We start from the raw sequence: 43,956 nt of genomic DNA, 5'->3' as shown, positions 1-43,956 counted from the left end.
GGCGGCGGCGTCGCCGACGAGCGGGGAACCGACGCCGACGGCGATGGCCCCGGCGGCGAGGTAGGCCTCGGCCTCGGCGACGCCGACACCGCCGACCGGCACGAACGGGACGGTCGGGAAGGGTTGGCGCAGCGCGGAAAGGTAGCCGGGGCCGCCGAAGGAGGCGGGGAAGAGCTTGACGGCCTCGGCTCCGGCGGCGACGGCGGACTCGACCTCGGTGGGGGTGAGGGCGCCGGCCAGGATGGGCAGGCCGGCGTCGACGCAGGCGGCGACGGAAGCGGTCAGCGCGGGACTGACGGCGAAGGTGGCGCCGGCGGCGATAGCGGCCGAGGCGCCGGCGGCGGTTCGGACCGTGCCGGCTCCGAGCCAGCATCCCTCGGGCGCCTGGATGGAGGAAATGGCTTCCAGGGCGCCGGGTCCGGTCAGGGAGACCTCGACCAGACGCACGCCGGACTCGAACAACACCCGCACGGCGTCGCGGGTGTTGCCCACGCCGTCGCCCCGGACGATGCCGACCAGCCGGGTGGAACGAAGAACACTGCCGAAGGTCACCACTCCGCGAGACTCCCGTCCTCGTGCCGCCACACCGGCGACCGCCATGCGTGGCCGATCTCGGCGGCCCGGCGCACGGCGTCCTCGTCGATCTCGATGCCCAGCCCGACCCCGGTCGGCCGGGCCATCTGCCCGTCCACGAACGCGAACGGGCTGGTGTCCACAAGATAGCCGGTCAGCTCGCTGCCGGCGTTGTAGTGCAGGTTCAGACTCTGTTCCTGGATAAGGAAGTTGGGCGTGGCGAACGCCACCTGCACGCTGGCCGCCAGCGAGATGGGGCCGAGCGGGCAGTGCGGGGCGATGCTGGCGCCGTAGATCTCGGCCAGGGAGGCGATCCGGCGCAGCTCGGAGATGCCGCCGGCGTGCGAGGGATCGGGCTGCGCGACGGCGATGCCGGCGTCGAGCACGGGCTTGAACTCCCAGCGGGAGTAGAGCCGCTCGCCGGTGGCGATGGGCACCGGCGAACTGTCCACAACGGACTGGAGGACGGAAGCCGGTAACTCGGGCAGGATCGGCTCCTCGACGAACAGCGGCCGCACCTCCTCCAGCAGCGGCAGCAGGCGACGGGCCATGGCGGGGGAGACGCGGCCGTGGAAGTCGATGGCCAGGCCGCGGTCGGGGCCGAGCGCGTCACGGGCTTCATGGGCCCGGGCAAGGACTCCGTCCACGTCGGCCGGGGTGGCGATGGCGTCGATGGGCCCGCACGCGTTCATCTTCACGGCGGTGAAGCCGCGGTCGACCTGACCCTGAACGGCCTCGCGAATCCCGTGTGGACGGTCGCCGCCGACCCAGGAGTAGACCCGGATGCGATCACGGACGGGGCCGCCGAGCAGCTCGTGCACGGGGACGCCGCGGACCTTGCCGGCGATGTCCCACAGGGCCTGGTCGTAGCCGGCGAGCGCGCTGGACAGCACGGGGCCGCCGCGGTAGAAACCGCTGCGCCGCAACACCTGCCAGTGCTCCTCGATGCGCAGCGGGTCCTGCCCGCGCACCAGGTCGGCCAGCTCGTGCACGGCGGCCTGCACGGTCTCCGCCCGGCCCTCGACCACGGGCTCACCCCAGCCGACGACGCCCTCGTCCGTGCTGACCTTCAGGAACAGCCAGCGCGGGGGCACGAGGAACGTCTCGATGTCAGTGATCTTCACAGGGTCCCCGCCTCACGGATGGTCGCCGGACGTCGCTCAGGGTACATCAACTCATTAATTATGGATACTTCCGCAAACCGGTTTTCGCACTGGGCTGGACCAGGCGACGGTCGTATCGAATGAACGTTCATTTGACAGTCCTGCGCCGCCGTGTCACGCTCGGAACAGGTAATGAATGGACGTTCAATAAGGAGGTGGTGGCCATGCCGGCGACCCGGCCGACCGCGCACTGGAGCCCGACCGACATCGGCGACCTGACCGGCCGCACGGCGCTGATCACCGGCGGCAACAGCGGCATCGGGCTGGAGACGGCCCGGGTTCTTGTCGGCCACGGCGCCCGCGTCATCCTCGCCGGTCGCGACCAGGCCAAGCTGGACCGTGCGGTGGGCACGCTGTCCGGGGGCCGCATGGACACGCTGGCCGTCGATCTCGGCTCGCTGGCCTCCATCGCCGCGGCGACCGACCGCCTGGCGGCCACCGAGACCATCGACGTGCTGATCAACAACGCCGGCGTGATGAACGTGCCCGAGCGCCGCACCACAGCCGACGGCTTCGAGCTCACGTTCGGTACGAACCACCTCGGACACTTCGCGCTGACCGCGGGCCTGCTGCCGGCGCTGCGGCGCGCGGAGGCCGCGCGGGTGGTGACGGTGAGCGCGATGGCCGCACGCTGGGGTGTGGGCCGGCTCGACGACCTGATGAGCGAACAGCGCTACGGCGGCATGCGGGCCTACGCGAAGTCCAAGCGCGCCAACGTGGTCTTCACCAGGGAACTGGCCCGGCGACTGTCCGGCACGAACATCGCCGCGGTGGTGGTGCATCCCGGGTCGGCGGTGACCAACCTCCAGCGGCAGCGCCAGGGCGTGCTCGACCGGGCGGCCGTCGCGTTGGCCCGCGTCCTGCTGATGGGCTCGCCGGAGGGCGCGGCCTGGCCGTCGCTGTGGGCGTCGACCAGCGCCGACATCGTCAGCGGCGGCTTCTACGGACCGGCCGGGCGCGACCAGACCGCCGGCGCGCCGATCCCGGCGAAGCTGCCCCGTGGCGCGGACGATCCGGCGGAGGGATTGCGGCTGTGGCAGGAAAGCGAACGCCTCACCGGGGTCCGGTTCGCGATCTGACCGGCTAGCATGCCGTCCGTGCTCATCGACGTGACGTTGGCCATCCGGCCCCACATGCCGCACTGGCCGGGCAGCACTTCCCCGGTGTGCGAGTGGGAAACGCGGATGGACCGCGGCGAGGAGTCCGACGCCAGCAAGTGGACGCTGTCGGCGCACCAGGGCACCCATGTGGACGCTCCCTCCCACTTCATCCCCGGCGCGGCCGGCATCGAGGACATCTCCCTCGACGTGTTGTGCGGGCCGGTGCACGTGGTCGGCATCGACGACGATAGCCCGATCCGCGCCGACCACGTCGCCGAGATCCCGGCCGGTGCGGAGCGGGTTCTGTTCCGCACCACCAACTCCACCACCGGCCGGCTGCACCGGGACTTCGACCCTGGCTACGTCGCGGTCAGCGGCCGGGCGGCGGAGGCGTTGGTGGCCAGGGGGATCCGGCTCGTCGGCATCGACTATCTGTCGGTGGAGTGCTTCGGCGCCAACGACTTCCCGGCCCACCACACCCTGCTCGGGGCGGGCGTGCCGATCATCGAGGGCCTCGACCTCGCCGCCGCCGAGCCTGGCCGCTACGAGCTGACCTGCCTGCCCATCCGCCTCACCGCCGCCGAGGCCGCCCCGGCCCGGGTGATCCTGCGCCGCTGACCAGCACCTGACCTCATGCAGGGAAGGACGCCTTACCCGCGTTGAACGAGGGTAAGGCGTCCTTCCCTGCATGAGCTGGTCACGCCGAGTCCTTGTGCACGGTCCAGCCGCCGTCGACCACAAGGTCGGCGCCGGTCACGAAGGACGCCTCCGAGGACAGCAGGAACGCGATCACCGACGCCACCTCGTCCGGATCGCCGAGCCGCCGCATGGGCGTGGAATCCTGACTGCGCAAGCGGTCCTCTTCGGACACTCGATCCCACGCGCCGGTGAGCACCGGCCCCGGCAGCACGGTGTTGACCCGCACCTCCGGCGCGTACTCCACGGCCAGCTGCCGCCCGAGCGACACCAGCGCGCCCTTGCTCGCGGCGTACGCGGGATGCCCCGGCAGGCCGGCCCGCGCATGCACCGACGACACCAGCACGATCGCGCCGTGCCGCTCCCGCAGCGACGGCAGGAACTGGCGCGCGCCGAGGAAGGCGGCGGTGAGGTTGACGTCGATCTGACGCGACCACTCGGCCGGCGTCTGCTCGTGCAGCGGCTTCACGACGACGGTGAAGGCGTTGCTCACCAACGCGTCCACCGACCCGCCGGCCAGCCGGGACGCCTCGTCCCAGGTGGCCTGCGCGCTCACGTCGCCGCGGACGGCCACCTCGGGACCCTCGGCGATGTCGATGCCGATCACCCGGTAGCCGTCCGCGGTGAGCCGCCGGGCGGTGGCCGCGCCGATACCGGACGCGGCCCCCGTCACGACTGCAACTCTTTCAGACAACAGAACTCCTAGTCACAGCACGGTCTGGTGCACATGGTCGTCCACACCGCGGACGGCCACCCACGCCGAGCCGTTAGCGCCAGCCGCGACACCGAGGGTGCCGACGATGGCGTTGCTGGCGTACTCGCCGCGGGGGAACCATCCTCCCCACTGACCGTCGGCGAAGTTGCGCTGCCACAGCGTGTAGTCACTGGCTCGGGCGAACATGTACAGCCGGCCGGAGGTCGCGAGCAGCGTGGGGGCGGTGCTGATCACGCCGCCGAGACCGGTCCAGCCGGTGCCCTGCTCCCACAACCAGGCGCTGTCGTCGAAGGCCCGCACGACGATGTGCGTGCCTCCTGTGTCAGCGACGGCGCTGGGACGGCCGTAGATCGGCTTGTCGCTGGGCGAGCCCAGCGACGTCCAGCTGCCGGTCGTGCCGCGCTGCCACACCTTGCCGTCGGCGCCGCGGGCCACCAGGGTCCACTGCGTCGGCGACGTGAAGGCGACGGTGGGGGAGTCGGTCACGGTGCCGCCGAGCTTGATCCAGCGACCCCAGCAGCCGTGCTCGAAGGTCCGCTGGTACACGGCGTTGTCCGTGCCGCGCACGAAGACGTCCACCCGGTCGGCGCCCGAGGCGTAGGCCGCGGGCTGGCCGATGATCTGGTTCTGGGTGGGGCCGCCGAGCATGGCCCACTTGCCGCTGCCGACCGTGCTCTCCGCGAGCTGGCCGGAGGCGTCACGGACGAAGGTGTACGCGTGCGTGTCGTCGAACCGGACCAGGGCCGGGCTGTCGCTGGCGTTGCCGCCGAGGTCGGCGCCGGGGGCCAGGTCCGTGCCGGACAGCTTCAGCATCACGGTGCCGTGCGCCGGCACGGTCGTGGTGTACGAGCCGGTGGCGCTGCGCTTGTCGGCGCGGGCCCGCAGGTCGCGCACCTTCACCGTGCCGCTGAGGCCGGCCTTGGCGAGGTCCACGGTCATGTCGGACGGCGCGGTGCCCCGGTTGAGCAGCACGACGGCCCGATTTCCCTTGCCCGACAACACCTTGCTGTAGACGTTGCCCGAACCCGAGTCGCCGATCCGGACGCCCTGGATGGCCAGCGGGTCCTGGTCGACGGCGAGGATCTCCGGGTTCTTCAACGTGTCCAGCATCGACTGGGGCAGCGTGCGCGGGTCGGAGCCGATGATCAGCGGCGACGACATCTCGGCCCACATCACGAACTGCGTGGTCGACTCCTCCTCGGTCAGCTCGGTGCCGCCGGTGGGGAAGGGACGCATCGGGATCAGGTAGTCCGGGTCGTTGTAGTGACCGGGGCTCTGCGCCTCGGGGTGCGCCGCGTTGTCGTCCATGTTGCGCAGCACCGCCGGCCACTCACCCGCGGTGGCGTTGCCGAAGGCGACGTCGGTGTCGGTGCGCCAGGAGGTCGCGTTGCCCGGGCCCCACGTGTAGGCGTAGCCGGCCTGACGGGTGGACGGCCAGTCCGGCACGCCCCACTCGCCGGTGACCGGGTCGCACAGGTTGAGGATCATCTTGCGGCCGGACTGGGCCACGGCCTGGGAGAACTGCTGGAACACCACGGCCGGGTCGAGCTTCTGGGCCAGGCCGCAGAGGAAGTCGATCTTGACCGCGTCGAAGCCCCACGTGGCGAACTGGTCGGCGTCGCGCTGGTAGTAACCGCCGCCGCTGCCCAGGCCGCAGTTCTTGCCGTCGTAGGCGCCCGCGTCCGTGTAGATGCCGGCCTTCAGGCCCAGTCCGTGGATGAACTTGACCAGGTTGTCCATGCCGTGCGGCCAGCGCACCGGGTCGACGACGAGGTTGCCTTTGCTGTCGCGCGGCGTGGTGTCGGCCTGCCAGCCGCCGTCCAGCCACACGATGTCGTAGCCGGCCTTGGCCAGGCCGCTCGACTTCAGGAAGTTGGCGACGCTGTGGACGTTGTCCTCGGTCGGGCGGCCCACACCGAAGTAGGTGTTCCAGCCCATGTACGGGGTGGGGGAGACGACGCTCGAGTCATGCTGGCCGGCGCCGTGGCTGTCGGTCTGGGCGGTCGCAGCGGGCACCGCCACCGAGCCGACGCCGAGCGCGATCGCGCAGGCAAGCGTGAGTCTGCGTAACAAGCGGGACATCGATGGTTACCTCGTTCCTGGCGGCTGCGCTGCTGCCGGGAGGAAGGTAACCGGCGAGGTACCCGGGCTGTCAATAATTATTCCTAATTTAGTACAACGAGTCTGTGGATGGGGTGGCGGCATGGGTGAACCGCTCTCGTCCGTGCTTCGGGTGCGGCCAGCCGGAAGGGCCAGGAGCCGGCCAACACACCGAGCGCTGCTCTGGCCCTGAGCACGAAAAAGCCCGTCGCCGGGGCATTGGCGACGGGCTTCTCGGGGAGAGCTGCTAGCGGCTGGGCCAGTCCCAGCGGATGCCGAAGACGCCGGGGCCGAAGCCCAGGGCGACGGAGTGCACACCGCCGGACGGGTCGAGCGTGAGGTTGCGGCGGCGGGACGGACCCTCCTCGCCGGCCGGCACCGCGTACTGCTGGCAACGGGCCGGCAGTCGCGACTGGTCGAAGCGCACCTCGATGACGTACTCCCGGACCGGCAGCCGGAACTTGCGGCAGTAGGCGTTGCCGCTGGCCGGGTACTGCGGGCCGGGGTTGTTGAGCTGGTACTCCATGATCACGGTGTCGCCGCGTGCGAGCGTGCGGTCGAAGACCAGCTCGGCGACCATGATGCTGGACTCCTCGTCCACCGCGGTCCGACCGACCCGACAGTTGCTCAGGTTGGTCAGCTCGGGGATCATGCCGGGCCCGGATTCGGCGTCGTACACCAGAACCCAGCGGTCGGCGCCGTCCTGCTCGGCCCGCAGCACCTGGCGCACCCACAGCGAGCGCTGGCCGCCGTCGGGGGCGACCTCGATGCGGTCGTGCTGGCTGAGCCGGCCGAGCCGGCAGTCGGAGGTGGTGTCGACCCGGGCCAGCAGCGCGGCCAGCCGTTCCCGGCGCGACCACAGCGCGTCGATCGGCAGCACCCGGGTCGGGCGGCTGCGGCGGCCCCGTGGACGAGGCGGGCCCAGCAGCGCCGTCAGCGAGCTCGGCGGCACGCCGAGCACGGCTTCCAGGTGACGCAGTGCTTCCAGGGACTCCGGCCGCTCCGGCCGTCTCCGACCGGACTGCCAGTAACTGAGCGTGGCGACGCTGATCGTGATGCCGCGCAACCCCAGCCGGTGCTGGATGCGGTCCAGGCTCAACCGGCTGGTCTTGATCGCGGCGCGCAAGGCGTCGGGAAACGGACCGGTGGCCAGCAGGCCGACCAGTTCGTCCCGGTCGGCTGGCACCGTGTCGACGAACGACAGATCCGGATGACCAGCAGCGATCGTCATAGTGACTCCTCGCTGTCAACTTGTCACGCAGCAGTGACACTACTGGGTGAGCACGTGACCGTGGCACCTCTGAACGGAGGCTGTGTGTACTCCTGATGGCGTAAAGTATTACGTGGAGTCGCCAGGTGTCCAGCTGTAACCGGTTCGACGGTCCCGCGTACGGGTTGGTTCACCTTAGTGTCGGGCCGGGGGCAAGCCGCCGGGTGGCGGACCCGTAGTCTGGCCGGCGTGACCACACCGAGACCCGCGGGCGACCGCGTGTTCGCCGACGTGGCCACCGCGGTGCTGGGTCCGGGCGATCACCGGTTCGCCGATCTGCTCGACGTGTTGGCCCAGATGCCGGCAAATCCCGTCGATGTGGTGCATGCCAACGACGACCTGCTGCCCCGTATGGCCCACGAGAACGGCCTCGACGCCGCCCTCTCGGCCGCCCGGCTGGCGCTGCGTCCCGGCGGCCTGTTCATCGCCGCCGTCCCCGAGCTCGACAAGCTCCGCCGCCTGCGCCCCACCGCCCCGCCGCCGCGCGTGTCCGGCCGCGGCGAGCAGCGCCAGGTCACCGTGCAGCTGTGGGACTGGGCCGAGGACGGGCAGTCCTACGGCCTGGAAGTGCTCCAACTGGCCCGCTCCGGCAGCCAGTGGGAGCTGATCCGCGCCGTCTCCACCCGCCACCAGGTGATCACCGGCGCGCAGGTCACGGCCGGGCTCACCGCCGCCGGCTTCGCCGCCGTGCAGCGGCTCACGCCCAAGGAGAGCGGCCACCCACTGCCGCTGTGGGTGGCCGTCGCGCCCTGATCGGCCGAAGGCGACGTGCTCGGACCAGAAGGCCAGCAGGTCGGCGTCGCCGATGAGGTCGATGTGCCAGGCGGCGTCGGTGTCGGTGGCGCGGAAGGACAAGGCGCGGCCGGGGCCCGGCAGGTCCCGCTTGGCCGGGTTGCGCGCCATAGGATGCGTCCCATGTGGGCGATTGTTCTGATTCTGACGGGGGTGTGGCTCCTCCTGATGGCGCTGGTGCACCTCTGGGTGTCGCATGCCGCGCTCCGCCGGGCCGGCATTCGGTACCTGAACCTGCGGACGCCGCTGCGCGAACTGCCGAAGCCGGAGCGGCGCAGGCTGATGCACGCTCTTCGGCGCCGCCAGGTCCCGGCCCCGGAGCACCGGGACGTCGCCCGCCGCTGGGCCGGCGAGGAAGTGCTCCGCCGGGGCATGTCCTGGTCTTTCGTCTGGCTCACCCTGGCGTGCGGCGTGCTGCTGGCGGAAACCACCCTGGACGCCGGGGCGTCCACCGCGTTTTCGTACTGGACCTTCTTGACGCTGACGGTCGTGTGCGCCCTGATGGCTGTCCTGATGTGGGGAAACCAGGTCACGGCGCGAAGGGTGCTGCGGCAGACCGGCCCCTTCGACCTCAGGGACACGCCTCCGCCAGCTTGACCACACCGAAGTCGATCTTCACCCCGGCCTGGATCCGGCTGCCGGCGGCGATGTTCTGGTTGCACACCTTCCAATCCCGGTCCAGGACCTGGTGCCGGCCCTTGCCGCTGACGTCGTGCGAGGCGCTGAAGAAGATCTCGTTGCCGGTGAGCTTCTGGATGGTGTCCTGGGCGTCCTGGAGGCCCGAGCCGACCAGGTTCGGCATGGCCCAGTGCTGGATGGGCGGCGAGGTGGACGTGGCCGGCGGCGCGCCCGGCGTGGTCCCGATCTGATTGGGGCCGCAGCTGGTGGCCACGGCGGCCAGCGCGACACCGACGACGAACTTGAGCAAGGCACAAACCTCCCCAGGCGTGGTCACCACGTGACCGGCAGGCTCTTGACTCCGTTCTGGAAACTGGACCGTAGCCGGATCGGCTCGCCGGCCGGGCGAACCTCCCCCAAACGGTCCAACACGGCCGTGAACACAGCGGTCATCTGGGCCCGGGCCAACTGGGCGCCGAGGCAGAAGTGCGGGCCGTGGCCGAAGGTCAGGTGGTCGTTGGGGGTGCGGCCGACGTCGAAGCGGTGCGGGTCGGGGAACACCCGCTCGTCCCGGTTGGCCGAGGAGAACCACACCACCACCTTGTCCCCGGCGCGAATGTCCACTCCGGACAGTGTGGTGTCGTCGGTGGCGGTGCGGCGGAAGTGCATCACCGGCGTCCACCAGCGCAGCATCTCGTCGATGGCGGTCGTCAGCAGCGACCGGTCGGCCAGCAGCCGCCGGTACTCGACGGGATGGGCCATCAGGGCGATCAGGCCGCCGGGGATGCCGTTGCGCAGGGTTTCGTTGCCGGCCACGGAGAACAGCCAGAACAGGTTCTCGAACTCCTCGATCGACACCCGCCCGCCGTCGTCGTCGACGTGCCGCATGAGGTTGCTCATGACGTCGTCGCCCGGCTGTGAACGCTTGTGCTCGCCCAGGGCGGTCGCGTAGGCGTAGAGGTCGGGCATGCCGTTGCGGCTGCGGGGATCGGGCATCAGGCCATCGGGCCCGGGCTTGGGGCGCACGGCCAGCGCCGCACGGGCCATGTCGGTCACGCCCGAGGCGTCGACGGTGTCGATCGCGGCGTACTCGGCGTCCTGGAAGCCGATGGCGCGGCTGCTCCAGTCGAACATCAGCCGCCGGTCCTGCTCCGGCACGCCGAACACCTCGGCCAACACCAGCAGCGGCAGATCGGCCAGCTGCTTGGCCAGATCGGCGCCGCCGTCGCCCTGCACCGCGGCCACGAGGTCATCCGCCCATACGGTGATCCGATCGGTCAGCCGCGCCACCGCCCGCGGCGTGAACGCCCGGGCCAGCAGGCCGCGCAGCCGGGGATGGTCCGGCGGATCCATGTTGAGCATCATTCGCCGCACGTACCGGAGATCCTCGGCCGTCAGCGGATCGCGGATCTGGGTGCCGCCCAGCGTGGACGAAAACAGTTGTGGGTTGCGAAGCACCTGCCGCGCCTCGGCATGCCGCAGCACCGCCCAGAAGTCGTCCACCCGCACCACGGCGGATTCCGCCCGCAGCGAGGAGAGAACCTCGTGCGGCACACCGCGCACGTAGGTCTCCGGATCGTTGATCACGCTGGCGTCCACGGCCACGACGCTAGCCCGCCGGGGCCGTGGTGGGGAAAGATCCGGACGGTGGACACGTTGAGGGTGCGAACAGGCGGAGCCGGCGGACCGACCGTGCTGCTGCTGCACGGGTTGGGCGCGACCGGCGCGGTGTGGGACGGCCTCGTCGAGCGGCTCGACCGCCGCTGGATCGCCCCCGACCTGCCCGGGCACGGCAGATCCGGCCGGCTGAAGCGGTACTCCTTCGGCGCCATGGCCGGCGCGGTGGCCGAACACCTGCCGGCCGGCGAGCCCGTCACCGTGATCGGGCACTCCCTGGGCGGCGTCCTGGCGGTCGCGCTGGCCAGCGGCTGGTACGGCGTGGAGGTCCGGCGCGCGGTGGCCGTCGGCGTGAAGGTGGAGTGGACCGACGACGAGCTGGCGGGGGCGGCCGCGATGGCCCAGCGGCCGGTGAAGACGTTCGGCAGCAAGGAAGAGGCTGCTCAGCGCTACCTCAAGGTGTCCGGTCTCGGCGGTCTGATGCCGGCCGATCCCGACGGCCTGGCCGCGACCGGCGACGGCTGGCGGCTGGCCCTGGACCCGTCGACCTTCGCCGTGGGCCGGCCGGACATGCGTGGGCTGCTCGCCGCCGCGAAGTGCCCGGTGCTGATGGTGACCGGCGAGAACGACCCGATGAGCTCCCCCGAGCAGGTCCGCGCGCTGGCCGAGAACGTGGAGGTGCTGCCCGGCCTCGGGCACAACCTGCACGTCGAGGAGCCGGGCACGCTGCTGGACGTGATCAACCGGACCGGCGGCTGGTAGGAAAGGCGGCATGACTGCCCTCGGCACCGTGTTCCGCCCCCAGTTCCCGCCCGAGACCCTGCGCCCCATGGCCGAGACGGCCGAGGCGCTGGGCCTGGAGCAGCTGTGGGTGTGGGAGGACTGCTTCTCGGAGAGCGGCATCGCCGCCGCGGCCGCCGCACTCGCCTGGACGGAGCGGGTCCGCGTCGGCATCGGGCTGCTGCCGGTTCCGCTGCGCAACGTCGCACTGGCCGGCATGGAGGTGGCCACCCTGCACCGGCTGTTCCCCGATCGGGTGATCGTCGGCGTCGGTCACGGCGTGCAGAGCTGGATGGGGCAGACCGGGGCCCGCGTGGCCTCGCCGATGACGCTGCTGCGGGAGTACCTCGACGCGCTGCGGGCGTTGTTGCGGGGCGAGGAGGTCACGGTCGACGGCCGGTACGTGAAGCTGGACCGGGTCCGCCTGGACTGGCCGCCGTCGAGCCCGGTGAAGGTGTACGCCGGCGGCCAGGGGCCCAAGACCCTGCGGCTGACCGCCGAATCGGCCGACGGCACGCTGCTCGTGGCCGATGAGACCGTCGAGGGTGTTCGCCGGCTGCGGGAGTACATCGACCACGAGATCATCGCCGCCCTGCACGTGGCCACCGGTCCCGGCGCCCTGGAGCGCCTGCGCCGCAACGACCCCGAGCACGGTGTGGCCGGCGACGCCGAGACGGTCGCGGCCGCCGTCCGTGAGCTGGCCGACGCCGGGGCCGACACGGTCATCCTGCAGCCCACCGGCGACGAGCCCGATCCCGTCGGCTTCGTGCGCTTCGTGGCCGAGCAGGTGCGGCCGTTGGTGTCCTAGATGCCGGTCAGGAAGCGGGTCGGCGGGGCGACGTCGACATCGGCGCACCGGCGGTCGCGGCTGAGCGGCCACTGGGTGATGTATCGGACCTGGCGGCCGGTGGCGCCGATGGCCTGCCGGATGCCCTGCGCGGCCAGGACGTCGTCGAAGTAGGTCTCGCCGATGATCCACGGCTGGCGGTAGCCCAGCGAGGTCATCTTCTTGTCGGCCTGCACGAACTGGGAGTACTCGCCGCCGTTCCAGCTGTCGCCGTACAGGTGCACGTCGAACAGGTCGGGCGGGTTCGAGCCGTAGACGGTGGGCAGCTGGGTGGCACGGTCGGCGATCCACACCGTCATCGAGAACCCGACCGTGTCGGCCTTGCCGAACTTCGCCGTGTAGTCGGCCCACAGCCGCTTCGCGTACTGGCGCAGCACCGGCTCGGTCGACATCGGCATGCCCTCGTTGAGCAGATCGATCTTGTAGGGGATGCCGGCGGCGGCGATCAGCGGATGCAGGTTGGCGATCAGGCTCCAGTTCTCCCGGTACGCCTGCTCGTCCATGGCGTCCCAGTCCTGCGGGGAGTCGTCGCCCTGCGGGTGGAAGGCCACCTCGATCTCCTGGAAGCCCGCCTTCTTGACGGTCGCCAGCAGCTCGGTCAGCTGCCGACGGTCGGCGGGGGACAGGTCGCCGGTGCTGGAGTCCATCACCGTGCCGGTGTCCCGCCCGTGCTGGTGGAAGATCCCGATGCGCAGCCGCCGCTGGCCGGCGGAGTACATCTGGCTCAGCTGCGCGGTGATGGTGTCGCGGCCCCGGTCGAAGCTGTCCACGGTGCCGTACGCCTCACGGCCGCAGCCGTTGGCCAGGCCGTAGAAGTCGTAGTTGGAGCCGCCGACGTCCTGCGGCTCGGCCACCGGGTGAAGGGGGATCGCCGCGAGGCCCACCACGATCGCCAACGCCACGGGCAGCCACTCGCGCGGTCGAAGCAAGGAACGCCCCTTCACCCGTGCCGATCACCAGGCACCAGCCTGGCACCCCTCCCCGCCCCGTTCCGTCGTGTCACTATCTTCATTGATTTTGGGTTTTATTTTTTTGTTTTTCAACGAGGGTAAGGCGTCCTTCCCTGCATAAGCCGGGGACTAAAAGCCGGCGGCGCTGAAGGCGGCGTAGGAGATGGGTGGGGCCTGGTCGACGTCGGAGCACTGCTTGGCCCGGGTCAGGGGCCACTGGGTCAGGTAGCGCACGGAGCGGCCGGTGTCGGCGATGGCGCGGCGGATGCCGTCGGCGGCGGTGGCGTCGTCGAAGAAGGTCTCGCCGATGATCCACGGCTGGTGGTAGCCCAAGGAGGTCATCTTCTTGTCGGCGTCGACGAACTGACTGTACTCGTCACCGTTCCAGCTGTCGCCGTAGAGGTGCACGTCGAACACGTCGGGCGGGTTGTCGCCGTAGACGGCGGAGAGCTGGGTGGCACGGTCGGCGATCCACACCGTCATGGAGAAGCCGACGGTGTCGTCACGGCCGAAGCGCCCGGTGTAGTCGGCCCACAGCCGCTGCGTGTACTGCCGCAGCACGGTCTCGTTGGACATGGGCATGCCCTCGTTGAGCAGGTCGATCCGGTACGGGATGCCGGCGGCCTCGATCAACGGGTGCAGCTGCGAGATGACGCCCCAGTCCTCCTCGTACGCGGAGGAGTCCATGGCGTTCCAGTTGTGCGGGTCGTCGTCGCCCTGCGGGTGGAAGGCCACCTCGATCTCCTGGAACCCGGCGGAGCGCACCGCCGCGAGCAGGTCGACGAGCTGCTGGCGATCGACAGGGGAGAGATCGCCGGTGCTGGAGTCCATCACCGTGCCGGAATCGGCGCCGTGCTGGTGGAAGATCCCGATGCGCAGCCGCCGCTGGCCGGCGGAGTACATCTGGGCCAGCTGCGCGGTGATGGTGTCGCGGCCCCGGTCGAAGCTGTCGACGGTGCCGTACGGCTCGCGGTCGCAGCCGCCGCTCAACGAGTAGAAGTCGTAGTTGGAGCCGCCCGCCTCCAGCGGACCGGCAGGTGCGGCCACGGCGGTCGGCGTGACGAGGACGGCAAGCAGGGTCGCGGCCGCGGCAGGCAGCCACTTGCGTGGTCGGAGCAAGGAAATCCCCTCACCGGGTCGGATTCCGGGCGCGCGGCAGCGTCAAGGGAAAGCGCTTACCCCGGAAAGAGATCAACGGCGGCGGAAATTGATCTCGGGCGGTCACTGGAAGTTGTTGATCTAGCAACTTCATTAGGGCCGATGGAGTGTAGGCATAGCTCGAATGGACTAGTCAAGACATTCACATTTGACGTCTTGTCGCTGTGCGTCGCGTCACAACCGCGGACCGAAGCCCGGGGTTGGCGAAATCGGTTCGCATGAGCACGTAAACTGGGTGCGTGATCAAGCTGATCTGCTAGGCGGCCTCCGGGCCCGCCGGCCGCGAGCCGGTGGGCGGACGTGCCTTGCCCGCGATCACCCTCGACCCCGGAGTCTCCCTTGATCACCGTCACTGACCTTGAACTGCGCGCGGGTTCGCGCATCCTGCTCTCCGACGCCACGCTGCGCGTGCAGCCGGGTGACCGGATCGGCCTCGTCGGCCGCAACGGCGCCGGCAAGACGACCTCGCTGCGGGTGCTCGCCGGCGAGGGCCAGCCCTACGCGGGCGAGGTCCGCCGCAGCGGCGAACTCGGTTACCTGCCACAGGATCCGCGCGAGGGCGACCTGTCGGTCACGGCCAAGGACCGCGTGCTGTCCGCCCGCGGCCTCGACCAGCTGCTGCGCGAGATGGAGAAGGCGCAGACCAGCATGGCCGAGCTGGTCGACCAGGACGCGCTGGACAAGGCGGTCCGCAAGTACGGCCGGCTGGAGGAGCGTTTCGGCGCCCTCGGCGGCTACGCGGCCGAGAGCGAAGCGGCCCGCATCTGCGCCAACCTGGCCCTGGCCGACCGCGTGCTGGCGCAGCCGCTGAGCACGCTGTCCGGCGGCCAGCGCCGTCGCGTGGAGCTGGCCCGGATCCTGTTCGGCGCCTCGGAGTCCGGCGTCGGCGGCAAGGCCGGCACCACGCTGTTGCTCGACGAGCCGACCAACCACCTCGACGCCGACTCCATCTCGTGGCTGCGGTCCTTCCTCAAGCAGCACACCGGCGGCCTGGTCGTGATCAGCCACGATGTCGAGCTGCTGGCCGACGTGGTCAACAAGGTCTGGTTCCTCGACGCCACCCGCGGCGAGGTCGACCTGTACAACATGGGCTGGGGCAAGTACCTCGAAGCCCGGGCCAGCGACGAGAAGCGCCGCCGCCGCGAGCGGGCCAACGCCGAGAAGAAGGCGTCCGCGCTGATGGCCCAGGCCGACAAGATGCGGGCCAAGGCGACCAAGGCGGTGGCCGCGCAGAACATGGCCAAGCGGGCCGAGAAGCTGCTGTCCGGGCTGGAGGACCAGCGCGTCGCCGACAAGGTGGCCAAGATCCGCTTCCCGCAGCCGGCCCCGTGCGGCAAGACGCCGCTGATGGCCGAGGGTCTGAGCAAGTCCTACGGCTCGCTGGAGATCTTCACCGGCGTCGACCTGGCCATCGACCGGGGCAGCAAGGTCGTGGTGCTCGGGCTCAACGGCGCCGGCAAGACCACGCTGCTGCGGCTGTTGGGCAGCATGGAGAAGCCGGACGCCGGCGAGCTCGTGCCCGGGCACGGCCTGCGGATCGGCTACTACGCGCAGGAGCACGAGACCCTCGACCACGACGCGTCGGTCTGGGCCAACATCCGGCACGCCGCGCCGGACACGCAGGAGCAGCAGCTGCGGTCGCTGCTCGGCACGTTCCTGTTCAGCGGGGAGCAGCTGGACCAGCCGGCGGGCACGCTGTCCGGCGGCGAGAAGACCCGGCTCGCGCTGGCGGGCCTTGTGTCCAGCGCGGCCAACGTGCTTCTGTTGGATGAGCCAACCAACAACTTGGACCCGGCCAGCCGGGAGCAGGTGCTGGACGCGCTGCGGCGCTTCGAGGGCGCGGTCGTGCTCGTGACCCACGACCCGGGCGCCGTGCAGGCCCTGGAACCCGAGCGGGTGATCCTGTTGCCGGACGGCCAGGAGGACCACTGGTCGGAGGACTACCTCGAGTTGATCGAGCTGGCCTGATCCGCTGGTCGAGGCGCTGATCTGCATCAATGGCCACTCTGATCACTTCATTCACTCCGGTGATCAGCCAGAGGTAACTCAACGATCACCGAGCGATGATTTTGCTTGATCGTCTGGCGTTCGGGCCCGTCGTGTTCGATCATTGCGACGACAGGGGCCGAACGGGGCCCGACCTGCACTCCCACGGAAGGCGGGACAAGGTGGCTGACCTGAAGAAGGGCGCCCGGATCACGGGGCCCACGCGGGACAAGCTGGCCGCTGACCTGAAGAAGAAGTACGAGAAGGGCGCCAGCATCCGCGCGCTCGCGGAGTCCACGGGGCGTTCCTACGGCTTCGTGCACCGGGTGTTGTCCGAGTCCGGCGTCACTCTTCGGGGCCGGGGCGGTGCTACCAGGACCAAGAAGAAGTAGGGCGAGGCTGCACCCGGACGACCGTTTCACGCCTTGAACCCCTTGGTCCGATAGGGTGATCAACGCCGTCCGGGTGATCAGTTGGGATCAGCCGATCGCGCGCAGGAAGCTGCCCGCCAGGGTCACCGCGGGTGCGGACGAGTCCGCGTGCGGCAGCAGCACCGCGAAGGCCACGTCGTTGCGGTAGCCGACGAACCAGCCGTGGGCCGGTCCGTCGCCGACCTCGGCCGTGCCGGTCTTGCCGTACGTGCCGGCCAGCGGGGCCAGCGCCCGTGCGGTGCCCGATGTGCACACCTCGCGCATCATGCTCCGCACCTGGGTGAGCACGCTCGCGGGCGGTGCCGCGACCTTGCCGTCCGCGGTGCTCTGCTGACCCCTGATCAGCACCGGCGTCGGCACCTGTCCGTTGTGGACGGTGGCGGCGACGACCGCCATGCCGAAGGGGCTGACCAGGTCGGTCCCCTGGCCGAAGCCGTCGACCGCGCGGTCCACCTCGTCGGTCGCGGCATCGACGCGTCCGGTGTTGGTCGTGATGCCCGGGATGTCGAAGTCCACGCCGAGGCCGAGCTGTCGGGCGGCGGTGGGCAGGTCGTTCGCGCCCAGATTCGCCGCGACCTGGGCGAACGTGGTGTTGCAGGACTGCGCGAAGGCCTGGATCAGCGGGGTGGCGTAGTCCGGCGCCGCGCCCAGCTTGAGCGTGCCCTCGTTGGGGATCGTGCGCGGTCCGATGTGGACGGTGTTCGGGCACGACACCGTGGAGTTCGAGGTCAGGCCGTGCTGCAGCGCCGCGGTCGACGTCACGATCTTGAACGTGGAGCCGGGCGGGAACGTGCCGGTCAGCGGGCTCAGTGAGCCGCTGTCGAACGCGCTGTTGGTGGCGATGCCGAGGATCTCGCCGGTCGAGGCCTGTAACGCCACGATCGTGGCCGCGCCCTGGAAGCCGTCCACCGCCTTCTGGGCCGCTGCCTGCGTGGCGGTGTCGATGGTCAGCGCGTAGGCCGCTTTTTTGGCGCCCTCTTGGGTTTGCAGGGTCTTCACGTCGGCGCCGGTGGTGTCGACGATGGTGATCGAGTGCCCGTCGACGGCCTGGAGATCGCCCCCGATCGCTTGCTGCACACCGGCTTTGAGTGTCTTCGGCACGGCGTCGAGCGCGAGCGGCTTGCCGTCGCGGTCGGTCAGCGACGAGCCGCCGGGCGTGGTCCGCAGGGTCAGCGACTGCCCCTTGGCCAGCTCCGGATGGATGTCCGCGTCCGACCAGTGCACGAGCCATTTCCCGTTGCGCTGCACCAGTTGCAGCGGTGCCTGGTAGGCCAGGTCGAGCGTGCCGGCGTGCCAGTCCACGTTCATGGTGGCGGCGTTGTTGGCCACCGGCCCGACCAGGCTCGCGGTCAGTCGAGCATTGCTCATGTTCTTGTACACGACCGTGAGCGCCGCGGTCGCCGCCGTCGGATCATCGGTCAACTGGGCGGCGGCCGTGGTCTCGAGCGCGCCGAAGGAGTGCGCGTAGTCCTGCGCCACACTGTCGGCCGTCGCCGCGGGCTGCTCCGCCGTCGTCGCGCTTGCGGCATGGGACGACGGCGGTCCGGGCGCGAACAGCAGATAACCGGCGAGTGAGATGACCACGACCACCGCCGTGCCGCCCGTGCCCAGGATCCACCATCTGGTCTTCGACTGCATGAAGTTCAAGCCCCCCTTGAGCGTCATGACGGACGCTAGACCCTCCCCGACTTCCTTTCCTCGGTATTTCTACTCACCGCCGGTGTCTGTTCCGTCACGCCAGCACGTCGATGCGGGGCGTGTACTTGGCCAGCATCGCCTTGTTGGCCGCGTCGCCGCCCTCCACGTTGGCGCTGCGCCACAGCGGCAGGTCGAATCCGGTCGCGGTCGCGCGGTCCAGCAGCCGCACCAGCAGCAGGTTCCACAGGAACGCGTTGGCCAGCGACGAGCTGGGCGCGGTCACCGGCGCGGCCGGCGGGTAGGCGGCGTCGCCTGGAATGACCAGGTTGTCCAGCACGAACGTGGCCTCCTCGGCCAGCGTGGTGCCGGCCCGCTTCGGGGCGACCGAGCTGGTGGCGATCGAGGTGAAGGCCACTACCGGCGTGCCGGCGGCCTTGGCCTGCCGGGCCAGCTCCACCGGGTACGGGTTGATGCCCGAGGTGGAGAAGATGATCAGCACGTCCTTGTCGGTCAGCTCCACGCCGTCCAGGACCTCGGCCGCCAGGCCCGACCGGCGTTCGGCCGTCGTGCTGGACAGCGCGCCGTGCATGGGCAGCAGCGACGGGTGGTACAGCGGGCGCACGCAGGCCAGGCCGCCCGCGCGGTAGAAGGTCTCGGCGACGGCGGCCAGCGAGTGCCCGGCGCCCGCGGTGAGCACCGTGCCGTCCGCCTTGATGGCGGCGAGCAGCACGTCCGCGACCTTGTCCAGCGTGTAAAACGTTGTGAAGCTCGACGCGGCCCAGCTCGTCACGCAGGAAGGTCCCGTAGTCCTCGGTCATGTGAACGTGCCTCCGTGCATCGTTTCAAATGGTCCACACCACTAAACCCCGGCCGTCAAGCCTCGCTGTCGCCGGCGATGCTGTCGAGGTGCCGTTCCAGCGCGTCCAGGTGGTCCGACCAGAGCCGCCGGTAGGGCGCGAGCCAGTCGTCCAGCTCGCGCAGCGGGTCCAGGCGCAGCCGGTAGCAGCGGCGCTGGGCGTCGATGCGCACCGTCACCAGGCCGGCCTCGCGCAGCACTCGCAGGTGCTTGGACACCGCCGGCTGGCTCAGCTCCAGCTGGTCGACGAGCTGGCCGACCGACCGCTCCTCGTCACGCAGCAGGTCGAGGATCCGGCGCCGGCTCGGCTCGGCGAGCACTTCGAAGGTCGTGGCCACCTGCTTGGAGTAACTCACCGGCTATATGCTTGTCAAGGCATGAGCTTACGGCGAATCAGCCGACGCCGAGTGTGGCGACCCGGCCGTGCTCGCCCGCGGCCCAGCACGTCACCGGGTTCGGGCAGTCGACCGTGTCGAAGCTGCCGGTGTCGAACTGGCGCCAGTGCTGGCCGCCGTCCAAGCTCAGGTCGCTGCCGGTCGGGCCCACCGCCACCACGGCATTGCCCAGCAGCCAGGCCGCGCCCGAGCGGTAGCCGCCGACGCTCGCCGCCTGCCAGGTCCGGCCCTGATCCCGGCTCGTGGCCGCCGCGCCCGCGTTCGGCGGCGAGTAGTCCCCGCCGACCGCCACGCCGTGGTTGCGGTCGCGGAAGGCCACCGCGAACACGCCCGAGGAGGCGTTGCTGGGCAGGGGAGTGGCCGTCGCGTGCCAGGTCCGGCCGCGGTCGGCCGAGTGGTAGACCCGGGACTGCGTGCCGCCGCCGCTGCCGATCCAGGCGTCGTTCGCGCCGCTCGTGGCGACGCACTGGCCGCTGGCCGCGAAGCCGGCCTCGTTCGGCTGCGCGTCGGGCATGCCCGTGTTGGGCAGGATCTGCCAGCTACGGCCGCCGTCATCGGTGGCCAGCACCTCGAAGCGGCCGTTCAGCGGGTCGCCGACGATCAGGCCGTGCCGCTGGTCGAAGAAGGCCATGCAGTCGTAGAAGCCCTTCGGCTCCTGGTTGGTCTGTGTCTGCTGCCACGTCTTGCCGCCGTTGTCCGTGCGGTAGACGCGGGAGCTGTCGCCCTCGCCGATCGACAACGCCACGGCGTGCTGCGCGTCGAACGCCTGGATGTCACGGAAGTCCAGCGCCGCCGTGCCCTGCGGGGCCTTCTGCTCCCAGGTCCGGCCGCCGTCGGTCGTGCGCAGGATCGTGCCCGCGCTGCCGCTGGCCCAGGCCACCAGCGGGCTCACCGCGCTCAGCCCGCGCAGCCGGGCGTCACTGCCCGTGGTGTGCAACCGCCAGGTCGGGCCCGGGGTTGCCTGGGCCGGCACGGCCATGGTTACGGTCAGCAGCGCCGCCGCGATTCCCGTGATCCACCTCATGGGCGGACGCTACCTCACCCGGGAAGATCCTCCGGCCGGTCCACGTCGTGCCCGTCGGCCACGTCGTCACAGGCCACTTCCGTCACCTCGTGCCGCTTCAGGTAAGCCCGCGCGCCGCTGTCGCCCTGCGCCACCTCATGCACCCCTTGCCAGTGCTCACGCCCGATCAGCACCGGGTGTCCCCGCCTGCCGTCGTACGTCGCCGCCGCCAGGGCTTTCGTGCTCGCGCGTTCGAGGACCCTGGTGATCGCCTCGGCCGTGACGCCCGGCAGATCCACCGTCATCACGGCCACCGCGTCTTCGTCTTGCAGGGCCTCGATTCCCTTGCGCAGCGACGATCCCATCCCCGTCGCCCAGTCCGGGTTCTCCACCACGTCCGCGTCGCCCAGATCCGCGCGCCGCACCTCGTCCGCCGCCGCCCCCGCCACGACCACGATCCGCGTGCATCCCGCCGCCCGCAGTCGATCCACCGTCGACTCCACGAACAGCCGGCCCCGGTGGACGACCAGCGCCTTCGGCATCCCGTACCGCCGGCCCTCCCCGGCCGCCAGCACCAGCCCCGCCACGCTCGTCATGGGCGTCGATGGTAATCGCCGGGCCGGTCGCAGGGTTCGGCGAAGCCGATCACGGGCATCCTCGGACACGCCCGTGATCCGTGATGGAAGGACATGTCCCGTGACCTCATCGTTCGGTGGTCCCGTCCTAGTCGGCTTCGACGGGTCGGACGGCGCCCGGGGCGCGGCGCTCTGGGCGGCCCGGGAGGCGGTCGTGCGGGACCGCCCCGTGCGCCTCGTGCAGGCCGTGGAGTCGCAGTGGTCGCCGGCGATGACGCCCGGCGCCCTGCCCGGCTATCCGCCGGAACCCGACCTCGACCAGATCCGGCAGGCGCTCTCGGAGCTGTTGGAGTCCGAGGCCGAGCGGCTGCGCCGGGACCAGCCCGCGCTGGCCGTCACCGTCGCGCTGGTGGACGGGTTCGCCTCCGACGCGCTGGCCAACGAGGCCGAGAACGTGGACGCCAACCTGGTTGTCGTGGGCGGTTCCGGTCACGGCGCGCTGGCGCGGACGCTGCTCGGGTCCACCGCCTCCGAGATCGTGCACGCCACCTCCCGGCCCGTCGTGGTCGTCCGGAGCGAGGCTGCGCACGCGCCCGGCTCGTCGGTGGTGATCGGCGTCGGCGGCCTCGGCACCGGCGACCACGCCGCCCGCTTCGCCCTCGACTTCGCCGCGCGGCACAAGCTGCCGGTACGTGCCGTGCACGGTCGCTCCGCAAGTCCGTTCGCGCTGCTCGTCGAGCGCCTCACCACCGAGCAGCGCAACGCCGCCGCGGCCGAGCAGGACGTCGCGGACGCCGCGGTCGTCGCCGAGGTCGAGGCCTGGCGCGAGGCGCATCCCGATCTCGACATCCAGCGCGAGGAGATCGACTCTCAGCCCGTCGAGGCCCTGTTGGCCCGGGCCGCCGATGCCGCCCTGCTGGTCGTGGGCAGCCGTCACCGCGGCGGCTTGCAGCGAGTCATCCTCGGCTCGATCGGCCATGCCGTGCTCAACCAGGCCCCCTGCCCGGTCGCCGTCGTCCGCGAGCCATCGGACGACCAGGGCTGACGTGTTCGGTGCCCGGGCCTTCTGCCGGCCCGGGCTCCGAGCATCGATCAGTAGCTGTGGCCACGCTCCTCGTCCGGCGAAAGCCGTTCAGTGGCGGTCAGCCGGGCTCCCGTCGGAACTGGCCCGGCGAGCAGCCGTGTTCCCGCCGAAAGGCCGCCGAGAACGGGCCCATGCTGGCGTAGCCGCACGCGGCCATCACCTGCTGCACGGACTGAGAGGTGGTCCGCAGAAGGCAGGCGGCCTTGCGCAGCCGCAGCTGAACGAGGTAGCGGTGGGGCGTCGTCCCGGTGGACTTCTTGAACATCCGCAGAAAGTGATGTCTGCTCATATTGGTCAGCGTCGCCAGGTCGGACAGTGTGACGTCCTCATGGAGATGCTCGTGGAGATAGCTCGCCACGGTGCGCAGCATGGTCCGTCCGAGCGGCGACGGAGGGTCTGAGGGCGGCCGAAAGTGGGTGACGTGCAACAGGTGTGCGGTCAGTCCGTGGGCGAGTGCGTCGGCGTAGGCCGCGGGGGCTCCGCGCTCGACGGCGTCGGCGATGGCGTTGCCCGTCGCGGCCACGTACGGGTCTTCCAGCAGGGGGATGTCCGGGAGTTCGCCGGGCAGCAGCATGCCGACGCCGCCCATGGCCCAGCTGACCTCGTCCACCAGGTGCGGGCGCAGGTAGATGTTGACCGTCCGCACCGGCGCGGATGTTGTGGCGTGCCAACGCATTGTGCTCGACGTCAGCGGGGCGGTGACGTGCGCGGATCCCGCTCGGTGGATGGTCTGCCGCCAGCGGCCGTCGACGCGGCACGCGACTTCCCGAACGCCGTGAGTGGTCACCACGACGGTGAGCGCCGTGGTCGATTCGGTGCTGAACTCGGCAACGGTCGATGGGCAGCTGTAGGTGCGAGCGACCAGCGACATCCAGCCGTACCCGTCGCTGGACCCCAAGCGCGAACACGGTTGCCCGCCGCCGATATCGGCGTCCTCGGCCCGCGATGCCGGTGCGCCGTCCGCGCGGTTCGTCACTACGGCGACGGTAGTGCCGTCGTGTGACCGTTCCGCACCCGTAGTGAGACAGCGTTCCCACTCATCGAGCCAAGTCAACCGACGGCCCGCAGGAGAGCCGACGCAAGCCGGGTCAACTGGTCGACGGTGAGCAGCGGCGCCGCGCGGGTGGCCGGGAGGCCGAAGGCGGGCGCGTTCACCTGCGACACCGCGACCCGCAGGCCGCCCGGTGTCCGGGCATCGGCGTCCTCCTGCACGGTGTCGGCCGTCGGAGACTGCCGCCGGGTCGTCACCTGCGTGCCGTCGGCGGTCGTCCGGGCATTCCGGAAGAGGTCGACCAGATCCGGATCGTCCGGCCGCTGCCATTGCTGCACGGTGACGGTCAGCAGACCCTCGCCGCCGCCATCGTCCACAGTGGCCTCGACGTAGCCGCGGCTCGTGGTGTCCTTGCGTTCCAAGCGGATCGCCGGCGCAAGCTCTTGCCTCAGCACGGCGAGGATCCGGTCGGAGGCGAACTCGGGCGTTGTCGGCGGTGGCGGCTGCACCGGCAGGCGTTTCGCCAGCGGAACCCAGCGAGGGGAGCCGGCGACGTCCAGCAGTTGGTCCGGGGTCAACGGGGGGTGGGGCCGGGAGGGTGCGGCGTCGGCGTCGGCCGCGTTCCATTCCGCGAGCGACACGAACTCGCCGGCTGCGGTGACGGACAGCGCGGTCCACCTCTCGACCCCGGTCGGCGTGAGTGGTTGGACGTGGTCCTGGTCGACGGCGGCAAGCCCGCCGTCCGGCCTGGTGTGGCGGACGCAGCGGGCATAGGGGTGCTGCGAGTACAGGGGGCAGGCCGTGGCCTGGTCGGCCTGATCCGGCGGCACCCGTCCGACCGAGACCGCCATGGCCACGGCGCCCTTGCCGTCGTCGTAACGAACCATGCCCGGCTGGTCCGCCGGCGACACCCGAGCCGTGCTGCCCGCGGGCAGCGCTTGGCGCAGGGCGTCGGCCAGCTCTCCGACCGGGACGGGATCGCGGGGGCCCGTGCCGGCCGGCGCGCAGCCGCCGAGCACCACGAGCGCCGCGCACAGCACAAGCAGGTGACACCGCATGGGTGAACACTTTCCGAAATTCGCCGCTCCGGCCACGACGGCGGGAATTTCCGAGCAACTTTCAAACGAAAAAGGTCACTTCTGAAGAGGTGCGTGTCCGTTGTTCGTCGGCGGCTGCCCGACCGGCCGGTCCACCTTGCCGGCCATTTTCTGGTCGCTTACCGTCCGATTCGTAAAAACCGCCAGACCGGCAGAACGAAGTGATGTGGAGGGGATTATGAAGCGGTTCACCACGATCGCGGCCACCCTGGCCCTGGGGCTCGGCGTGACGATCGCCGTGGCGCCCGCGGCGTCGGCCGATCCCAACCCCTGGGTGTGGGCCTACCCGCAGGCGAACTTCCAGGGCTCGCCGCAGGGGCTCTGGATATCCAGCAAGTACCTTTTCACGTCCAATCCGACGAGGTCGGTCAAGAACGTGTCGCAGACCGACGCGTGCGGCTTCACCCATATTCTGAACAACGAGCAGCACCCCGCCGTGAAGTTCACGTTCCGGGCCGGCGGCCAGTGGTCGACCATCGGCACGCCCTTCGTCTTCAACCCGGCGGCCGGGCGGACCGACGACCTGACCGGGTTCAAGTGGGGCAAGTGCTGAGCTGATTCCGGCGTGATCCGGCCCGCGGCGACGACAGCCGCCGCGGGCCGGATCACGACCCCGCCTAGGTGTGGGCGTTGCGCATCTGCTCGTTCATGATCAGGAAAGCCCCGAGGCCGTGCGGGTCGTTGGTGGCTCGTGGCCGTGCGAGGTAGAAGGCGGTGTCGCCGACGTTGGTGCCGATGCAGATGTCGGCGATGTTGGTCAGGCCGTCGCTGCCCACGGAGACCTTGGCCAGCACGCCCTTGTAGCCCCTGTCGGCCACGGCCTGGTAGCTGTGGTCGAGGTAGCCCTTCTGCACGCCCTTGGACAGCATGTAGGTGAACATGGCCGAGCAGGAGGTCTCGGTCCAGTTGCCGGCCAGCGTGGGCTTCTCCGGCACCTGGAACCAGCGGCCGGTCGCCGGGTCCTGGTACTTGCGGACCGCCTTGGCCAGGTTCTGCACGTTCTTGACGATCTTGGCCCGGTTCGGGTCGGACCGCGGCGTGTAGTCCAGGACGTCGACGCTGGCCATGGCGTACCAGCCGATGGAGCGGCACCAGAACTCGGGCGAGTGCTTGGTGGTGGGGTCGGCCCAGGTCTGCGTGCCGGACTCGTCGTAGGCGTGGAAGAAGAAGCCGGACGGGTCGGCGAGGTGGCTGCCGTAGGTCACGAGCTGCTTGGCCGCCTCGGCGTTGGCGTACTTGGCGTCGTTGAAGGTGGCGCCGTAGCGCTCCAGGAACGGCAGCACCATGTAGGTGCCGTCCAGCCAGAGCTGGTGCTCACGGCTGGTGGCGTGCCAGAAGCCGCCGTCCTCGGTGCGCGGGTAGGTGTTCAGACGGGTCCGGATCTGCGCGGCCGCCTTCTGGTACCGCGGGTCCTTGGTCTCCTGGTACAGCAGCACCAGCAGGTTGCCCGACTGCATGGAGTCCAGGCTGCTGAAGCTGTTGCCGACCTTGCCGTCGGCGTCGACGAAGCGGTCCACCCAGGCCTTGATGTAGTCCAGGTAGGCCTTGTCGTGCGTGCGCTTGTAGACCAGGTACTGGCCGTAGAGGTACAGGCCGGTCTGGTAGCCCCAGCTGCCGAGCGTGGCCGGCGTGAAGCGCTTCATCGTCGAGTCGACGACGGCCTTGGACCAGTCGGTCGCTGACGGCTGGGCGGGGGCGGCGGTGGCCGTGACCGGCAGGACCGGGGCGAGGCTGGCGACCAGGACGAGCCCGATCCGACGGATCCAGCGGCCCCGCGTGCGCGGGCTGGGCATCGTGCTCCTCTCGATGGAGCCCGCGGCGGGAGGCTCGTTGCTGTCCCTGAACGACTACTCCGGTCACGCCCGCGACGTCAAGGCTGGACATCCGATCTATAGCCGTAGTATTCGCCCGGAATACGGTTACATCTGTTGAGTCATCGGATGTGTTGTCGGCTGCGGTGTTCGGCTGCACCGAACGCGCCATGCGGGAGGCCGATCGGTTGAACCGCGTCGCTCCCACCTGCGTAAACCCACTAGTGTGCGCAATGCGATCGACCACGGAGCGAACGCGAGTGCAGCCCGGCAACGGCGGTGAGCCCCGGTCCAAGGGGTTCTGGGACGCGGAGATCGGCGGCCTGCCGCTGCGGACCGCCGTCCCGGTGGCGCTCGCGCTGGTGACCAGCGTCGGCATCGCCTTCGCCACACTGATGCCCGCGTCGAGCCCCGACGCCGCCGCGCCACCCGTCGTCGTGCCGACCGGCCCGTCGCAGATCACGCTGCCGCCGGCCGGGTCCCCGCCGCCCGCCGCCTCGACCTCGCCCACCGGCGGCCCCACCTCCACCGGCGGCGCCACCACGACCACCACGCCCAGGCCCCCGGCCGGGCCGACCCTGCCCGCCCAGGTCGTGGCCATGCTCGACGACATCACGTCGGTGTTCGAGCAGAGCAAGACCACGCCCCAGTACGCCAGCATCGTCAACGACCACGACGGCTGCGGCTTCAAGGCCGGCTGGGCCAGCTTCTGCACCTCGCGGGGCGACCTGTTCACCGTGGTCGTCCAGTACACCGACGCCGTGCCCGACAACCCGTTGCGGCGCTACCTGCCCACGTTGCAGAAGCTGGGGGAGACCCACAGCGAGGACACCGTCGCCCTCGGCGACTCCTTCGTCAACGACTGGCGCACCGCGGCCGCCGACCGCCGCTTCGACGAGGCCCAGCTCCGGGTCGCCCACCAGCTCTTCCTCACGCCCGCGCTGGCCATCGCCAACCAGCTCAACATCCGCAGCAACCTCGGCATCGAGGACCTCTTCGACACCGCGCTGATGATGGGGGCCAGCAGCAGCGACTGCGACGGACTGCCCAAGCTCATCACCGAGTCCATCATCGAGGCCTCCGGCACACCGGTCTCGGGCATAACCGAGCAGGTGTTCCTGGCCTACTTCAACCAGGTCCGGCTCAAGCACATGCGCAACCCCTGCACCACCGGCCGGCAGAAGGTGTGGAGCGACGCGGTGGACCGGGTGCAGGCGCTGCAGCAGTTGGCGGACAAGAACTGCTGGAACCTGACCGCGCCGCTGGAGATCGGGGCCGACTTCAAGGTGACGATCAGGACGCCCACCGACTAGTGTCCTGCGCCTAAAGTTCGTTGATTAATTGTAGGATTGACGGATGGCAGGTAGAGGCCGGCCGGTGGCCGCTGTGGTGTTAACCGACGAGGAACGCGAGACGCTTCAACGGTGGGCGCGGCGGGCGAAGTCGTCGCAGGCATTGGCACAGCGATGCCGAATCGTGCTCGGGTGCGCGGCCGGCGGATCCAATCAGGACGTCGCCGCCGAGTTGGGGATCTGGCCGCAGACGGTGGGCAAGTGGCGACGACGGTTCCTGGACAGGCGCCTGGAGGGCTTGGTGGACGAGCCACGTCCGGGCGCCCCGCGCAAGATCACCGACGAGCAGGTCGAGGAACTGGTGGTGGCCACGCTGGAACGGACCCCGGCCGATGCCACGCACTGGTCGCGGACCTCGATGGCGGCCGAGAGCGGATTGTCCAAGTCGACGGTCGGACGGATCTGGAAGGCGTTCAACCTCAAGCCCCACCAGGTCGACACCTTCAAACTCAGCAACGATCCGCAGTTCGTCGACAAGGTCCGCGACGTCGTCGGGCTCTACCTGAATCCGCCCGACAAGGCGCTGGTCCTCTGCGTCGACGAGTTGGGTCGGACCGGGGCGCGTTGACGTCCTTACGAACGTTACGTTTCCCCGGCCCGCCCGCCGAACCGGACGTGCCCATTCCTGAGCATCCGGCTCTCCACGAGCCCGTGTCAGCGGATCACTTTGCTGGTTCTGGCGTTATGACTGCCCAGGGTGTAGGGATGTTGGCCGCCCGGTATCGGTAACGGCTGACCGTCACCGTCTGGGGCTGGAACAACGTCACCTCGTCCTCCGTCGGTCGCCACCCCGGAAGGTAACGGCGCATGAGGACGGCCCACTTCGTTTTGTTGTGCCGCTTACGAATCCACCGCACTACCCGATGCCAGGCGTAATCATCGAGGTAGTGGAAGGTCGCCTTCGACACACCATGACGGAAGTAGACGCACCAACCCCGCAGCACCAAGTTGAGTTGGCGCAGCAGGGCGGCAAGTGTTGGATGCGACGACCTGCGGGTCAGCGCGCGGACCCGCCCGACGATCGAGGCCAGCGCCTTCTTCGACGGGTAGGTGTAGACCACGCGCTTGTCCGTGCCCCGCTTCCGTTTCCGCTGGATGCGGAACCCGAGGAAGTCGAAGCCCTCATCGATGTGACAGACCCTCGTCTTGGCTGCCGACAACCGCAGGCCCATCGGGGCCAACAGTCCGGCCACCACCTCCCGGAGGTCTTCGGCATGCCGCTTCGACCCGGACACCAGAACCACGAAATCGTCCGCGTAGCGAACGATCCGATAGGTGGCCGACCCCTTGCGGCGCGCCACGAACCGCCGATACGAGGTGCCGCTGGCCGCCCATGCCCGGGCGAAATGCTCGTCCAGGACTGACAGGGCGATGTTGGCCAGCAACGGAGACAGGATCCCGCCTTGGGGTGTGCCGGTACTGGTGTTCCTGACCACGCCGTCCTCGCTGAGGACGCCCGCATGCAGGAACGCCTTCACCAGAGCCAGAACACGTTTGTCCCCGACCCGACCACGCACCCGGTCCATCAGGGCCGGGTGGTCGATCATGTCGAAGCACGCCTCGATGTCCCCTTCCAGGACCCACTCATACGAGCGGGACGTGAACTGGTGGATCTCCGCGATCGCATCCTGGGCCCGGCGCCGAGGACGGAAACCGTAGGAACACGGTTGGAAGTCCGCCTCGAAGATCGGCTCCAGTACCAGCTTCAGAGCCGCCTGCACGGTGCGGTCCCGCGCGGTCGGGATACCCAAGCGACGCAGATTCGCGCTGCCCGGCTTGGGGATCATCCGCTCCCGCACGGGCATCGGGTCGAACCGCCGCTCCCTGAGATCTCGCCTCAAGGTGGGCAGGAACCACTCCTCGGCGGCGAACACGGCGTCCGGACGGACACCATCCACCCCCGCCGACCGCTTACCCTTGTTGCCCCTGACCCGCGTCCACGCCACAACGAGAACAGCCGGGTCACACACCAAATTGAACACGTCGTCGAACCGGCGACCAGGACCATCGATCGCCCACTGATGCAGCTTGGTCTGGATCCGCAGTACCCGCGCCTCGGCCTCCTCGACCGTCGGCCACAGCACACCCGTATTCACCGGTGATCTCCTGCCCTTCCGTTCCCATCGCCGCGGACTCGCTGCCGCCCTTCGCCATGTGGCCGGCTTTCCCGACCTCGGACTACTACGACGGCTCCGCCACGCCCCGGCCCGCTCAGCCGACGACGAGCCTGCCCGCACCCGACCTGGACGGCCAGCACGCGGGACCAGCCCGGGACGCTTCCCACGTTCACCACACACCGGTCGACGGGGTCGGTGCCCAGCTTTGCCCCTGCGACATCGCCACGAGTACGCCGCAGCCTTTCCTCGCGGCCTCCCTGCCGGCGTCTTCACCCGGCCCGAAAGTCACCCGCCCTGTCCCGGACATCCGGTCAAGACAGGTGTGCGTCGCGCTCCGGCCCGCATCCGCCAGGTTGGAGCCGGTGTATCTCTTGAGAGGCTTTAACCGCTGGTTCCTCACGTACACCTTTCCGTCTCGCTAGGTGAGCCCGAGCCGTCTGGCAGTGCCGGCCCGTCTCCTCGTTGTCAGGGCTGCTCCCACCCTCCCCGGCGCCTCCCGGATCAGGCTGCCCTCAGCTTCATCGACCTGCTGCGACAGGACGACGGCGGAGGTCTCTCACCTCCACCCGATAGTGCAGCGCCTCGTGGCGCACGAAGTCGCAGATCCAGGCGCTGGACCGGTCCGCGCCGATGCTGCCGATGATGCCCGGCCTGCCGCAGCGCCGTACCCATGACTACATCCGGCACGGCATCACCACCCTGTTCGCCGCGCTCGACGTGGCCAGCGGCGAGGTGATCGGCTCCATCCACCGCCGTCACCGCGCGGTGGAGTTCAAGAAGTTCCTCACCACACTGGACAAGCAGGTGCCCGCCGACCTTGACGTGCACCTAATCTGCGACAACTACACCACCCACAAACACCCCACGATCAACAAGTGGCTGGCCGCGCACCCCCGCTTCCACATGCACTTCACCCCGACCTACTCCTCCTGGCTCAACCAGGTGGAGCGATGGTTCGGCTTGCTGACCGACAAACGCCTGCGTCGAGCTGCGCACAAGTCCTTACGTGCACTGGAAAACGACATCCGCGACTGGATCACGACGTGGAACGCCGATCCCAGGCCGTTCGTGTGGACCAAGGACGCTGACGAGATCCTCGACCGCCTCGCCTCATATCTTGACCGAATTCCTGGCGCAGGACACTAGGTCCTTGGGTCAACCCGTCTGGCGCTGGCGGTGGTCGGCGACGTAGACCCGGGTCGCGCAGCGGGTGGAGCAGAAGCGGCGGCGGCCGTTGCGTGAGGTGTCGACAAAAACCGTGTCGCAGCCGAGGCGGTCGCAGCTGCCGGCGCGGGCCGGGTCCTCGCACACGAGATGGGCGAGACCGCCGGCGGTGTAGGCGCGCACACGGTCCACAATGGACCCGCCGGAGACGTGGTAGTGCAGGTGGGGCGGCCGGCCGTCGTGGCGGGAGATGTAGGGGGCGCTAGCGGAGTCGGCCAGCAGGCGGTTGAGTAGCTCGACCCGGGCGTCCACATCGGACGTGGCGAAGACCTCGCGCAGCCGTAACCGCCAAGCGGCGATCGCCGACGCGTCGGACGGGCTCACGGCGGTGACGGCCATGCCGTGGTCGCGGAGCGTGGCCAGCACGACCTCGGGCGGCATGTCCTGGAGGTTCACGAGCGCGGCGGCCGCCTGGGCGCCGGGTCCGCCGTAAGGGTTGAAGTGCACTGAAGCATTACAGCACGCTGGGACCATGACCGACGAGACCTGTCCGCGCTGCTCATGGCCGGTGGTGGAGCTGCCGCCGCAGGCCCGACACCCGGGCCGACAAGGCGTGGAGTACCTGCGCTGTCTCTGCGGCAGCTGGCTGGCCCGCGTGGACGGAGTCATCGTGGGCGCGACCAGAGCGAGCTGATCACTGCGCGAAACTGCTTGATTTACCTACTTTAGGAGCATGGACGAGCAGTAGTGCGCACCCGTAGTGTCCGTTCCCGACGACGACGTCGGCGGGAAGGCACAGCCATGGAGATGGGCCGGCGATGGTTCCTGGCCATGAGCGGACTGGCCCCGCTCGCCGCGGTGGCCCCCGGTCCGCCGGCCCGGGAACAGAGACGGTGCGGCCATCGCTTCGCGTTCGCCCCGGACGGCGGCGGCTTCCTGCTCGACTGCCAGCGGTTCCAGATCCGCAGCGGCGAGATGCACCCGGCGCGCATCCCGGTCGAGCACTGGCGCCACCGCATCCTCATGGCCAAGGCGATGGGCCTCAACACGATCTCGATCTACGTGATGTGGAACTACGTGGAGCCCCGCCCGGGCGTCTTCGACTTCCGCAGCGAGCAGCGCGACATCGAGGCGTTCATCCGGCTCTGCCAGGCCGCCGGCATGTGGGTGCTGCTGCGCCCGGGGCCGTACGTCTGCGGCGAGTGGGATCTCGGCGGCATTCCGCCCTATCTGTTGGCCAATAAGGACATCAAGCTGCGCGTGCACGAGGACGAGCGCTACCTGGCGGCGGTCCGCCGCTACATCGCGCAGCTCGCGCCCCGGATCCGCCCGCTGATGATCGGCAACGGCGGTCCGGTCCTGATGGTGCAGATCGAGAACGAGTACGGCTCCTACGGCAGCGACCCCGCCTACCTGGAGCAGCTCCGCCAGCTGTGGCTGGAGCAGGGGATCGACGGGCCCTTCTACACCGAGGACGGCCTGGGGCAGCTGGAACACAACCACAGCAACGTCAGCGGCGGGGCCATCGCGCTCAGCGGCGGGGACGCGGCCTCGATCGCCGCCGCCCGCCAGGCCTATCCGGCCGTGCCGGCGATGGCCGGCGAGGTGTACCCGGGCTGGCTGACGCACTGGGGCGACAAGAACTTCGCCGGCCCCACCGACATTTCCCCGGACCTCAAGGCGTTCATGGACGGCGGCCTGTCGTTCAACCTGTACATGGTGCACGGCGGCACCAGCTTCGGCTTCTACGCCGGCGCCAACGCCAACGACCTCTCCGGCGCCTATCAGCCCGACGTCACCAGCTACGACTACGCCGCCCCGATCACCGAGCAGGGCGTGGCCACCCCGGAGTTCCACAAGTACCGCAGCCTGATCGGCAGTTACGGCCTGCCGCTGCCGACGATTCCCGATGCGAAGCCGACGATCGTGCCCGCTCCGGTGACGCCGACCGTCTTCGCCTCGCTGTGGGACAACCTGCCCGATGCCGTGGCCAGCGCCGACCCGCAGCCGTTCGAGATGCTCGGCCAGAGCTACGGCTTCGCCTTGTACCGCACCACCATCGCCGACACCGGCGCCCTCGACATCCGCTGGGTGCACGACTACGCCACCGTTTTCGTCGACGGGCACTACGAGGGCGGCCTGTCCCGCACGCTCATCCCCGACGCCGAGTCGAAGAAGCTCAACGTCACCAACAACAACGCGCCGCTGACCCTGACCACCTCCGGCGGCACGCTGGACGTCCTGGTCGAGGGCATGGGGCGCACCAACTACGGCCAGGCCATCGTCGACCGCAAGGGCATCCTGGAATCGGTGTCGCTCAACGGGAAGAGGATCACCGGCTGGCAGATCTTCCCGCTTCCGTTGGACAACACCGCCGCCCTCAAGCCGATCGTCAAGGACGCCCAGCGACCCGGCCTGTTCTTCAAGGCTGCCCTCCAGCTCGACCGGACCGGCGACACCTACCTGGATCTTTCCCGCTGGACCAAGGGAGTGGTCTGGGTGAACGGCCACAACCTGGGCCGGTACTGGGAGATCGGCCCGCAGCACCGCCTGTTCTGCCCCGCGCCGTGGCTTCGGCCGGGGCGCAACGAGATCCTCGTGTTCGACCTGCACCAGACCACCCCGCAACCGATCAGCTTCGCGCGAACCTTGAGCTGAAAGGCATCCGCCGTGCGATCCATTCTCCTGCTCGCGGCGGTCACGGCCGCCTCCCTGCTGACCCCCGTGACCGCCGCTGCCGCCCCGACCCTGGCCGACACGCCGCCGATGGGCTGGAACGACTGGGCGCACTACCAGTGCGACTTCACCGAGCAGACCATCCTGTCCAACGCCGACGCCCTGGTCTCCACCGGCCTCGCGGCCAGGGGCTACAACACCGTCACCATCGACGACTGCTGGATGTCGAAATCCCGTGACGGCAAGGGAGACCTCGTCGCCGATCCGGCGAGATTCCCGGACGGCATGGCCTACGTGGGCAAGTACCTGCACAACAAGGGCCTCCGCTTCGGCATCTACGAGGACGCCGGCACGCTCACCTGCGGCGGCTATCCGGGCAGCTGGAACCATTTCCAGCAGGACGCCGACCTGTTCGCGAGCTGGGGCGTGGACTACCTCAAGCTGGACGGTTGCAACCTGCCGAGCGTGGCCGGCCAGACCGAGGAGCAGACCTACCGCGGCGCCTACGCCGACCAGGCGGCGGCGCTGGCCAAGACCGGCCGCAAGATCGTGTTCTCCGAGTCGGCCCCGGCCTACTTCCAGGGAACCCCGGACTGGTACACGATTCTGGGCTGGGTCAAGCAGTACGGGCAGCTCTGGCGTGAGGGCTACGACGTCGCCACGTACGACGCGAACAAACCCGACAACAGCCGCTGGGGCAGCGTGCTGGGCAACTACGGCTACAACAACCCGCTCGGCCGCTATGCCGCCCCGGGCAACTGGAACGACCCGGACTTCCTCATCGCCGGCGACGGCGGCATGACCGCCGACGAGTCCCGCAGCCAGGTCGCGCTGTGGGCGATGATGGCCGCGCCGATGATCCTCAGCTCGGACGTGACCAAGCTGTCGGCGGACTCGGTGAAGACCTTGGGCAACAAGGACATCATCGCCGTGGATCAGGACCGCCTGGGCAAGCAGGGCACGGTGTACGCCCAGAACGGCACCACCGACGTCCTGTACCGGCCGCTGGCCAACGGCGACCGCGCGGTGGCGATCCTCAACCGCGGCGGGGCCTCGGTCACCACCAGCACCACCGCCGGCCTGCCGAGTTGTTCCTTCACGGCCAAGGACCTGTGGACCGGCAAGACCTCGAACGCCGTCAGCGCAACGATTCCGGCCCATGGCACCGCCATCTTCCGTGTGACGCCGGGCAGTGACTGCGGCCAGCCGGCGCCGATCGGCCAGATCTCCGCCACCAGCGGCAAGTGCGTGGACGACAGCAACAGCGGCACCGCCGACGGCAATCCGGTGATCCTGTGGCCCTGCACCGGAAACGCCAACCAGCGCTGGCAGGTCGCCGGCGGAACCGTGCAGTCGCTGGGCAAGTGCCTGACCAGCAGCGGGAACAAGGCCGTGCTGTCCACCTGCGACGGCAGCGCGGGCCAGCAGTGGTCGTACAAGCTGAACGGCAACCTGGTCAACCAGAACCTGTGCCTGGACGTCACGGGCGGCGGCAGCGACAACGGGACGGCGCTGGGCCTGTACGCCTGCGGCAACAACCAGCTCAACCAGATCTGGACCCTGCCGGCCTGAGGCCGGCGCGAGCGGCCTGCCGGCGGTCCCCCGATCGGCCGCCGGTGATGTTCATTTAATAGCATCAGTGCCTGCATTATCGTCATTATCCAGATCCGACGGTGGCAAGCTTCACATCGGTAAAGAATTCCATCCGTGAGTGCCAACACCCGCTTTCTCGCTGCGGCATCACGCTTGTGTTCGGGACGCCATCTTCTTACTGCGGAAGTAACTCATGACCTATTTAACTCTATCGTATCCCGATTTCAAACTATGCATGTCCCTAGCGCGACTACGTAGATGAGGTTACACCCGCCAGCTTTAACAAGATTATCTCCGTAGGTTCGTATCTGGTTGTATTACCCTAGATAAGAAAATCCATTGTATGTTCGGCAGGACTAAAGTAGTGCCCTGTAATCAATCTGACGTATGATTTCACCGGCGCTTTGCTAAAGTAATATTGACGGAGGTTACGCCCACCGGATCATATCGGAGATTAGCCAGACCTTCGAGATTCACCACACAGTCGTCGATCACTAGTGAGGGCTTAATACCGTATTGCAACCTGTGCATCTCGGTCGTGGCCAGCCCCTGAGCGAGCACGGCCCGCAGCGCCTCCCGAGGACCGGCGGCTGCCGCCTCCAGCGCCTCGACGCGTTCCAGAGTGCGCGAGTGCAGCAGCTCCCGGGCGTGCCGGAGCAGCGCCCGCCGATTGGGGAACCGGTGCATGACGAGCCCGGTCGTACACCCGGCGGCCGCCGCCACCGCGCGGATGGTGAGGTGCTCCAGCCCCTGCTGGGCCAGCACGTCCCACACCGCCTGCGACAGCTGCTCCGCCGCCCGCGGGTTCGCCGCTCGTGACATGGCCGCCCTTCCGTTCGGAACAGACGTTACCGTAACATCTGTTCCGTGACGACGATCGAAGCCCGCCCCTGGGACGACCCGCATGGCGTCTACCTGCGGGAACAGCAGCGTGTAGAGATACTGGCCCGCTACGACGGCGAGGACACCGAACCCGGCGTGCACCCCAGCGCCGACGACGTGGCGGTCTTCCTGATCGCCTTCGACGACGCCGGCACGCCCCTGGGCTGCGGCGCCCTGCGTCAACTCGACGACACGTCCGCCGAGGTCAAGCGCATGTTCGTGGAGAAGTCGGCTCGCGGCACCGGCGTGGCGACGGCCGTGCTCCGCGCCCTGGAGCAGGCGGCCGTCGACCGCGGCTGGACCACCGTGAGGCTGGAGACCGGCACCGGCCAGCCCGACGCGATCCGCTTCTACGAACGCGAGGGCTACGTCCCGATCCCGGCCTACGGCGACTACATCGGCAGCGAGACCTCGCTCTGCTATGAGCGCGTGCTCAGCTCCGGTGTGCCAGCAGATGCTCGATGAGCAGCCGGCACAGCTCCTCGGCCGCCTCCTCCGGGATCCAGTGCGAGACGTCCTCCACGATCTCCAGGCGGTAGGGGCCGGTGACGTGCTTCTCGGTGGCCAGCACGCCGGCCGAGCCGACGGCGTTGTCCTCGGTGCTCCACACCATCAGCGTCGGCACCTCCACCGGCCCGACCTCGGCGCCCAGGTCCATCGCCCGATACCAGTTCAGCGCCGCCGTCAGCGCGCCCGGCTGCGTGAAGCGGTCCAGGTAGTGCTCGATGTGGTCCTCGGGGACCTTCCAGTCGTAGATGCGGCGCAGCTTGTCGGCCTCGTCGGCCAGCAGCGTCTTCTCCGCCGACCCGGCCGCCCGGAACGTGCCGATGTAGCGGGACCGCTCGTGCTGGTCCTCGTCGGTGGCCCGGGCGTGCTCGAAGGCCGCCGGATGCGGCACCGACACCGCCGTCAGCGTCCGCACGCGCTCCGGCATCGCCGCCGCGGCCGCCCACGCCACGATCGCGCCCCAGTCGTGGCCCACCAGGTCGAACCGCTGCCAGCCCAGCTCGTCCGCGATCGCCGCCACGTCCCCGACCAGCTCCTCCAGGCGGTAGTCGCTGACGTGCTCCGGGCGCACCCCGGGGGAGTAGCCGCGCTGGTCCGGGGCGACCGCGCGGCAGCCGCCGCCCCCGAGCACCCGCAGCTGCTGCTCCCATTCCAGCGAGGACTCCGGAAACCCGTGCAGCAGCAGCACCTCGCGGCCGTCCTCGTCCCCGCTGGCCAGCGCGTCGAACGTGCCGGCCGGCGTGGAGATGCGCGTTTTCTCGATCACACGGTCGACTCTAGCGTCCGCCCGATCACTGCTTCTCGATGGACAGCTCACCCTGATCGTCGAGGATCTTGACCTCGTAGGTCTCCGGGTTGGTGTTGCCCCAGGCCCGGCACTCGAACTTGGCGCCCACCTCGACCACCACCGACACCGGGCAGTACACCCGCGGCGGCCCGTTCTTCGTCTCGCCGACCGTGTTCGCCACCTGCTTCTCCACCGCCGCCGGATCCAGCACCCGCACCGGCTTCACCGTGACCGTGTCCGTGCTCATGACCTTGACCGTCAACACGACCGCGCAGACGGCCACGACGATCGCCGAGAAGGCCACTGCGAGACGCGCGAAGCTGCGCTGTTCAGCCATGCGCGCAGTACTACCGCCAGCGGCCCCGGGCAGGAGCCGAATGGATCAACCTGTGGCACGGATCACTTCCTCGACCGAGCTCAGGTGTCGGTGCAGGTGGGCCAGTGGTCCTCCGCCCACGCCGCCCAGTCCGGCCAGCCGGCCGGTGGCCCGGGGATCTCCCCGCCGTCGAGTTCGCCGGCGTCAGGCGTCTGAAACTGCCGCCGCCAACCGTCCACTTCGGCTTCGCTCATCGGGAATGTCCGCTGTGGCGTCGTTTCCTGTCGGTGCGCGATGCGGGCCAGTTGGACGTCCTTGTCCACCGGCAGGTAGACCACCTGGCACGCCGCCCCGGCCGCCTCGGCCAGCCACCGCAGCGCCGACCGTTCGTCCCGGCCCCAGAGCCCGAAGTCGAGCACAACGTCGACCCCCAGCCGCAGCGTCTGAAGGGCGACCGAGATGAGCCGTCCTTCGACCACCCAGCGTTTGCCGTCGGCCATCGAGTCCCCGTACAGCGGAATCATCCAGTGATCCGGGGTCAGCCGCAGCGCCCGGCGCGCCGTCGCGAGCTCCTCGGCTCGGGTGGTCTTCCCGGCGGCGGGCAGCCCGACCATCAGGAACAGGGTGGCGACCGGTCCGGTCGGCAACGGGCAGGGCAGTGGTTCCGCATCGGAAAGCGGCGACTGGGACATGGTTCTCCTGATCGGGCGGGCGTCACCGTACCCGGCCGTGAGCGGACGAGGGAGTTCTTTTCCGCCCGCCCGTGATCAGCCTGGGGCCCCACCGGCCAGGGCGCGGATCACGCGCTGTGCTGGAGTTCCCGCTCAGCGGCCGGCTCCGGCGTGAACCGGGCGATGAACCGGTCCTGCCAGAGCAGCGTCGCGCCCCACACGGCCAGGCCGGCCAGGGTGGACAGCAGCGCGCCGGCAGTGATGTCGGCCGGGTAGTGCACGCCGACGAACACGCGGGAGATCGCGACCAGCGCGGCCACGCCCATGAGGTACGGCCCCCACTTGGCCGAGACGAAGAACCACACCGAGATGGCCAGCGCGAACGACGCCGTGGCATGGTCGCTGGGCAGCGACACCCCGGGCTCGTGCGTGATCAGCATGTGCACCTGGTGGGTCTGGAACGGCCGCAGCGACAGATGGAACATACGCACGGTGACCGAGAGCGTGAGCCCGATGGCCAGCGTGGCGCCGACCTGCCCGATCCGCCACGCCCCGACCGGCCACCACCCGTCCTGCCTGGCGCGCAGGAACGTGGCCACGGCCCCGGCGGCGAACAGCAGGAAGATCAGGTACTTGGCGGCGAAGACCATCAGCAGGTCGAGCGGGCCGAACGTGCCGGCCAAGCCGTTGACGATGCCGAAGATCTCGTAGTTCACGCCCGCTCCTCGTGCTCACTGATGTTGATCAAGGATGCCGCACCGGCTGTTGGCCCCCGATTCACCCCCTGGACACCTTCTCCACAGTGCCAGAACATTCGGCGACGCGTGTGTACGGAAAGTCACCGTGAACCGGATGATCGTCGCGTGCGAACGGAGTGACATGTCCAGCTCAGTCGCACCCGTGCTGCGGGAACGAGGCCGCAGGCCCACCGGGGTGGCGCTGCTCCTGCACGGCGGCCGCGCCCGCAGCCACGAGCCGGCGACCAGGGCGAACCTCACCTATCTGCGGATGGTGCCGTTCGCGAGGGACCTGGCCGGGCAACCCGGCCTGCTCGTGGCCCAGCTCAGCTACCGCTATCGCGGCTGGAACGACCAAGACCCGGTCAAGGACACCCGCTGGGCGCTGGACGACCTGCGGCGGCGGCACGGTGAGCTACCGGTGGTCCTGGTCGGGCACTCCATGGGCGGCCGCGCCGCGCTGCACGCCGCGGACGACCGGAGCGTGCTGGGCGTGTGCGCGCTGGCGCCGTGGACCGAGCCGGGGGAGCCGGTCGCGCAGCTGGCCGGCAAGTCCCTGCTGATCGCCCACGGCGACCGCGAGCGCTGGACCGACCCGCGCCTGTCCTACGACTACGCGGTCCGGGCCAAGGCCGTCACCGACGACGTCTGCCGTTTCGAGGTGCACGGCGACGGGCACGCGATGCTGCGGCGCGCGCGTGAGTGGACGAGATTGGTGCGAAGTTTTGTCCTTGGTCGCCTGGATTACGAACCGATGCCCGGGTGGATCGCGAACGCTGTGCGTGAGCCGTCGCCGCGGGGCCTACGGGTGCCGCTGAGCCCTGGAAGGGGCCGCCGGATGAGCAGGGACAAGCTCGCCGTCATCGGGTCGGGGGGTGTCCGGGCTGACCGCCGCCTACCTGCTGCAACGCCGGTACGATGTGTCGCTGTTCGAGTCCGACGCGCGCCTGGGCGGCCACGCCCCACACGCACGACCTGCCGACGCAGGGCGGCGGCTACACCGCCGTGGACAGCGGATTCATCGTGCACAACGAGCGCACGTACCCGAATCTGCTGCGGCTGTTCCAGGAGCTCGGCGTGCCCACGCAGGACTCGGAGATGTCCATGAGCGTGCGCTGCGACGGCTGCGGCCTCGAATACGCGGGGGCGCGGCGGCTGCCGGGGCTGTTCGCCCAGCGCGCCAACGTCGTTCGCGGGCGCTACCTGCGGATGTTGGCCGAGGTCAAGCGGTTCCACCGGCACGCGCGGCGGGTGATGGACGACGAGCGGGCCGGTGACGTCACGCTGGGCGCGTTTCTGGCCGTCGGCGGCTATTCGACGTACTTCATGCAGCACTTCATGGTGCCGATGGTGGCGGCGGTGTGGTCGTCGGGCGAGGCGTCGTCGCTGAGCTACCCGGCGCGGTACCTGTTCACCTTCCTGGCCAACCACGGCATGCTGTCCGTCGGCGGTTCGCCGCAGTGGAAAACCGTGGTCGGCGGGTCGCGGCGGTACGTGGAGCGGGCGGCGAAAGGCCTGTCGGCGGTGGAGATCTCGACGCCGATCCGCGCGGTGAGCCGGACGGCCGGCGGCATGGCGATCAGGGACGACGCCGACCAGACCCACGAGTTCGACAAGGTCGTCGTGGCCACCCATCCGGATCAGGCGCTTCGCCTGCTGGCCAATCCGACCGCGGCGGAACGCGACGTGCTCGGGGCGTTCGAGTACTCCCGCAACGAGACCTGGCTGCACAGCGACCCTTCCGTGCTGCCGGTCTCGTCGAGGGCGCGGGCGTCGTGGAACTACCTCAAGACCAGCTGTCACGACGGCGGCGGCCCGGTTCTCGTCAGCTACGACATGAACCGGTTGCAGCGCCTGGGCACTCCCGTCGGCTATGTCGTCACGTTGAACGCCACGGGCCGGGTCGCGCCCGACGCGGTGATCGCCAGGATGGTGTACGAGCACCCGATCTACACGCCGGCCGCGCTGACCGCCCAGCGCCGGTTGCCGTCGCTGAACGACGGAACCGTGGCGTACGCGGGTGCCTACCACGGCTGGGGGTTCCATGAGGACGGTTGTGCCTCCGGCGTGCGGGCCGCCGAATCCCTGGGCGTCACGTGGTAGCGCCCGCGCTGTACGACGTGGAGGTCGCGCATGCGCGGCGGGAACGCATCGACTACGCCTTCAAGCATCGGGTGTTCCTGTGGCTCGTCGACCTCGACGCGTTGCCGTCATTGCCCCGGTGGCTACGGCCGTTCGCGCGCTTCGAATCCCGTGACCACCTGGGGATTCCGTCCCGCACCATCCGTCAGAACCTCGACGCCTACCTGGCGTCGAACGGCCTGGAGTGCGACCGGATCCTCATGCTGGCCAACGCCCGCTCGCTCGGGCACGTCTTCAACCCGCTGACCGTGTTCTGGTGCTACCGCGAGGAATCCCTGGCCTGCGTGATCGCCGAGGTGCACAACACGTACGGGGAACGGCACCACTACCTGCTGTTCCCCGACGAGGCCGGCCGGGCCCGCACCGACAAGGAGTTCTACGTCTCGCCGTTCCTCGACCTGGGCGGCGAGTACCTGATGCGGTTCGGCGAGCCCGGGCCGACGTTGTCCGTCACCATCGCGCTGCGCCAGCACGGCAAGACCCCGCTCACCGCCACGCTGCGCGGCCACCGCCGCCCGGCGACCCCGCTCGCGTTGGTCAAGCTGCTGATCACCCGGCCGCTGACCACGCACCGGGTGTCCGCGCTCATCCGCACGCATGGCATCGGCCTGTGGCTGCGCCGCATCCCGATCGTCCCCCGCACCCCGCACGAGGAGACCGCGCAATGACCAAGACCCGTGCAGTTCCGTTGCCCAGCAAGGGGATCTGGCCCGGGCTGGCCACCGTACCCCGCTCGCCGCTGCGTGCCGTGGCGGCGGAACGGCTGTTCCACCACGCCGTCCGCACGATCCCGGTGCGCGTGGAGTTCCCCGACGGCCGCGTGCTCGGGGCCGGCGGCCCGGACGCGCCGGTGATGCGGCTGCACCGGCCGGGCCACTTCTTCCAGCGCCTCGGCGCCGACGCCAAGATCGGCTTCGGCGAGGCGTACATGGTGGGGGACTGGTCCAGCCCCGAGGTCGCCGACGTGCTGACGCCGTTCGCCGCCCGCATGGCGACCCTCGTGCCGCGGCCGTTGCAGGCGCTGCGGCGGATCGCCGAGCGCACCCAACCGTCCGTCGAGGACAACGACCTGGCCGGCGCGCGGGAGAACATCCACCGGCACTACGACCTGTCCAACGACCTGTTCTCGGTCTTCCTCGACGAGACCATGACGTACTCCTCGGCCTGGTTCGCCGACCCAGAGCAGGATCTGATGGACGCCCAGCTCCGCAAGATCGACGGCGTGCTGGACTTCGCCGGCGTCGGCCCGGACACGCACGTGCTGGAGATCGGCACCGGCTGGGGCGCGCTGGCCATCCGGGCCGCGCAGCGGGGCGCCCGCGTGACGACCCTGACGCTGTCGGCCGAGCAGAAGGCCATGGCCGAGCAGCGGATCCAGGCCGCCGGTGTCGCCGACCGCGTGCAGGTGATGCTGCGCGACTACCGTGAGGCACACGGCAGTTACGACGCCGTGGTCAGCGTGGAGATGATCGAAGCGGTGGGGAAGGGGTACTGGCCCACGTACTTCGCCACCCTGGACCGGCTGGTGCGGCCCGGCGGGCGGATCGGGTTGCAGGCCATCACCATGCCGCACGACCGGATGCTGGCCACCGCCAACGCCTACACGTGGATGCACAAGTACGTGTTCCCCGGCGGGCTGATCCCGTCGGTGGAGGCCATCGAGGACGCCGTCGCCCAGCACACCGGGCTGCGGGTGGTGCAGGACCGGGCGTTCGGCCAGGACTACGCGCTGACCCTGCGGACGTGGCGGCGTCGGTTCCTCGGTCGCTGGCAGGAGGTCGCCGCGCTGGGCTTCGACGAGACGTTCCGGCGGATGTGGGAGTTCTACCTGGCCTACTCCGAGGCCGGATTCCGCGCCGGTTACCTCGACGTCCACCAGTTCTGCCTGGCCAAGTGAGCAGCTGTCACCCGGCCGGGCGCCGTTGATCTTGGTCGTCGCGGCGTCGGCGTCCTAAGGTGACCCAGGTGGCAACGGCGTCAGAACACCAGAGTCCCGCGTTCGACGTGCTGCTGTCCGGCACGGTGTTCCTGGACATCATCTTCACCGGGCTCGCGCACCAGCCCTCGGCCGGCACGGAGGTGTGGTCGACCGGGCTGGGCTCCAGCCCGGGCGGCATCGCCAACCTGGCCGTCGCGCTGAGCCGGCTCCAGCTCAGCACCGCGCTGGCCGCCGCGTTCGGCGAGGACCTCTACGGCGACTTCTGCTGGGAGGTGCTGGCCAACCAGGAGAACGTCGACCTGTCGTGCAGTCGGCGGTTCTACGGCTGGCACTCGCCGCTGACCGTGTCGATGGCCGTGGACCGGGACCGCAGCATGGTCACCCACGGCCACCCGTCGCCGGTCGGGCCGGACGAGCTGCTCAGCCCGCCGCCGCGCACCCGTGCCGCCTATGTGCACGTCGACCTGCAGGAAGAGCGGTGGATCCGCGCCGTGAAGGAGCAGGGTGCGCTGCTGTTCGCCGACGTCGGCTGGGACCCGACCGAGCAGTGGGCGCCGTCCATGCTGCGCAAGCTCGACGGCTACGACGTGTTCCTGCCCAACTCCGTCGAGGCCATGAGCTACACCCGCGAGGACACCCCCGAGCGGGCCGCCGTGAAGCTGGCCGAGGTCGTGCCGGTGGTCGTCGTCACCCGTGGCGGCAACGGGGCCTTCGCCGTCGATTCCGCCAACGGCGTCACCGTGGACGTCGGCGGCCTGAACATGGCCGCGCTGGACCCCACCGGCGCCGGCGACGTCTTCGGGGCCGGCTTCGTGTTCGGACCCTCG

At 69.8% G+C, this 43,956-nt stretch carries 44 protein-coding genes and 3 pseudogenes; 23 read left to right on the top strand and 24 right to left on the bottom strand.

Features of this window, described 5'->3' with window-relative positions; translation table 11 throughout:
• Together KUTG_RS06525 and dgoD are read right to left on the bottom strand one after the other, a co-directional pair.
• Positions 1-552 (bottom strand): bifunctional 4-hydroxy-2-oxoglutarate aldolase/2-dehydro-3-deoxy-phosphogluconate aldolase (locus tag KUTG_RS06525; protein ID WP_043728490.1); only part of this gene is annotated, 552 nt, incomplete at its 3' end.
• Complete coding sequence (dgoD, locus tag KUTG_RS06520) at positions 549-1,697, bottom strand: galactonate dehydratase (RefSeq protein WP_043715638.1); 1,149 nt, start codon at positions 1,695-1,697, stop codon at positions 549-551. The genes dgoD and KUTG_RS06525, both read right to left, overlap by 4 nt.
• Before the next feature lie 203 nt (positions 1,698-1,900).
• Between dgoD and KUTG_RS06515 the strand changes: the two genes are divergently transcribed.
• Together KUTG_RS06515 and KUTG_RS06510 are read left to right on the top strand one after the other, a co-directional pair.
• Positions 1,901-2,815 carry an oxidoreductase gene (locus KUTG_RS06515; protein WP_043728489.1) on the top strand — a complete coding sequence of 305 codons (915 nt, stop codon included), beginning with the start codon at positions 1,901-1,903 and terminating at the stop codon, positions 2,813-2,815.
• Between the two features lie 18 nt (positions 2,816-2,833).
• On the top strand, positions 2,834-3,454 hold the full coding sequence (locus tag KUTG_RS06510) for a cyclase family protein (protein WP_198047047.1): 621 nt from the start codon (positions 2,834-2,836) through the stop codon (positions 3,452-3,454).
• Between the two features lie 79 nt (positions 3,455-3,533).
• Here KUTG_RS06510 and KUTG_RS06505 read toward each other — a convergent pair whose 3' ends face one another.
• From KUTG_RS06505 to KUTG_RS06495, 3 genes are all read right to left on the bottom strand, one after another.
• On the bottom strand, positions 3,534-4,226 hold the full coding sequence (locus KUTG_RS06505; RefSeq protein WP_043715634.1) for an SDR family NAD(P)-dependent oxidoreductase: 693 nt from the start codon (positions 4,224-4,226) through the stop codon (positions 3,534-3,536).
• Between the two features lie 12 nt (positions 4,227-4,238).
• Positions 4,239-6,329: a glycoside hydrolase family 27 protein gene (locus KUTG_RS06500; protein WP_043715631.1), complete on the bottom strand. Its 2,091-nt coding sequence runs from the start codon at positions 6,327-6,329 to the stop codon at positions 4,239-4,241.
• Between the two features lie 265 nt (positions 6,330-6,594).
• Positions 6,595-7,578, bottom strand: a complete 984-nt coding sequence (locus tag KUTG_RS06495) for a helix-turn-helix domain-containing protein (RefSeq protein WP_043715629.1) — start codon at positions 7,576-7,578, stop codon at positions 6,595-6,597.
• Between the two features lie 228 nt (positions 7,579-7,806).
• On the opposite strand from KUTG_RS06495, the gene KUTG_RS06490 reads away from it, so the two are divergent.
• Positions 7,807-8,370, top strand: a complete 564-nt coding sequence (locus KUTG_RS06490) for a hypothetical protein (RefSeq protein WP_157494363.1) — start codon at positions 7,807-7,809, stop codon at positions 8,368-8,370.
• Between the two features lie 162 nt (positions 8,371-8,532).
• Complete coding sequence (locus tag KUTG_RS06485) at positions 8,533-9,006, top strand: hypothetical protein (protein WP_157494362.1); 474 nt, start codon at positions 8,533-8,535, stop codon at positions 9,004-9,006.
• Here the strand turns inward: KUTG_RS06485 and KUTG_RS06480 are convergent.
• Positions 8,981-9,337, bottom strand: a complete 357-nt coding sequence (locus KUTG_RS06480; protein WP_052394126.1) for a PASTA domain-containing protein — start codon at positions 9,335-9,337, stop codon at positions 8,981-8,983. The two genes, KUTG_RS06485 and KUTG_RS06480, sit on opposite strands and share 26 nt — an antisense overlap.
• Positions 9,338-9,360: 23 nt before the next feature.
• Complete coding sequence (locus tag KUTG_RS06475) at positions 9,361-10,614, bottom strand: cytochrome P450 (protein WP_043728484.1); 1,254 nt, start codon at positions 10,612-10,614, stop codon at positions 9,361-9,363.
• A gap of 60 nt (positions 10,615-10,674) precedes the next feature.
• Between KUTG_RS06475 and KUTG_RS06470 the strand changes: the two genes are divergently transcribed.
• Together KUTG_RS06470 and KUTG_RS06465 are read left to right on the top strand one after the other, a co-directional pair.
• Positions 10,675-11,406 carry an alpha/beta fold hydrolase gene (locus KUTG_RS06470; protein WP_043715622.1) on the top strand — a complete coding sequence of 244 codons (732 nt, stop codon included), beginning with the start codon at positions 10,675-10,677 and terminating at the stop codon, positions 11,404-11,406.
• Positions 11,407-11,416: 10 nt separating this feature from the next.
• Positions 11,417-12,232, top strand: a complete 816-nt coding sequence (locus KUTG_RS06465) for an LLM class flavin-dependent oxidoreductase (protein WP_043715620.1) — start codon at positions 11,417-11,419, stop codon at positions 12,230-12,232.
• On the opposite strand, the gene KUTG_RS06460 is transcribed toward KUTG_RS06465, so the two are convergent.
• Both KUTG_RS06460 and KUTG_RS06455 read right to left on the bottom strand, forming a co-directional pair.
• A complete protein-coding gene (locus KUTG_RS06460) occupies positions 12,229-13,200 on the bottom strand; it encodes a hypothetical protein (RefSeq protein WP_157494361.1) in 972 nt (323 codons plus the stop codon). The two genes, KUTG_RS06465 and KUTG_RS06460, sit on opposite strands and share 4 nt — an antisense overlap.
• A gap of 150 nt (positions 13,201-13,350) precedes the next feature.
• The gene (locus KUTG_RS06455) at positions 13,351-14,340 is read right to left on the bottom strand and encodes a hypothetical protein (RefSeq protein ID WP_043715616.1); all 990 of its coding nucleotides are present in this window, start codon (positions 14,338-14,340) and stop codon (positions 13,351-13,353) included.
• 378 nt (positions 14,341-14,718) lie between these two features.
• On the opposite strand from KUTG_RS06455, the gene KUTG_RS06450 reads away from it, so the two are divergent.
• Positions 14,719-16,347, top strand: a complete 1,629-nt coding sequence (locus KUTG_RS06450; RefSeq protein ID WP_043715614.1) for an ABC-F family ATP-binding cassette domain-containing protein — start codon at positions 14,719-14,721, stop codon at positions 16,345-16,347.
• Positions 16,348-16,442: 95 nt separating this feature from the next.
• On the top strand, positions 16,443-16,757 hold the full coding sequence (locus KUTG_RS06445; protein ID WP_255360854.1) for a helix-turn-helix domain-containing protein: 315 nt from the start codon (positions 16,443-16,445) through the stop codon (positions 16,755-16,757).
• Between the two features lie 87 nt (positions 16,758-16,844).
• On the opposite strand, the gene KUTG_RS06440 is transcribed toward KUTG_RS06445, so the two are convergent.
• The 5 genes from KUTG_RS06440 to KUTG_RS06420 form a co-directional block, all read right to left on the bottom strand.
• Positions 16,845-18,461, bottom strand: a complete 1,617-nt coding sequence (locus KUTG_RS06440) for a penicillin-binding transpeptidase domain-containing protein (protein WP_052394124.1) — start codon at positions 18,459-18,461, stop codon at positions 16,845-16,847.
• Positions 18,462-18,528: 67 nt separating this feature from the next.
• On the bottom strand, positions 18,529-19,224 hold the full coding sequence (locus tag KUTG_RS06435) for a sugar isomerase domain-containing protein (protein ID WP_052394122.1): 696 nt from the start codon (positions 19,222-19,224) through the stop codon (positions 18,529-18,531).
• 83 nt (positions 19,225-19,307) lie between these two features.
• A complete protein-coding gene (locus KUTG_RS06430; protein WP_043728474.1) occupies positions 19,308-19,628 on the bottom strand; it encodes an ArsR/SmtB family transcription factor in 321 nt (106 codons plus the stop codon).
• Between the two features lie 55 nt (positions 19,629-19,683).
• Positions 19,684-20,709 (bottom strand): WD40/YVTN/BNR-like repeat-containing protein, encoded by a 1,026-nt coding sequence (locus KUTG_RS06425; protein WP_043715613.1) that lies wholly within the window; start codon positions 20,707-20,709, stop codon positions 19,684-19,686.
• Positions 20,710-20,723: 14 nt separating this feature from the next.
• Positions 20,724-21,284: a nucleotidyltransferase family protein gene (locus KUTG_RS06420; protein WP_043715612.1), complete on the bottom strand. Its 561-nt coding sequence runs from the start codon at positions 21,282-21,284 to the stop codon at positions 20,724-20,726.
• 100 nt (positions 21,285-21,384) lie between these two features.
• Here KUTG_RS06420 and KUTG_RS06415 point away from each other — a divergent pair, with 100 nt between their 5' ends.
• Positions 21,385-22,308, top strand: coding sequence for a universal stress protein (locus KUTG_RS06415; protein ID WP_043715611.1), 924 nt, complete (start codon positions 21,385-21,387; stop codon positions 22,306-22,308).
• A gap of 97 nt (positions 22,309-22,405) precedes the next feature.
• On the opposite strand, the gene KUTG_RS58075 is transcribed toward KUTG_RS06415, so the two are convergent.
• Both KUTG_RS58075 and KUTG_RS58070 read right to left on the bottom strand, forming a co-directional pair.
• Positions 22,406-23,323, bottom strand: coding sequence for a helix-turn-helix domain-containing protein (locus tag KUTG_RS58075; RefSeq protein ID WP_052394121.1), 918 nt, complete (start codon positions 23,321-23,323; stop codon positions 22,406-22,408).
• Positions 23,324-23,397: 74 nt separating this feature from the next.
• Entirely contained in the window at positions 23,398-24,396 is a 999-nt protein-coding gene (locus tag KUTG_RS58070) for a hypothetical protein (protein WP_043715610.1), read from the bottom strand.
• 217 nt (positions 24,397-24,613) lie between these two features.
• Here KUTG_RS58070 and KUTG_RS06400 point away from each other — a divergent pair, with 217 nt between their 5' ends.
• Positions 24,614-24,988 (top strand): hypothetical protein, encoded by a 375-nt coding sequence (locus KUTG_RS06400; RefSeq protein ID WP_043715609.1) that lies wholly within the window; start codon positions 24,614-24,616, stop codon positions 24,986-24,988.
• 64 nt (positions 24,989-25,052) lie between these two features.
• Here the strand turns inward: KUTG_RS06400 and KUTG_RS06395 are convergent, their stop codons facing one another.
• Entirely contained in the window at positions 25,053-26,228 is a 1,176-nt protein-coding gene (locus KUTG_RS06395; RefSeq protein ID WP_052394119.1) for a glycoside hydrolase family 88/105 protein, read from the bottom strand.
• 278 nt (positions 26,229-26,506) lie between these two features.
• Between KUTG_RS06395 and KUTG_RS06390 the strand changes: the two genes are divergently transcribed.
• Together KUTG_RS06390 and KUTG_RS06385 are read left to right on the top strand one after the other, a co-directional pair.
• The gene (locus KUTG_RS06390) at positions 26,507-27,559 is read left to right on the top strand and encodes a chitosanase (protein ID WP_043715608.1); all 1,053 of its coding nucleotides are present in this window, start codon (positions 26,507-26,509) and stop codon (positions 27,557-27,559) included.
• 43 nt (positions 27,560-27,602) lie between these two features.
• Positions 27,603-28,142 (top strand): annotated as a pseudogene (locus KUTG_RS06385) (IS630 family transposase); the annotation flags it as partial.
• A 118-nt stretch (positions 28,143-28,260) separates the two neighbouring features.
• Here the strand turns inward: KUTG_RS06385 and ltrA are convergent.
• Entirely contained in the window at positions 28,261-29,694 is a 1,434-nt protein-coding gene (ltrA, locus tag KUTG_RS06380; protein ID WP_043714528.1) for a group II intron reverse transcriptase/maturase, read from the bottom strand.
• Between the two features lie 624 nt (positions 29,695-30,318).
• On the opposite strand from ltrA, the gene KUTG_RS06370 reads away from it, so the two are divergent.
• Complete coding sequence (locus KUTG_RS06370) at positions 30,319-30,861, top strand: IS630 family transposase (protein ID WP_369794618.1); 543 nt, start codon at positions 30,319-30,321, stop codon at positions 30,859-30,861.
• Between the two features lie 9 nt (positions 30,862-30,870).
• Here the strand turns inward: KUTG_RS06370 and KUTG_RS06365 are convergent, their stop codons facing one another.
• On the bottom strand, positions 30,871-31,386 hold the full coding sequence (locus tag KUTG_RS06365; RefSeq protein ID WP_043715607.1) for a CGNR zinc finger domain-containing protein: 516 nt from the start codon (positions 31,384-31,386) through the stop codon (positions 30,871-30,873).
• Between the two features lie 25 nt (positions 31,387-31,411).
• On the opposite strand from KUTG_RS06365, the gene KUTG_RS60855 reads away from it, so the two are divergent.
• The 3 genes from KUTG_RS60855 (at position 31,412) to KUTG_RS06355 (ending at position 35,127) form a co-directional block, all read left to right on the top strand.
• Positions 31,412-31,573: a hypothetical protein gene (locus KUTG_RS60855; protein WP_198047045.1), complete on the top strand. Its 162-nt coding sequence runs from the start codon at positions 31,412-31,414 to the stop codon at positions 31,571-31,573.
• Between the two features lie 137 nt (positions 31,574-31,710).
• On the top strand, positions 31,711-33,537 hold the full coding sequence (locus KUTG_RS06360; protein ID WP_198047044.1) for a beta-galactosidase: 1,827 nt from the start codon (positions 31,711-31,713) through the stop codon (positions 33,535-33,537).
• 12 nt (positions 33,538-33,549) lie between these two features.
• On the top strand, positions 33,550-35,127 hold the full coding sequence (locus KUTG_RS06355) for a ricin-type beta-trefoil lectin domain protein (RefSeq protein ID WP_043715606.1): 1,578 nt from the start codon (positions 33,550-33,552) through the stop codon (positions 35,125-35,127).
• 414 nt (positions 35,128-35,541) lie between these two features.
• On the opposite strand, the gene KUTG_RS56035 is transcribed toward KUTG_RS06355, so the two are convergent.
• Positions 35,542-35,970 (bottom strand): TetR/AcrR family transcriptional regulator, encoded by a 429-nt coding sequence (locus KUTG_RS56035; protein WP_198047043.1) that lies wholly within the window; start codon positions 35,968-35,970, stop codon positions 35,542-35,544.
• Positions 35,971-36,015: 45 nt separating this feature from the next.
• Between KUTG_RS56035 and KUTG_RS06345 the strand changes: the two genes are divergently transcribed.
• Entirely contained in the window at positions 36,016-36,495 is a 480-nt protein-coding gene (locus KUTG_RS06345) for a GNAT family N-acetyltransferase (protein ID WP_232240686.1), read from the top strand.
• On the opposite strand, the gene KUTG_RS06340 is transcribed toward KUTG_RS06345, so the two are convergent.
• From KUTG_RS06340 to KUTG_RS53015, 4 genes are all read right to left on the bottom strand, one after another.
• Positions 36,464-37,303, bottom strand: coding sequence for an alpha/beta fold hydrolase (locus KUTG_RS06340; protein WP_043715605.1), 840 nt, complete (start codon positions 37,301-37,303; stop codon positions 36,464-36,466). The two genes, KUTG_RS06345 and KUTG_RS06340, sit on opposite strands and share 32 nt — an antisense overlap.
• 25 nt (positions 37,304-37,328) lie before the next feature.
• Positions 37,329-37,661 carry a DUF4333 domain-containing protein gene (locus tag KUTG_RS06335; RefSeq protein WP_084578967.1) on the bottom strand — a complete coding sequence of 111 codons (333 nt, stop codon included), beginning with the start codon at positions 37,659-37,661 and terminating at the stop codon, positions 37,329-37,331.
• Positions 37,662-37,741: 80 nt separating this feature from the next.
• Positions 37,742-38,332, bottom strand: coding sequence for a P-loop nucleotide/nucleoside kinase family protein (locus tag KUTG_RS06330; protein WP_084578965.1), 591 nt, complete (start codon positions 38,330-38,332; stop codon positions 37,742-37,744).
• A gap of 107 nt (positions 38,333-38,439) precedes the next feature.
• Positions 38,440-39,027, bottom strand: a complete 588-nt coding sequence (locus tag KUTG_RS53015) for a phosphatase PAP2 family protein (RefSeq protein WP_052394117.1) — start codon at positions 39,025-39,027, stop codon at positions 38,440-38,442.
• Between the two features lie 34 nt (positions 39,028-39,061).
• On the opposite strand from KUTG_RS53015, the pseudogene KUTG_RS63270 reads away from it, so the two are divergent.
• The 6 genes and pseudogenes from KUTG_RS63270 to KUTG_RS06305 all read left to right on the top strand — a co-directional run.
• A pseudogene (locus tag KUTG_RS63270) lies at positions 39,062-39,829 on the top strand (alpha/beta hydrolase); the annotation flags it as partial.
• A 94-nt stretch (positions 39,830-39,923) separates the two neighbouring features.
• A pseudogene (locus KUTG_RS66010) lies at positions 39,924-40,013 on the top strand (NAD(P)-binding protein); the annotation flags it as partial.
• Positions 40,014-40,071: 58 nt separating this feature from the next.
• Positions 40,072-41,151, top strand: a complete 1,080-nt coding sequence (locus tag KUTG_RS58060; protein WP_369794623.1) for an NAD(P)/FAD-dependent oxidoreductase — start codon at positions 40,072-40,074, stop codon at positions 41,149-41,151.
• On the top strand, positions 41,145-41,858 hold the full coding sequence (locus tag KUTG_RS06315; protein WP_043715602.1) for a DUF1365 domain-containing protein: 714 nt from the start codon (positions 41,145-41,147) through the stop codon (positions 41,856-41,858). Before KUTG_RS58060 ends, KUTG_RS06315 begins: the two co-directional genes overlap by 7 nt.
• Complete coding sequence (locus tag KUTG_RS06310) at positions 41,855-43,087, top strand: SAM-dependent methyltransferase (RefSeq protein WP_043715601.1); 1,233 nt, start codon at positions 41,855-41,857, stop codon at positions 43,085-43,087. Before KUTG_RS06315 ends, KUTG_RS06310 begins: the two co-directional genes overlap by 4 nt.
• Positions 43,088-43,155: 68 nt before the next feature.
• The coding region (locus tag KUTG_RS06305) for a PfkB family carbohydrate kinase (protein ID WP_063753690.1) at positions 43,156-43,956 on the top strand (801 nt) is incomplete at its 3' end.

This window comes from Kutzneria sp. 744 (assembly GCF_000568255.1).
Lineage (GTDB): Bacteria > Actinomycetota > Actinomycetes > Mycobacteriales > Pseudonocardiaceae > Kutzneria.
The sequence above is the reverse complement of the archived record's forward strand: the minus strand, read 5'-3'. Positions and strand labels throughout refer to the sequence as shown.

What these genes read in the sequence shown, in the direction of transcription:
- KUTG_RS06335 (WP_084578967.1), bottom strand. Translation starts at nt 37,661, where the DNA reads ATGGCTGAACAGCGCAGCTTCGCGCGTCTCGCAGTGGCCTTCTCGGCG.
- KUTG_RS06330 (WP_084578965.1), bottom strand. Translation starts at nt 38,332, where the DNA reads ATGTCCCAGTCGCCGCTTTCCGATGCGGAACCACTGCCCTGCCCGTTG.
- KUTG_RS06500 (WP_043715631.1), bottom strand. Translation starts at nt 6,329, where the DNA reads ATGTCCCGCTTGTTACGCAGACTCACGCTTGCCTGCGCGATCGCGCTC.
- KUTG_RS06400 (WP_043715609.1), top strand. Translation starts at nt 24,614, where the DNA reads ATGAAGCGGTTCACCACGATCGCGGCCACCCTGGCCCTGGGGCTCGGC.
- KUTG_RS06485 (WP_157494362.1), top strand. Translation starts at nt 8,533, where the DNA reads ATGTGGGCGATTGTTCTGATTCTGACGGGGGTGTGGCTCCTCCTGATG.
- KUTG_RS58070 (WP_043715610.1), bottom strand. Translation starts at nt 24,396, where the DNA reads ATGCGGTGTCACCTGCTTGTGCTGTGCGCGGCGCTCGTGGTGCTCGGC.
- KUTG_RS06360 (WP_198047044.1), top strand. Translation starts at nt 31,711, where the DNA reads ATGAGCGGACTGGCCCCGCTCGCCGCGGTGGCCCCCGGTCCGCCGGCC.
- KUTG_RS06445 (WP_255360854.1), top strand. Translation starts at nt 16,443, where the DNA reads ATGATTTTGCTTGATCGTCTGGCGTTCGGGCCCGTCGTGTTCGATCAT.
- KUTG_RS06440 (WP_052394124.1), bottom strand. Translation starts at nt 18,461, where the DNA reads ATGACGCTCAAGGGGGGCTTGAACTTCATGCAGTCGAAGACCAGATGG.
- KUTG_RS06310 (WP_043715601.1), top strand. Translation starts at nt 41,855, where the DNA reads ATGACCAAGACCCGTGCAGTTCCGTTGCCCAGCAAGGGGATCTGGCCC.
- KUTG_RS56035 (WP_198047043.1), bottom strand. Translation starts at nt 35,970, where the DNA reads ATGTCACGAGCGGCGAACCCGCGGGCGGCGGAGCAGCTGTCGCAGGCG.
- KUTG_RS06425 (WP_043715613.1), bottom strand. Translation starts at nt 20,709, where the DNA reads ATGAGGTGGATCACGGGAATCGCGGCGGCGCTGCTGACCGTAACCATG.
- KUTG_RS06420 (WP_043715612.1), bottom strand. Translation starts at nt 21,284, where the DNA reads ATGACGAGCGTGGCGGGGCTGGTGCTGGCGGCCGGGGAGGGCCGGCGG.
- KUTG_RS06515 (WP_043728489.1), top strand. Translation starts at nt 1,901, where the DNA reads ATGCCGGCGACCCGGCCGACCGCGCACTGGAGCCCGACCGACATCGGC.
- KUTG_RS06495 (WP_043715629.1), bottom strand. Translation starts at nt 7,578, where the DNA reads ATGACGATCGCTGCTGGTCATCCGGATCTGTCGTTCGTCGACACGGTG.
- KUTG_RS06465 (WP_043715620.1), top strand. Translation starts at nt 11,417, where the DNA reads ATGACTGCCCTCGGCACCGTGTTCCGCCCCCAGTTCCCGCCCGAGACC.
- KUTG_RS60855 (WP_198047045.1), top strand. Translation starts at nt 31,412, where the DNA reads ATGACCGACGAGACCTGTCCGCGCTGCTCATGGCCGGTGGTGGAGCTG.
- KUTG_RS06395 (WP_052394119.1), bottom strand. Translation starts at nt 26,228, where the DNA reads ATGCCCAGCCCGCGCACGCGGGGCCGCTGGATCCGTCGGATCGGGCTC.